The sequence below is a fragment of the Cereibacter changlensis JA139 genome (assembly GCF_003034985.1).
GTDB lineage: Bacteria > Pseudomonadota > Alphaproteobacteria > Rhodobacterales > Rhodobacteraceae > Cereibacter > Cereibacter changlensis.
On sequence record NZ_PZKG01000001.1, the window covers coordinates 1 to 54,940 of the forward strand.

At 68.3% G+C, this 54,940-nt stretch carries 56 protein-coding genes, 2 tRNA genes and 1 riboswitch (1 of these 59 cut by a window edge); of the genes, 22 read left to right on the forward strand and 36 right to left on the reverse strand.

Annotation, left to right across the window (positions count from 1 at the left end; translation table 11 throughout):
* Positions 1-169: 169 nt before the first annotated feature.
* The 3 genes from msrQ to clpB form a co-directional block, all read right to left on the reverse strand.
* Positions 170-787 carry a protein-methionine-sulfoxide reductase heme-binding subunit MsrQ gene (gene msrQ / locus C5F48_RS00005; RefSeq protein WP_107661858.1) on the reverse strand — a complete coding sequence of 206 codons (618 nt, stop codon included), beginning with the start codon at positions 785-787 and terminating at the stop codon, positions 170-172.
* On the reverse strand, positions 788-1,708 hold the full coding sequence (msrP, locus tag C5F48_RS00010; RefSeq protein ID WP_107661859.1) for a protein-methionine-sulfoxide reductase catalytic subunit MsrP: 921 nt from the start codon (positions 1,706-1,708) through the stop codon (positions 788-790).
* 141 nt (positions 1,709-1,849) lie between these two features.
* Positions 1,850-4,462, reverse strand: coding sequence for an ATP-dependent chaperone ClpB (gene clpB, locus C5F48_RS00015; protein WP_107661997.1), 2,613 nt, complete (start codon positions 4,460-4,462; stop codon positions 1,850-1,852).
* 331 nt (positions 4,463-4,793) lie between these two features.
* Here clpB and C5F48_RS00020 point away from each other — a divergent pair, with 331 nt between their 5' ends.
* Positions 4,794-5,039: a hypothetical protein gene (locus tag C5F48_RS00020; RefSeq protein WP_107661860.1), complete on the forward strand. Its 246-nt coding sequence runs from the start codon at positions 4,794-4,796 to the stop codon at positions 5,037-5,039.
* On the opposite strand, the gene C5F48_RS00025 is transcribed toward C5F48_RS00020, so the two are convergent.
* Complete coding sequence (locus C5F48_RS00025) at positions 5,023-5,724, reverse strand: copper homeostasis protein CutC (protein WP_107661861.1); 702 nt, start codon at positions 5,722-5,724, stop codon at positions 5,023-5,025. The two genes, C5F48_RS00020 and C5F48_RS00025, sit on opposite strands and share 17 nt — an antisense overlap.
* The gene (locus C5F48_RS00030) at positions 5,717-6,610 is read right to left on the reverse strand and encodes an ROK family protein (protein ID WP_107661862.1); all 894 of its coding nucleotides are present in this window, start codon (positions 6,608-6,610) and stop codon (positions 5,717-5,719) included. The genes C5F48_RS00025 and C5F48_RS00030 overlap by 8 nt, the downstream gene beginning before the upstream one ends.
* A 138-nt stretch (positions 6,611-6,748) precedes the next feature.
* Between C5F48_RS00030 and pyrF the strand changes: the two genes are divergently transcribed.
* Positions 6,749-7,441, forward strand: a complete 693-nt coding sequence (gene pyrF, locus C5F48_RS00035; RefSeq protein WP_107661863.1) for an orotidine-5'-phosphate decarboxylase — start codon at positions 6,749-6,751, stop codon at positions 7,439-7,441.
* A 51-nt stretch (positions 7,442-7,492) separates the two neighbouring features.
* On the opposite strand, the gene C5F48_RS00040 is transcribed toward pyrF, so the two are convergent.
* The 3 genes from C5F48_RS00040 to C5F48_RS00050 all read right to left on the reverse strand — a co-directional run bounded on the left by C5F48_RS00040 (position 7,493) and on the right by C5F48_RS00050 (position 9,143).
* Positions 7,493-7,882 carry a hypothetical protein gene (locus C5F48_RS00040; protein ID WP_181247660.1) on the reverse strand — a complete coding sequence of 130 codons (390 nt, stop codon included), beginning with the start codon at positions 7,880-7,882 and terminating at the stop codon, positions 7,493-7,495.
* 116 nt (positions 7,883-7,998) lie between these two features.
* Positions 7,999-8,262: an NfeD family protein gene (locus C5F48_RS00045; protein WP_107661865.1), complete on the reverse strand. Its 264-nt coding sequence runs from the start codon at positions 8,260-8,262 to the stop codon at positions 7,999-8,001.
* Entirely contained in the window at positions 8,262-9,143 is an 882-nt protein-coding gene (locus C5F48_RS00050) for an SPFH domain-containing protein (RefSeq protein WP_107661866.1), read from the reverse strand. Before C5F48_RS00050 ends, C5F48_RS00045 begins: the two co-directional genes overlap by 1 nt.
* 136 nt (positions 9,144-9,279) lie before the next feature.
* Between C5F48_RS00050 and C5F48_RS00055 the strand changes: the two genes are divergently transcribed.
* Positions 9,280-10,104: a ParB/RepB/Spo0J family partition protein gene (locus C5F48_RS00055; RefSeq protein WP_107661867.1), complete on the forward strand. Its 825-nt coding sequence runs from the start codon at positions 9,280-9,282 to the stop codon at positions 10,102-10,104.
* A 394-nt stretch (positions 10,105-10,498) separates the two neighbouring features.
* Positions 10,499-11,749 (forward strand): DNA polymerase IV, encoded by a 1,251-nt coding sequence (locus C5F48_RS00060; RefSeq protein ID WP_107661868.1) that lies wholly within the window; start codon positions 10,499-10,501, stop codon positions 11,747-11,749.
* Here C5F48_RS00060 and C5F48_RS00065 read toward each other — a convergent pair whose 3' ends face one another.
* Positions 11,750-12,610, reverse strand: coding sequence for an N-formylglutamate amidohydrolase (locus tag C5F48_RS00065; protein WP_107661869.1), 861 nt, complete (start codon positions 12,608-12,610; stop codon positions 11,750-11,752).
* A gap of 167 nt (positions 12,611-12,777) precedes the next feature.
* Here C5F48_RS00065 and C5F48_RS00070 point away from each other — a divergent pair.
* From C5F48_RS00070 to petC, 7 genes are all read left to right on the forward strand, one after another.
* A tRNA-Val gene (locus tag C5F48_RS00070) sits at positions 12,778-12,852 on the forward strand.
* 67 nt (positions 12,853-12,919) lie between these two features.
* Complete coding sequence (ykgO, locus tag C5F48_RS00075; RefSeq protein ID WP_002722020.1) at positions 12,920-13,045, forward strand: type B 50S ribosomal protein L36; 126 nt, start codon at positions 12,920-12,922, stop codon at positions 13,043-13,045.
* A 150-nt stretch (positions 13,046-13,195) separates the two neighbouring features.
* Positions 13,196-13,489 carry a hypothetical protein gene (locus tag C5F48_RS00080; RefSeq protein ID WP_107661870.1) on the forward strand — a complete coding sequence of 98 codons (294 nt, stop codon included), beginning with the start codon at positions 13,196-13,198 and terminating at the stop codon, positions 13,487-13,489.
* An 11-nt stretch (positions 13,490-13,500) separates the two neighbouring features.
* A complete protein-coding gene (locus tag C5F48_RS00085) occupies positions 13,501-14,109 on the forward strand; it encodes a glutathione S-transferase (protein WP_107661871.1) in 609 nt (202 codons plus the stop codon).
* A gap of 338 nt (positions 14,110-14,447) precedes the next feature.
* Complete coding sequence (gene petA, locus C5F48_RS00090) at positions 14,448-15,014, forward strand: ubiquinol-cytochrome c reductase iron-sulfur subunit (protein ID WP_107661872.1); 567 nt, start codon at positions 14,448-14,450, stop codon at positions 15,012-15,014.
* An 11-nt stretch (positions 15,015-15,025) separates the two neighbouring features.
* A complete protein-coding gene (gene petB, locus C5F48_RS00095; protein WP_107661873.1) occupies positions 15,026-16,363 on the forward strand; it encodes a cytochrome b in 1,338 nt (445 codons plus the stop codon).
* Positions 16,364-16,379: 16 nt separating this feature from the next.
* Positions 16,380-17,231, forward strand: coding sequence for a cytochrome c1 (gene petC / locus C5F48_RS00100; RefSeq protein WP_107661874.1), 852 nt, complete (start codon positions 16,380-16,382; stop codon positions 17,229-17,231).
* A 65-nt stretch (positions 17,232-17,296) separates the two neighbouring features.
* On the opposite strand, the gene C5F48_RS00105 is transcribed toward petC, so the two are convergent.
* From C5F48_RS00105 to thiB, 3 genes are read right to left on the reverse strand one after another with little or no spacing between them, the layout of a single operon-like run.
* Entirely contained in the window at positions 17,297-17,989 is a 693-nt protein-coding gene (locus C5F48_RS00105) for a thiamine ABC transporter ATP-binding protein (protein ID WP_107661875.1), read from the reverse strand.
* Positions 17,976-19,517 carry an ABC transporter permease family protein gene (locus tag C5F48_RS00110; protein ID WP_107661876.1) on the reverse strand — a complete coding sequence of 514 codons (1,542 nt, stop codon included), beginning with the start codon at positions 19,515-19,517 and terminating at the stop codon, positions 17,976-17,978. The genes C5F48_RS00105 and C5F48_RS00110 overlap by 14 nt, the downstream gene beginning before the upstream one ends.
* Positions 19,493-20,473 (reverse strand): thiamine ABC transporter substrate binding subunit, encoded by a 981-nt coding sequence (gene thiB / locus C5F48_RS00115; protein ID WP_107661877.1) that lies wholly within the window; start codon positions 20,471-20,473, stop codon positions 19,493-19,495. Before thiB ends, C5F48_RS00110 begins: the two co-directional genes overlap by 25 nt.
* 36 nt (positions 20,474-20,509) lie before the next feature.
* A riboswitch (TPP riboswitch) is annotated at positions 20,510-20,608 on the reverse strand.
* Positions 20,609-20,790: 182 nt separating this feature from the next.
* On the opposite strand from thiB, the gene aroC reads away from it, so the two are divergent.
* On the forward strand, positions 20,791-21,891 hold the full coding sequence (gene aroC / locus C5F48_RS00120; RefSeq protein WP_107661878.1) for a chorismate synthase: 1,101 nt from the start codon (positions 20,791-20,793) through the stop codon (positions 21,889-21,891).
* 20 nt (positions 21,892-21,911) lie between these two features.
* On the opposite strand, the gene C5F48_RS00125 is transcribed toward aroC, so the two are convergent.
* The 3 genes from C5F48_RS00125 to C5F48_RS00135 form a co-directional block, all read right to left on the reverse strand.
* Positions 21,912-22,784 (reverse strand): DMT family transporter, encoded by an 873-nt coding sequence (locus tag C5F48_RS00125; protein ID WP_107661879.1) that lies wholly within the window; start codon positions 22,782-22,784, stop codon positions 21,912-21,914.
* A gap of 104 nt (positions 22,785-22,888) precedes the next feature.
* Positions 22,889-23,176, reverse strand: coding sequence for an HU family DNA-binding protein (locus tag C5F48_RS00130; RefSeq protein ID WP_107661880.1), 288 nt, complete (start codon positions 23,174-23,176; stop codon positions 22,889-22,891).
* Positions 23,177-23,306: 130 nt separating this feature from the next.
* Complete coding sequence (locus C5F48_RS00135) at positions 23,307-24,782, reverse strand: AMP nucleosidase (protein WP_245941245.1); 1,476 nt, start codon at positions 24,780-24,782, stop codon at positions 23,307-23,309.
* A gap of 165 nt (positions 24,783-24,947) precedes the next feature.
* Between C5F48_RS00135 and C5F48_RS00140 the strand changes: the two genes are divergently transcribed.
* Positions 24,948-25,784: an SDR family oxidoreductase gene (locus C5F48_RS00140; protein WP_107661882.1), complete on the forward strand. Its 837-nt coding sequence runs from the start codon at positions 24,948-24,950 to the stop codon at positions 25,782-25,784.
* Positions 25,785-25,887: 103 nt separating this feature from the next.
* On the opposite strand, the gene dxs is transcribed toward C5F48_RS00140, so the two are convergent.
* From dxs to C5F48_RS00170, 6 genes are all read right to left on the reverse strand, one after another.
* Entirely contained in the window at positions 25,888-27,801 is a 1,914-nt protein-coding gene (dxs, locus tag C5F48_RS00145) for a 1-deoxy-D-xylulose-5-phosphate synthase (RefSeq protein WP_107661883.1), read from the reverse strand.
* 25 nt (positions 27,802-27,826) lie between these two features.
* Entirely contained in the window at positions 27,827-28,696 is an 870-nt protein-coding gene (locus C5F48_RS00150; protein ID WP_107661884.1) for a polyprenyl synthetase family protein, read from the reverse strand.
* A complete protein-coding gene (locus C5F48_RS00155) occupies positions 28,693-28,932 on the reverse strand; it encodes an exodeoxyribonuclease VII small subunit (RefSeq protein WP_107661885.1) in 240 nt (79 codons plus the stop codon). Before C5F48_RS00155 ends, C5F48_RS00150 begins: the two co-directional genes overlap by 4 nt.
* Positions 28,929-29,855 carry a histone deacetylase family protein gene (locus C5F48_RS00160; protein ID WP_107661886.1) on the reverse strand — a complete coding sequence of 309 codons (927 nt, stop codon included), beginning with the start codon at positions 29,853-29,855 and terminating at the stop codon, positions 28,929-28,931. Before C5F48_RS00160 ends, C5F48_RS00155 begins: the two co-directional genes overlap by 4 nt.
* An 84-nt stretch (positions 29,856-29,939) precedes the next feature.
* Positions 29,940-30,638 (reverse strand): response regulator, encoded by a 699-nt coding sequence (locus C5F48_RS00165; RefSeq protein ID WP_107661887.1) that lies wholly within the window; start codon positions 30,636-30,638, stop codon positions 29,940-29,942.
* Complete coding sequence (locus C5F48_RS00170; RefSeq protein ID WP_107661888.1) at positions 30,635-31,144, reverse strand: MarR family winged helix-turn-helix transcriptional regulator; 510 nt, start codon at positions 31,142-31,144, stop codon at positions 30,635-30,637. Before C5F48_RS00170 ends, C5F48_RS00165 begins: the two co-directional genes overlap by 4 nt.
* Before the next feature lie 159 nt (positions 31,145-31,303).
* Here C5F48_RS00170 and C5F48_RS00175 point away from each other — a divergent pair, with 159 nt between their 5' ends.
* Positions 31,304-32,170 (forward strand): branched-chain amino acid aminotransferase, encoded by an 867-nt coding sequence (locus C5F48_RS00175; RefSeq protein WP_107661889.1) that lies wholly within the window; start codon positions 31,304-31,306, stop codon positions 32,168-32,170.
* 51 nt (positions 32,171-32,221) lie between these two features.
* On the opposite strand, the gene C5F48_RS00180 is transcribed toward C5F48_RS00175, so the two are convergent.
* From C5F48_RS00180 to C5F48_RS00230, 11 genes are all read right to left on the reverse strand, one after another.
* Positions 32,222-32,392, reverse strand: coding sequence for a hypothetical protein (locus C5F48_RS00180; RefSeq protein ID WP_107661890.1), 171 nt, complete (start codon positions 32,390-32,392; stop codon positions 32,222-32,224).
* Between the two features lie 118 nt (positions 32,393-32,510).
* Positions 32,511-32,945, reverse strand: a complete 435-nt coding sequence (locus tag C5F48_RS00185; protein WP_245941243.1) for a DUF1294 domain-containing protein — start codon at positions 32,943-32,945, stop codon at positions 32,511-32,513.
* A gap of 34 nt (positions 32,946-32,979) precedes the next feature.
* On the reverse strand, positions 32,980-33,993 hold the full coding sequence (queG, locus tag C5F48_RS00190; protein ID WP_373454318.1) for a tRNA epoxyqueuosine(34) reductase QueG: 1,014 nt from the start codon (positions 33,991-33,993) through the stop codon (positions 32,980-32,982).
* A 133-nt stretch (positions 33,994-34,126) separates the two neighbouring features.
* Complete coding sequence (gene fzlA, locus C5F48_RS00195; RefSeq protein ID WP_107661893.1) at positions 34,127-34,792, reverse strand: FtsZ-binding protein FzlA; 666 nt, start codon at positions 34,790-34,792, stop codon at positions 34,127-34,129.
* Between the two features lie 98 nt (positions 34,793-34,890).
* The gene (gene mtgA / locus C5F48_RS00200) at positions 34,891-35,619 is read right to left on the reverse strand and encodes a monofunctional biosynthetic peptidoglycan transglycosylase (RefSeq protein WP_107661894.1); all 729 of its coding nucleotides are present in this window, start codon (positions 35,617-35,619) and stop codon (positions 34,891-34,893) included.
* A 118-nt stretch (positions 35,620-35,737) separates the two neighbouring features.
* Positions 35,738-40,276: a glutamate synthase large subunit gene (gltB, locus tag C5F48_RS00205; RefSeq protein WP_107661895.1), complete on the reverse strand. Its 4,539-nt coding sequence runs from the start codon at positions 40,274-40,276 to the stop codon at positions 35,738-35,740.
* A 3-nt stretch (positions 40,277-40,279) separates the two neighbouring features.
* Positions 40,280-40,717: a GFA family protein gene (locus C5F48_RS00210; protein WP_107661896.1), complete on the reverse strand. Its 438-nt coding sequence runs from the start codon at positions 40,715-40,717 to the stop codon at positions 40,280-40,282.
* Positions 40,707-41,429: a hypothetical protein gene (locus tag C5F48_RS00215; RefSeq protein ID WP_107661897.1), complete on the reverse strand. Its 723-nt coding sequence runs from the start codon at positions 41,427-41,429 to the stop codon at positions 40,707-40,709. The genes C5F48_RS00210 and C5F48_RS00215 overlap by 11 nt, the downstream gene beginning before the upstream one ends.
* 127 nt (positions 41,430-41,556) lie before the next feature.
* Positions 41,557-42,993 (reverse strand): NAD(P)-dependent oxidoreductase, encoded by a 1,437-nt coding sequence (locus C5F48_RS00220; RefSeq protein WP_107661898.1) that lies wholly within the window; start codon positions 42,991-42,993, stop codon positions 41,557-41,559.
* 160 nt (positions 42,994-43,153) lie between these two features.
* Positions 43,154-43,960, reverse strand: coding sequence for an undecaprenyl-diphosphate phosphatase (locus C5F48_RS00225; RefSeq protein ID WP_107661899.1), 807 nt, complete (start codon positions 43,958-43,960; stop codon positions 43,154-43,156).
* Between the two features lie 15 nt (positions 43,961-43,975).
* Entirely contained in the window at positions 43,976-44,962 is a 987-nt protein-coding gene (locus C5F48_RS00230) for a complex I NDUFA9 subunit family protein (protein WP_107661900.1), read from the reverse strand.
* 149 nt (positions 44,963-45,111) lie between these two features.
* On the opposite strand from C5F48_RS00230, the gene C5F48_RS00235 reads away from it, so the two are divergent.
* The 8 genes from C5F48_RS00235 to C5F48_RS00270 all read left to right on the forward strand — a co-directional run bounded on the left by C5F48_RS00235 (position 45,112) and on the right by C5F48_RS00270 (position 49,976).
* Positions 45,112-45,196: transfer RNA gene (locus C5F48_RS00235), tRNA-Leu, on the forward strand.
* Positions 45,197-45,229: 33 nt separating this feature from the next.
* A complete protein-coding gene (locus C5F48_RS00240) occupies positions 45,230-45,844 on the forward strand; it encodes a ribonuclease D (RefSeq protein ID WP_107661901.1) in 615 nt (204 codons plus the stop codon).
* Entirely contained in the window at positions 45,825-46,790 is a 966-nt protein-coding gene (locus C5F48_RS00245; RefSeq protein WP_107661902.1) for a KpsF/GutQ family sugar-phosphate isomerase, read from the forward strand. Before C5F48_RS00240 ends, C5F48_RS00245 begins: the two co-directional genes overlap by 20 nt.
* A gap of 4 nt (positions 46,791-46,794) precedes the next feature.
* A complete protein-coding gene (gene lptC / locus C5F48_RS00250; protein ID WP_107661903.1) occupies positions 46,795-47,403 on the forward strand; it encodes an LPS export ABC transporter periplasmic protein LptC in 609 nt (202 codons plus the stop codon).
* A 23-nt stretch (positions 47,404-47,426) separates the two neighbouring features.
* On the forward strand, positions 47,427-47,912 hold the full coding sequence (lptA, locus tag C5F48_RS00255; protein WP_107661998.1) for a lipopolysaccharide transport periplasmic protein LptA: 486 nt from the start codon (positions 47,427-47,429) through the stop codon (positions 47,910-47,912).
* Positions 47,909-48,673 (forward strand): LPS export ABC transporter ATP-binding protein, encoded by a 765-nt coding sequence (gene lptB / locus C5F48_RS00260; RefSeq protein WP_107661904.1) that lies wholly within the window; start codon positions 47,909-47,911, stop codon positions 48,671-48,673. The genes lptA and lptB overlap by 4 nt, the downstream gene beginning before the upstream one ends.
* Positions 48,674-48,903: 230 nt before the next feature.
* Complete coding sequence (gene hpf / locus C5F48_RS00265) at positions 48,904-49,479, forward strand: ribosome hibernation-promoting factor, HPF/YfiA family (protein WP_107661905.1); 576 nt, start codon at positions 48,904-48,906, stop codon at positions 49,477-49,479.
* Between the two features lie 32 nt (positions 49,480-49,511).
* Entirely contained in the window at positions 49,512-49,976 is a 465-nt protein-coding gene (locus C5F48_RS00270; RefSeq protein ID WP_107661906.1) for a PTS sugar transporter subunit IIA, read from the forward strand.
* Between the two features lie 2 nt (positions 49,977-49,978).
* Here the strand turns inward: C5F48_RS00270 and C5F48_RS00275 are convergent, their stop codons facing one another.
* The 4 genes in view from C5F48_RS00275 to C5F48_RS00290 are tightly spaced (at most 39 nt apart) and all read right to left on the reverse strand, a layout consistent with a single transcriptional unit that may run on beyond the window.
* The gene (locus C5F48_RS00275) at positions 49,979-51,388 is read right to left on the reverse strand and encodes a nodulation protein NodH (RefSeq protein ID WP_170139546.1); all 1,410 of its coding nucleotides are present in this window, start codon (positions 51,386-51,388) and stop codon (positions 49,979-49,981) included.
* The gene (locus C5F48_RS00280; protein ID WP_107661908.1) at positions 51,385-53,082 is read right to left on the reverse strand and encodes a DUF5927 domain-containing protein; all 1,698 of its coding nucleotides are present in this window, start codon (positions 53,080-53,082) and stop codon (positions 51,385-51,387) included. Before C5F48_RS00280 ends, C5F48_RS00275 begins: the two co-directional genes overlap by 4 nt.
* Before the next feature lies 1 nt (position 53,083).
* Positions 53,084-54,094, reverse strand: coding sequence for a glycosyltransferase family 2 protein (locus C5F48_RS00285; protein WP_107661909.1), 1,011 nt, complete (start codon positions 54,092-54,094; stop codon positions 53,084-53,086).
* 39 nt (positions 54,095-54,133) lie between these two features.
* On the reverse strand, positions 54,134-54,940 hold the 3' portion of the coding sequence (locus C5F48_RS00290; RefSeq protein ID WP_107661910.1) for a glycosyltransferase. It continues 405 nt past the right edge of the window; the window shows 807 of its 1,212 coding nt (coding positions 406-1,212); the start codon falls outside the window, past its right edge — the gene reads right to left on this strand; it ends in the stop codon at positions 54,134-54,136.

Genomic DNA, 54,940 nt, shown 5'->3' on the forward strand with positions numbered 1-54,940 from the left:
CCGTCGTCTCGGTGAAGCGGTATTTACGGAGGGAGGCCGGAACCCGCAAGAGGAAAAAAACAGTTCGATGACATTATTTTCCGGACGGTCGAAAATTTCGCAAAATCTTGCGGTTCCGGTCACTTCCACCACAATCCATCGATCCGGCGCAGCCTTGTTGCCGGAAGGCTCAGGCGGTTCTCGCGACGGCCCTGCGCCCGTTGCGGATCGCCCGCACCGCCAGCAGCGCCACCACCCCGCCGAGGTAGAGCATCGGTTCCAGCGGCCAGGCCTTCACCAGAAGCAGGAAATGCAGGGCTCCGGCGAGGGCGGCGACATAGGTGAGCTTGTGCAGCCGCGCCCAGCCGGCCGGCCCCAGTCGGCGAATCGAGGCGTTGTTCGAGGTCAGGGCCAGGGGAATCATCACCGCAAAGCCCAGCATGCCCAGCATGATATAGGGCCGCTTCAACAGATCGGCCCCGATCTCGGCCCAGCGCAGCTGGATATCCAGCAAGAGCCAGGTCGCCAGATGCAGCACCACATAGAGGAAGGCCATCAGCCCCACCGCCCGGCGATAGCGGATCAGGCTGACCCCGGTGGCCCAGCGCAGCGGCGTGATCGCCAGACCCGCCACCAGAAGCTGCAGCGCCACCTCGCCCAGCCGATGCTCGATCGCCTTCACCGGATCGACGCCCAGCGCCCCGGAAAAGGTCTGCCACACCAGCAGCAGAAGCGGGATCAGCGCCAACGGATAGATCACCCAGCCCGGCACCGCGCGCAGCGCCGTGTTGATCCGCTGCGCCAGCATTCAGAAATCCACCGCCAGATCCTGCCCGGCATACATCTGCGCCACCTGTTCGCCATAGCCGTTGAACATCTGCGTCTCGATCCGCGGCGCGAAGAAGCCGCCGCCGATCCGCCGCTCGCTGGCCTGCGACCAGCGCGGATGGTCCACCTCGGGGTTCACGTTGCTGTAAAAGCCGTATTCCCGGGCGTTCTGCATGTTCCAGGTGGTCTGCGGCATGGCCTCGACGAGGCTGATCTTCACGATGCTCTTGATCGACTTGAACCCGTATTTCCACGGCACCACCAGCCGGATCGGCGCGCCGTTCTGCTTGGGCATCTCCTCGCCATAGAGCCCGGTCGCCAGGATCGTCAGCGGGTTCATCGCCTCGTCCAGCCGCAGCCCCTCGCGGTAGGGCCAGTCGAGCGACCGGCCCCGCTGCCCCGGCATCTCTTCCGGCCGCACCAGCGTCTCGAAGGCAACGAATTTGGCCGAGGGCTGTACCCCCACCCGGTCCAAGAGCGTCGCCAGCTCGAAGCCGACCCAGGGGATCACCATCGACCAGGCCTCGACGCAGCGGAGACGGTAGATCCGCTCCTCCAGCGTGACACCGGAGAGGATATCGCCCAGATCGTAATTGCCGGGCTTGTCCACCAGCCCGTCGATCTGCACCGCCCAGGGGTCCACAGTCAGCGCCCCGGCATTGGCGGCGGGGTCGCCCTTGTCGAGGCCGAATTCGTAGAAGCTGTTGTAGCCCGAGATCTCCTCGATGCTGTTCGGCGTCTCGTCGGTGGAGAACGCGCTCGGCACGGTGGCGATCTTCGCCACGGCGGGGCTGGCAATCGCCAACGCCCCGGCCCCGGCGATCAGCTGCCGCCGGTTCAGCCACAGCGGCTTCGGCGTCACATCCGCCCAGCTCAGATCATTCCGGTATCCCTTGCGCATCGCCGTCTCCCTCTTGCCTGAGGCAAACCTGCGCCGCGTGGGCGGAAAATCCAACAAAACTCGTGTCACTTTGCCGGGAAAAACCTGCAACAATTGACGGGTCGCAGCGAAAAGGGGAGGGGTCGCCCCCTCCCCTTCTCCTCAATGCACCACGGCTTCCTGCGGTCGCTCGCGCCGCGAGGCCGAGATCCGGTCGCCGATGATCAGCCCCTCGGATCCGGCGCTGACATGCACGGTGGCCCCGTCCATCACATCGCCCGAGAGGATCATCTCGGCCAGCGGGTCCTGCAGATGCCGCTGGATCACCCGCTTCAGCGGACGCGCCCCGAACACCGGATCGTAGCCTTCGTCGGCCAGCCACTGCTTCGCCGCCGCGTCCAGATCCAGCGCGATCTTGCGCCCGGCCAGCCGTTTCTCCAGCCGCTTCAGTTGGATCTCGACGATCGCCCCCATGTCGGCCCGTCCGAGCCGCTCGAAGATCACCGTCTCGTCCAGCCGGTTCAGGAACTCGGGGCGGAAATGCCCCCGCACCGCTTCCATCACCGAGGCCCGCGCCGCCGTCGGGTCGGCCCCGTCGGCAAGCTGGCTCAGCGCATAGGCGCCGAGGTTCGAGGTCAGCACGATCAGCGTCTGCTTGAAGTCCACCGTGCGGCCCTGACCGTCGGTCAGCACCCCGTCGTCCAGAACCTGCAAGAGCACGTTGAACACGTCCGGATGCGCCTTCTCGACCTCGTCGAACAGGATCACCTGATACGGCCTGCGACGCACCGCCTCGGTCAGCACCCCGCCCTCGTCATAGCCGACATAGCCCGGAGGCGCGCCGATCAGCCGGGCGACCGCATGTTTCTCCATGAACTCGCTCATGTCGATCCGCACCATCGCCTGATCGTCGTCGAAGAGATATTCGGCCACGGCCTTGGTCAGCTCGGTCTTGCCGACCCCGGTCGGCCCGAGGAACAGGAAGCTGCCCAGGGGACGGTTCTCGTCGTTCAGCCCGGCCCGCGCCCGGCGCACGGCATTGGCCACCGCCGTCAGCGCGACGCGCTGGCCGACGACCCGCTTGCCCAGCTCCTCTTCCATGCGCAACAGCTTCTCGCGCTCGCCTTCCAGCATCCGGCTGGTCGGGATGCCCGTCCAGCGTTCCACCACCTCGGCGATCTGCTCCGGCCAGACGGCTTCGGACACCAGAAGATCGCCCTCGCGCGCTTCCGCCTCGGCCAGCCGCTTCTCCAGCCCCGGGATGATGCCATAGGACAGCTCGCCCGCGCGGCCGAGATTGCCTTCGCGCTTCACCTGATCCAGTTCGGCGCGCGCCCGGTCGAGCTGCTCCTTCAGCTCGCGCGAGGCTTCCAGCTTGTCGCGTTCGTCCTGCCACTTCGCCGTCATCTCGGACGAGCGTTCGGTCAGCTCCGACAGCTCCTTCTGCAACCGTTCCAGCCGGTCCTTGGAGGCAGCATCCTCCTCCTTCTTCAGGGCCTCGGCCTCGATCTGCAGCTGCAGGATCTGCCGGTCCAGCGCGTCCAGCTCTTCGGGCTTGCTGTCCACCTCCATGCGCAGACGGCTCGCGGCCTCGTCCATCAGGTCGATCGCCTTGTCCGGCAGGAAGCGGTCGGTGATGTAGCGATGGCTCAGCGTCGCCGCCGCCACCAGGGCCGAGTCGCTGATCCGCACCCCGTGGTGCAGCTCGTATTTCTCCTTGATGCCGCGCAGGATCGAGATCGTGTCCTCCACCGTCGGCTCTTCCACCATCACCGGCTGGAAGCGCCGCGCCAGAGCCGCGTCCTTCTCGACATATTTGCGGTATTCATCCAGAGTCGTGGCGCCCACGCAATGCAGCTCGCCCCGCGCCAGCGCCGGCTTGATCAGGTTGGCCGCATCCATCGCGCCTTCCGATTTGCCCGCGCCAACCAGCGTGTGCATCTCGTCGATGAACAGGATGATCTCGCCCGCGGCTTGCGTCACCTCGTTCAGCACGGCCTTCAGCCGCTCCTCGAACTCGCCGCGATACTTCGCCCCGGCGATCAGCGCGCCCATGTCCAAGGCCATCAGGCTCTTGTTCTTCAGGCTCTCCGGCACGTCGCCATTGACGATGCGCAGCGCGAGGCCCTCCGCAATCGCGGTCTTGCCCACGCCCGGCTCGCCGATCAGCACCGGGTTGTTCTTGGTGCGGCGGCTCAGCACCTGCATCGCGCGACGGATCTCCTCGTCGCGGCCGATGATCGGGTCGATCTTGCCGTCCCGCGCCGCTTCCGTCAGGTCGCGCGCATATTTCTTCAGCGCGTCATAGCCTTCCTCGGCACTGGCACTGTCCGCCGTCCGCCCCTTGCGGATGTCGTTGATCGCCGCGTTCAGCTTCTGCGCCGACACCGCGCCCGCATCCAAAGCCTCCTTGGCCTTCGACGACACCATGCACAGCGCCATCAGGATGCGCTCCACCGGCACGAAACTGTCGCCCGCCTTCTTCGCGACCTTCTCGGCCTCGTCCAGCACCCGGACGAGCCCCGGGTCCATGAAGGGCTGGGCGTCGCCCGTCACCTTCGGCAGTTTCGCCAGCGTCAACTCCAGCGTCTCCGTCACGCGCTGGGGTTCACCCCCCGAGCGGCGGATCAGGTTGGCGGCAAGCCCCTGATCGTCATCCATCAACGCTTTCAGCAGGTGTTCGGGAGCGAGCCGCTGGTGGCTCTCCCGCGCGGCAATCGTCTGCGCAGCCTGCAGGAACCCGCGCGACCGCTCCGTGAATTTTTCCAAATTCATCGCAATCCCTTTCATCAAGCCCCCGGCGCACTCCCGCCCGATCATCGGCACGGCATATCCGGGTCTCAGGATGAAATTGGTCGCGGCGCCCGCCGAATTCAAGGATCACGCCCCGTTCAGCGAAGCGTGATTTTCCAAAGCGCGCGGCAGGGAACAAAATCGACCCGATCCGGCTTTTATCCACAACGTAAGTGACCGCAAGCATGACGAAAGAACTTCCCGACCGTCAGCCTGCGCCGTCCCGTCACAGTCCCCGAACCGCGTTCTAGGTTCATCCTGAAATCCTCCGCAGCAGCAATGACGCGCTGCGGATTGTCCGAGGAGTTTCGTCATGCGTATCCTCTCTGCCACCATCGAGCACGCTCATTATGCCCGGGACTTCGGGCAGGTCGAAGCGCAGGTCGCCCTGCTGGTGAAAGACAGCAGCCGCCCCGTCCCCTACATCCGCCGCATCTTCACGGTGGAGCCGGCCCGGGGCGACGAGCCGCTGCGCCAGCGGCTGACCGAAAGCGCCACCGCGCTCTATCTCGCGCGCTTCGCCACGCCGCCCGAGGTGCAGTTCAAGCACGCCGCCTGAGCGCGTCCTTCAGCGCCCGCACCCGGCCCGCGTCGGTGCGGCGCCGCCCGCCAAAGCCGAAGCCGCTCTCCTGCGCCACGACCGAGCAGGAGCCATGCACTTCGGCCAGCGGCAGCGCCGCCAGCGCGCCGGGGCTCTCCGCCGACACGCCGCTGCCCGGCATCACCACGATCCGCCCGGCAGCCTGCCGCATCAGCCGTTCCAGCACGGCGGCGCCCTCCGGCGCCGTCGCCGCCCCGCCCGAGCTGAGCACCCGGCGAAAGCCCAGCGCCACGGCCTGTTCCAGCGCCGCAGCCTGATCGGCGCAAAGATCGAAGCAGCGGTGCAGCGTCAGGTCCATCCCCGTCGCCGCCTCCACCAGCCGCCGCAGCATCCCGCCATCCAGCGCCGCGCCGCGCATGGCCCCCAGCACCACGCCGGCCAGCCCGGCGGCCCGCGCCGCCGCGATATCCTCCAGCATCACCGCCAGATCCGCCGCGCCAAAGTCGAAATCCCCCGCCCGCGGCCGGATCATCGCCAGCACCGGCACCCCGCAGCCCGCGGCCAGCCGCATCAGCCCGGCGGAGGGCGTCAGCCCGCCCAGCTCCAGCGCCGAACACAGCTCGATCCGGTCGGCCCCGCCCTCGATGGCCGCCGCCAACCCCTCGGCGGAATCGACGCAGACTTCCAGCAGCAGCTCAGCCAAAGGCCTGCGCCCCGGCGATGGCCGCGCCCACCAGCCCCGGCTCGGTCCTATGCGCCGCCGGCGTCAGCAGCGGCCCCGCCGTGCGCCGCAACAGCCGCGCCCGCACCGCGCCGTCCAGCGCCCCGATCAGCTCCGGCGCCGAGGACAGCCCGCCGCCCACCGGCACGGCGGAAGCGCCGACCACGTTCAGCACCATGGCCAGCGGCCCGCTGACCAGCTCCAGCCAGACTGCCACGGTCTGCGCCGCCGCCGCATCGCCCGCCTGCCAGCCGGCGATGATCGCCGTGCTCGCCGCCACCTGCCCGCTCAGCTTCAGATGCAGCCGCTCCAACCCGCGGGCCCCGCCGACCGTGTCGACACAGCCCGACAGCCCGCAGCCGCAGGGAAAATGCGGCACATCGAACCCCAGCGGCCGGGTGTTCAGCACCGGCCCGTGCCCCCACTCCCCGGCATAGCCGCCGGCGCCGGTGACGATCCGCCCGTCGATCACCAGCCCGCCGCCGACCCCGGTGCCGAGGATGATGCCGAACACCGTGCGATGCCCGACGCCCGCGCCCTGCTGCGCCTCGGCCAGCGCGAAGCAGTCGGCGTCATTGCCAACCCAGACCGGCAGCCCCAGCACCCGTTCCAGATCATCGACGATGGCGCGCCCGTCGACGCAGGGAATATTGGCGCATTTCAGCCGCCCGGTATCCGGATCGACGCAGCCGGCGATCGACACCGCGACGCCGCTGACCTCCCGTCCATGCAGGAACGTGTTCATCGCGTCGGTGAAGGCGCGGAAATTGGTCGGCGTCGGCGCCTCGCCCAGCCGCTCCACCCGCCCATCCGCGCCACCCAGCCCCGCCTTGATGCGCGAGCCGCCGATATCGAAGCATATGATCATGGTCACCCCCGGCGTCACGATTAACAGCCTCTTCCGGCGCTGTGTATCCCCCGCTTCGCATCTCCATCGGGGCAACCCCGCTTGACACACCGGCCCCCTCGCCGCATCACCCCGCCACCGCAGCAACAGGAGAATGACATGGCCGATGATCGTCTGATCGTGGCGCTGGATGTGCCCAACGTCGTGCAGGGGCTGGAGCTCGCCAACCGGCTGGGCGACGCCGTCTCCTTCTACAAGATCGGTCTCGGCATGCTGACCGGCGGCGGGCTGGCGCTGGCCAACGAGCTCAAGCAGGAACAGGGCAAGCGCATCTTCCTCGACATGAAGCTCTTCGACATCGGCGCGACGGTCGAGGCGGCGGTGCGCGGCTTCTCCAACTTCCAGCTCGATTTCCTCACCGTCCACGGCGACCCGCAGGTGGTCGCGGCGGCGGCGCAGGGCAAATCCGGCGGGCTGAAGATCCTGGCGGTGACCGTGCTGACCTCGCTCGACCGCGCCGACCTCGACGCCAACATGATCCGCCCCGGCGATCTGTCCGAAATCGCGCTGGAACGCGCCGCCCGCGCTCTGGAGGCCGGGGCCGACGGCGTCATCGCCAGCCCGCACGAGGCCGCGGCGATCCGCGCCCTGCCGCAGGCCAAGGGCCGGCTGATCGTCACCCCCGGCGTCCGCCCGGCAGGCGCGGCGCTCGGCGACCAGAAGCGGGTCGCCACCCCGGCGCAGGCGATTACCGACGGCGTCGACCACATCGTCGTCGGCCGGCCGATCTGGCAGGCCGACGACCCGCGCGCCGCAGCCGAAGCCGTCGTCGCCGAAATGGGCCGCGCGTAACGCAAAAAGGGCAGCCCGAGGGCTGCCCTTTCCGTATCCGTCAGGCCCGGATCAGTTGGCCGGAGCCGGGGTCGCCGGAGCGGGCGCCGCAGCGTCCGGAGCAGGCGTGGTCGCCTCGGGCGCCGGGGCGGTGGCGTCCGGAGTCACGGTCGCATCCGGGGTCACGGTCGCATCCGGCGTGGTGGTGGTGGCGGCCGGAGCGGTCTCGGTTGTGGTGGCCGGAGCAGTCGCATCATCGACCGGGGTCGGGTTCGCGAACAGGAACCACAGCACGGCGAGCAGGGCGACGATACCGCCCAGCACGAAGAAGATCGTGCGCGAGCCGGAACGCTCGACGGTGCGCTCCGTGGTGCGGTCGGTGCTGGTGTGGACGTTCGAGGTGCCCGGAGTGCCCGGATCACGGCGGTAGTCGGACATTTCTGCCTCCTGAAACTGTGTCATGTAGCCTATCAACACGGGCCGGACCCCGCGGTTCCGCAGAGCGCCGGCTTTCTGCGCAAAGCGGCAGGAAGCTGCCGCCTTCCCGGGCGAACCCCGTCCCGCGGCGACGAAAACCCTCAGTTGTCGTTGATATCCCGCTCCCACAGTTTCACCTGCCCCGCACCGCTGCCGAACACCCGCCGCAGCACCAGCCAGACCGCCAGCGAGATCAGCCCGAAGATCAACAGCACCAAGGGCAGCCCCGCCTCCAGCCCGAGCCAGAGCAGCGCCCCGGTGACGATCGCCCCCGCCGAGAAGCCGAGGAACACATAGCCCGGCAGCACGACCTCGATGATGCCGAGCACCACCCCCGCCACCATCCAGACCCACCAGACCAGCATCAGCCGCGCCCCTTCAGCATCTTGAACGCATCGGCAAAGGCATCCATCGCCGCCGCCGGCACGATGATCGTCTGCTTGCCGGCGCCCTGCCCCACCGCGGTCAGCGCCTCGACCTGCTTCAGCGCCACCTGATACTGCGCCGCCTCCAGCCCGTTCTTGGCGATGGCATCGGCGATCACCCCCGTCGCATAGGCCTCGGCATCCGCCAGAACCCGCCGCGCCTTGCTCTCCTGTTCGGCGGCATAGAGTTCCGCATCCGCGTTCAGCTCCACCGCCCGCTTGCGCCCCTCGGCCTCGGTCACCTGCGCCCGCCGCGCCCGCTCGGCATTCAGCTGCTGCAGCATCGCCGCCCGCGTCGCCTCGTCGAGATTGACGTCGAGGATCTCCGCCCGCGTCACCTCGATCCCCCAGTCATCCACCATCGCCCGCACCTGCTCGCGGATGTTCTGCGTCAGCTCGTTGCGGTTCGACTGCACCTGATCCAGCTCCATCTTGCCGATCTCGCTGCGCACGATCCCCGCCACCGTGGTGGCGATGGCCGCATCCACGTCGCGGATCCGGTAGACGGTCTTCTCCGGCTCGGTGATCCGGTAGAAGACGCTGGTCTCCACCTTCACCAGCACGTTGTCCGTCGTGATCGCATCCTGATGCGCCGTCGGCAGCTGCCGCTCGAGGATCGAGATCCGGTGCGCCACCCGGTCGAGGAAGGGCACCACGAAGTTGATCCCCGGCCCCAGCACCGCCCGCAGCCGCCCGAACCGCTCCACCACATGCTTTTCCGACTGCGGCACGATCCGCACGCCGAGAAAGATGCACAGGATGACGAAGGCCGCGAAGGCCAGCATCACCGCATTGCCACCAATGAAATCCGCCGGGTCCATCATCTGCTCCTCACATGAGGCCCCAGTCTCGCCGCGATCCGCCCCCGAAGGCAAGCGCAGCGCGCGCATCGGGGCCTTCCGCCGCAACACCCCCCGGCCCTAGGTTATCCTGCTGGCCGCCCAACAAGGAGCCGCCATGATCCAGATCCCCCTCGCCGCCATCGACGAATCCGCCCTGCCCCGCGACCGCGGCGCCCTCGACCCCGAGGCGCTGTCGGAGCTGCAGCATTCCATCGCCTTGCACGGGCTGCGCCAGCCGATCGAAGTGTTCGAGACGGCGCCGGGCCGCTACGCCCTGATCTCCGGCTACCGCCGCCTCGCCGCCATCCGCGCGCTCGAGGCTCTGGGCGGCCGCTTCCCCACCATCCCCGCCTTCCTCCGCAGCCCCGCCACCCTGCCCGAGGCGGTCGCCGCCATGGTGGCCGAGAACGACCTGCGCTGCGAGATCGCGCCCTGGGACAAGGGCCGCATCGCCGTCACCGCCCGCAATGCCGGGCTCTTCCCGACGCTCGACGCCGCCATCGACGCGCTCTACCCCACGGCTCGCGGCGCCCGCCGCACCCGCCTGCGTGCGCTGGCGACGCTGGCCGAAGAGCTCGACGGCCTGCTCGCCGCCCCCGAGACCCTGTCGCAGCGCCAATGCCTCCGCCTCGCCACCGCCTGCCGCGCCGGCTTCGCCGACCTGATCCGCACCGCGCTCGAGGAGTCCCGCGCCACGACCCCCGAGGCGCAATGGACCCTCCTGCAACCGATCCTGCTCGAGGCCGACCAGTCCCTGCACGACGAAACCCCCTACCGCCCCGGCCACCCCCGCCGCCTGCTGCGCCCGAGACCGGGCCTCACCATCCGCCGCGAACTGGCCCCCGAGGGCTGGGTGCTGAGATTCACCGGCCCGGAGGCGACCGGGATGATGATGGAGTCGGTGATGGACGAGGTGGAGCGGATGTATGGGAAGCCATGACCCCCGTAGGGTGGGGTTCCACCCCACCAACCCCAAGCCCCGTAGGGTGCGCATTCATTGCGCACCGAACAACGGCCCGCCCAAAACCGCCCATGGGTGGGGTAGAACCCCACCCACCCGACCTCCGGCGTCCTCCCCATCTCCGCCTCCGGTCCGCTTCTCATGGTGAGGTAAAACCCCACCCTACCCCAACCTCCGTAGGGTGGGGTTCCACCCCACCCTCCTCATCAACGCACCGCCCCGCCGCCACAAACCCCCACCCCACTCCTCGCGAAAACCCCTTACCAAACCCCTAACAAAATCCCGCCTCCCCAGTGATTCCAACCCCTTACCCCGATTTTCACGCGTGAAAATCCCCGATGCCCCGCCCCGCGCCGCCTGCTATACTGCCGCCATGCCCGCCCTCTGCCGAGATTGCCTGACCCAGTTCGACAGCGGACCCCGCTGCCCGTCCTGCCGTTCCCCGCGCATCCTCTCCCACCCCGAGCTCGCCTCGCTCTCCATCGCCCACATGGATTGCGACGCCTTCTATGCGTCGGTCGAGAAACGCGACCATCCCGAGCTGCGCGACAAGCCGGTGATCGTCGGCGGCGGCACGCGGGGCGTCGTCTCGACCTGCTGCTACATCGCCCGGATCAACGGCGTCCGCTCGGCCATGCCGATGTTCCAGGCGCTGAAACTCTGCCCCGGGGCGGTGGTGGTGAAGCCGCGGATGGAGGCCTATGTCGCCGTCTCGCGCCAGATCCGCGCGATGATGGAGGCGCTGACCCCGGCGGTGGAGCCGCTCTCGCTCGACGAGGCCTTCCTCGACCTCACCGGCACCGCCCGGCTGCACGGCGCGCCCCCCGCCGTCCTGCTCGCCCGCCTGACCCGGGCGATGGAGACCGAGCTCGGCATCACCGGCTCGGTCGGGCTGTCGCACAACAAGTTCCTCGCCAAGATCGCCTCCGACCTCGACAAGCCGCGCGGCTTCTCGATCATCGGGCAGGCCGAGACCGAGGCCTTCCTGAAGCCGAAGCCGGTCCGCATCATCTGGGGCGTCGGCACAGCCACCCAGACCGCGCTGGAAAACGCCGGCATCCGCACCATCGCCGATCTTTTGCGCTGGGACAGGCAGGATCTGACCGCCCGCTTCGGCCATATGGGCGACAGGCTTTGGCATCTGGCGCGGGGCGAGGATCACCGCCGCGTCTCGCGCGATGCCGAGAAGTCGATCTCGAAGGAGACCACCTTCAACGAGGATACCGCCAGCGCCGAGGTGCTCGACGGCCATCTCTGGCGGCTGTCGGAACAGGTCTCGGACCGGGCGAAGGCCAAGGAGCTGGCGGGGCGGACGGTGACGCTGAAACTGAAGCGCAGCGATTTCAGCACGATCACCCGGCGCCATTCGCTCGCCGATCCGACCCAGACCGCCGACCGGATCTACCGCGAGGCCCGCGCCCTGATGGACGGCGCGCGCGAGCCCGGGCCGTTCCGGCTCATCGGCGTCGGGATCTCCGATCTGACCACCGCCGATCAGGCCGATGCGACGGGCGACCTGCTCGACCCCGGCGCGGGCAAGCGGACGGCGGCGGAGCGGGCGACAGACAGGATAAGGCAGCGCTTCGGCAAGGATGCGATCATCAAGGGCCGCGCGCTGCGCTGACTATTCGGCGGCCAGCGGCAGCTGCGCCCGGCCGATGTCGGCGATCTCAGCCACGACCGAGGCGATCAGCGCCTTGAAGGCGTCGAAGCCGCCATGCCGCTCGATCCGCGCCTCGGTCATGTAGAGCGCGCGGTCGATCTCCACCTGCACCACATGCTGCCCGCGCGAGGGCCGACCGTAGGCCTGGGCGATATAGGCCCCGGCGAAGGGCGCGTTGCGCACCACCCGCAGCCCGGCATTGGAAAAGGCCGCCTCGATCCGCTCCATCACCCCGCGCCCCGCCGCCGCGCCGAAACGGTCGCCCAGCACCACCTCGGGCCGCGGCTGGCCGGGGCGGGCATGGGCCTCGATCGCCTCATGCGGCATCGAATGGCAGTCGATGAGAATCGCCTCCCCGAATTGCGCGAGGCTCTCTTCCAGCAGACCGCGCAGCGCGAGGTGATAGGGGGTCCAGTAGCGGGCGATCCGCGTCTCCGCCTCTTCCAGCGCCAGCTTGCCGCGATAGATCGGCCGCCCGTTCGCCACCACGCGGGGAATCACCCCGAGGCCGGAGGAGACCCGCGGGTTGTGCGGCGCCCGGGCCAGCCCCTCGATCAGCGCGGGGTCGAGCTCGTCGGCCGAGCGATTCATGTCGATATAGGCGCGCGGCACCTTCGCCGCGATCAGCGGCGCCCCGAGCCCCGGCGCGCAGGAAAACAGCTCGTCGACGAAGGCGTCCTCGGAGGAGCGGATCGTCATCTCGTCCAGCGCCGTGCGCCGCATCAGCGAGGCCGGATAGTCCCGACCGCTATGCGGCGAAGAGAAAAACGCCGCGGTATCGCGTCTTTCCGGGCGGAACAGGCTGTAGGCTTCGAACGTCATGCGGCATCCTTCACCCGGCGGAGCATGCGTCATTTTCTAGCGTTGCAAAACCCCTTGAACAGGCCGGCGACTCTATTTATAGACACGCCAACCGACGCGGTCCCGCCCGCGTCGTTTTCTTTCGGGAGCGACCCGGGATAACGAGGGTGGGATGGCAGCGGCAGCGTGGGCGGTTAGCTCAGCGGTAGAGCACTACGTTGACATCGTAGTGGTCACTGGTTCGATCCCAGTACCGCCCACCATTCACCGCCCCCTCACGGGGGCACAGTTTTTTCAAGGCGCACGCGCGCCGCGAATGGGAGAAAAGAGATGAAGGTTGCGAACTCGCTCCGCTCGCTCAAGCTGCGCCACCGCGATTGCCAGGTCGTGCGCCGCAAGGGCCGCGTTTATGTGATCAACAAGACGCAGAAGCGCTACAAGGCCCGTCAGGGCTGAGCCCAGACTGACCGACGGACGGATCAGCCGCCGAGGGAAACCTCCGGCGGCTTTTTCATGTCCGCCGGCAAGGCTGCTGGACCGCGCTCGGTCGTTTACAGCCGCCCTCCCAGACCCTACCATCGGCCCCGCACATACCGGAGGTCGCCCATGCCCCTGCCGCTCGTCCCCATCGCCGCCTTCGCCCTGCGCACCGGCGCGGTCGCCGGAGCCGTCTGGCTGGTCCGGCGCAGCCTTGTCGCCGGCCGCACCGACCAGCGCGCCGAGGATGCGCTGGACGACATGTCCGAGGGTCTGGCCCTGCACCGCCCCGCCGACCGCGCGGTGGACGGGGCGCGCCAGACCAATGTCGCCAGCCGCTTCCGCCGCACGCTGCGCTGGGGCGACAAGGGCGTCGAGATCGACGCGGCCCTTCTGGGCCGGTTGAAAATCCGCAAAGTCTGAACGGGAATCCCATGCGTCTGTATTACTCGCCGACCTCGCCCTATGTCCGCAAAGTCATGGTCCTGCTGCACGAGACCGGGATGCTCGACCAGGTGGAGCTGATCTCGGTCGGCGGCACGCCGGTCGACACCGGCACGCTGCCGCTGGCGCTGAACCCCTTGGGCAAGATCCCGGCGCTGGAGCGCGCCGACGGTCCCGCGCTTTATGACAGCCGGGTGATCTGCCGCTACCTCGACTCGCTGGCCGGCAACCGGCTCTACCCCGCGGGCAACCGGCTCTGGGACACGCTGACGCTGGAGGCGACGGCGGACGGGATGCTCGATGCGGCCGTCCTCATGGTCTACGAGACCCGGGTGCGCCCCGAGGAGAAGCGGTTCGAGCCTTGGGTCGAAGGCCAGTGGGGCAAGATCGACCGGGCGCTCGACGCGCTGGAAAGCCGCTGGATCGCGCATCTGACCGGCCCGCTCGACTTGGGCCAGATCGCCGTGGCCTGCGCGCTGGACTATCTCGACTTCCGTCACGCCGGCCGCGCCTGGCGCAGCGCGCGGCCCGACCTGGCCGCCTGGCACGCCCGCTTCGCCGACCGTCCCTCGATGGCGGCCACCGTTCCGGTCGCCTGACCACGATTCGCGCGGCCGGGCGGGCGCCAGCCCTTCCGCCCGGCCACGCTGCATCCGGGCCGCGCCGCGGCCCGGGGCGCCAGATATGCTCCCGGCCCGCCGCCGGGGGCAGCCGCGCCCCGCCGGACGCCCCCGCCGCCGCCTGCGGCCGCGCCGGACCCGAGCGCAACAGCCCCAATTTTTTCATGCAGAATTGGTCCTATAACGCCGCCTGCGCCTGTTTGTCCGCTGGACGCTGCAAGATCGTCGCACTAGAACGCGACAGGCAAGGCTGCGACTTTACCGCGGCCCCATCAACTGTTGGGCCCCGGTGCGGCCCTAGGAAGGGAGAAGTTCTCGTGTCCCACGCAGACGATCACGCAGGCACCCGCAGGGATTTCCTGTACTACGCAACGGCCGGCGCCGGGGCGGTGGCCACGGGCGCCGCCGTCTGGCCGCTGGTGAACCAGATGAACCCCTCGGCGGACGTGCAGGCGCTGTCGTCGATCTTCGTGGACGTGAGCGCGGTCGAAACCGGCACGCAGCTGACGGTGAAGTACCTCGGCAAGCCGGTGTTCATCCGCCGCCGCACCGAGGCCGACATCGCCTCGGCCCGCGAGACGCGGCTGACGGACCTGCCGGACAACAACGCCCGCAACGCCAACCTGGCCGACGCCACCGCCGACGCCTCGGACGAGCACCGCACGATGGACGAGGCCGGCGAATGGCTGGTGATGATGGGCGTCTGCACCCACCTCGGCTGCGTGCCGATCGGTGACGGCGCGGGCGACTTCGGCGGCTGGTTCTGCCCCTGCCACGGCTCGCACTACGACGCCGCCGGCCGCATCCGCCGGGGCCCGGCGCCGGAGAACCTGCCGATCCCCGTCGCCCAGTTCATCGACGAAACCACCATCCAGCTCGGGTAAGGAACAGCACCATGGCCGGAATTCCTCACGACCACTACGAGCCCAAGACGGGCGCCGAGCAATGGCTGCATCGGCGTCTGCCGATCGTCGGGCTTCTCTACGACACCATCATGATCCCGACGCCGAAGAACCTGAACTGGATGTGGATCTGGGGCATCGTCCTCACCTTCTGTCTCGTCCTGCAGATCGTCACCGGCATCGTGCTGGCGATGCACTACACGCCGCATGTCGACTACGCCTTCGCCTCGGTCGAGCACATCATGCGCAACGTGAACGGCGGCTTCATGCTGCGTTACCTGCATGCCAACGGCGCCTCGCTGTTCTTCGTCGCGGTCTACCTGCACATCTTCCGTGGTCTCTACTACGGCAGCTACAAGGCCCCGCGCGAGATCACCTGGATCATCGGCATGCTGATCTATCTCGCCATGATGGCCACCGCCTTCATGGGCTACGTGCTGCCCTGGGGCCAGATGTCCTTCTGGGGCGCCACGGTGATCACCGGCCTGTTCGGCGCGATCCCCGGCATCGGCGAATCGATCCAGACCTGGCTGCTCGGCGGCCCGGCGGTCGACAACGCCACGCTGAACCGCTTCTTCTCGCTGCACTACCTGCTGCCCTTCGTGATCGCGGCCCTGGTCGCCATCCACATCTGGGCCTTCCACTCCACCGGCAACAACAACCCCACGGGTGTTGAGGTCCGCCGCACCTCCAAGCAGGAAGCCCAGAAAGACACCCTGCCCTTCTGGCCCTACTTCGTGATGAAGGACCTCTTCGCGCTGGCCATCGTGCTCCTGGTGTTCTTCGCCATCGTCGGCTTCATGCCGAACTACCTCGGCCACCCCGACAACTACATCGAGGCGAACCCGCTCTCTACCCCCGCGCATATCGTGCCGGAATGGTACTTCCTGCCGTTCTACGCCATCCTGCGCGCCTTCACCGCCGACGTCTGGATCGTGCAGATCGTCCAGTTCATCACCTTCGGCATCATCGACGCCAAGTTCTTCGGCGTGCTGGCGATGTTCGGGGCCATCGCGGTCATGGCGCTGGCGCCCTGGCTCGACACCTCCTCCGTGCGCTCGGGCCGCTACCGCCCGGTGTTCAAGTGGTGGTTCGCGGTGTTCTGCGTGAACTTCGTGGTGCTGACCTGGGTGGGCGCGATGCCGACCGACGGGATCTACCCCTACATCTCGCTGATCGCCTCGACCTACTGGTTCGCCTACTTCCTGGTGATCCTGCCGCTGCTCGGCGTGATCGAGAAGCCGCTGGCTGCGCCGGCGACCATCGAAGAAGACTTCAACGCCCACTACTCGCCCGCTACCGGCGGCACCAAGACCATTGTGGCCGAGTAAGGGAAAGGAACTGGACATGATCCGCAAACTCACCCTCACCGCCGCCACAGCCCTCGCCCTCACGGGCGGGGCGGCGATGGCCGCCGGCGAAGCCCACACGCATGACGTGGACTTCAGCTTCGAAGGGCCGTTCGGCGCCTTCGACCAGCACCAGCTGCAGCGTGGCCTGCAGGTCTACACCGAGGTCTGCTCAGCCTGCCACGGCATGAAATTCGTGCCGATCCGCACCCTGTCGGACGAGGGCGGCCCCGCCCTCCCCGCCGATCAGGTCCGGGCCTATGCCACGCAGTTCACCGTGACCGACGCCGAGACCGGCGAGGACCGCGAGGGCAAGCCGACCGACCACTTCCCGAATTCGGCGCTGGAGAACGCGCCGGACCTCAGCCTGATGACCAAGGCCCGCGCCGGCTTCCACGGCCCGCTCGGCACCGGTCTGAGCCAGCTGTTCAACGGCATGGGCGGCCCCGAGCACATGTATTCGGTGCTCACCGGCTATACCGAAGTGCCGGCCTGCGCCGTCGACAACGAGCCGGACGGCTTCTACTACAACGAAGCCTTCGCCAACGGTTCGGTGCCGGACAGCTGCAAGGACGAGCATGGCGCCTCGACCGTCGCCGGCAGCTGGATCGCCATGCCGCCTCCGCTATTCGATGACATGGTGACCTATGCCGACGGCCACGAGGCCTCCGAACATGCCATGGCCGAGGACGTGACGGCTTTCCTGACCTGGGCCGCCGAGCCCAAGATGATGGCGCGCAAGCAGGCGGGCTTCACCGCGGTCGTGTTCCTCACGATCCTGTCGGTGCTGCTCTACCTGACCAACAAGCGCATCTGGGCCAATGCCAAGGGCAAGAAGAAGACCGTCTGATCCCGGTCGGACAGACAGACAGAAGGCCCCGCCATCGCGCGGGGCCTTTTTCATTGGTGCGCCCGTCAGCCCAGATAATCGCGCAGCGCCTGCGGCGGATCGGCGAACAGCGCTTCGGTCCCGCGCGGCGGCAGCGCCTCGCCGCCCGCCACCAGCACCGTCTCGCCGCCGAGCCGCCGCGCATCCTGCGGGTCATGCGTGACCATCAGCACCATGGCCCCGGTCTCGCCCGCGATCTCCGCCACCAGCGCCAGCATCTCCACCTTCAGCGCCGGCCCCAGGGCGGCGAAGGGCTCGTCCAGCAGCAGGACCGGCCGCGCCCTGAGCAGCGCCCGCGCCAGCGCCGCCCGCCCCTGCTGCCCGCCCGACAGCCGACCGGGCCGCGCCGCCCCAAGCCCCGCCAGCCCGACCCGCTCCAGCGCGCCCGCAATCCGCGCCTCCTGCGCCGCATCCAGCCGCAGCCGCGGCGACAGCCCCAGCCCCAGATTTTCGCGCAGACTGAGATGCGGGAACAGGTTCTGGTCCTGGAACAACATGCTGACTGGCCGATCCCCCGGCGCCACCGCCGCCAGATCCTTCCCCTGCCACAGCACCCGCCCCGCGCTCGGCGCGAGGAACCCGGCAATCGCCATCAGCAGCGTCGATTTGCCGCCGCCCGACGGCCCGATCACCGCCACCCGACTGCCCTCCGCCACCTGCCAGTCGGCCCTCAGGGTGAAATCGCCCTGCGTGATCCGCAGCTTCTCAAGCCTCAGCACCGCGGCGCCCTCCCCAGTCGAACAGCCAGAACAGCCCGAAACTCAAGGCCACCAGCAGCAGCGAGGCCGAAGCCGCCGCCTGCATCTGATAGGCCCCGACCAGCCGCTGCACCAAGAGGGGCAGCGTCGCCTCGCGCTCGCCGGCAAAGAGCGCGATCACCCCCAGATCGCCCATCGACAGCGCGGCGCAGATTCCCAGCGCGAATCCCAAGGGCCGCCGCAGCCGGGGCAGCACCAGCCAGCGCAGCCGCGCCATGCCGCGCAGCCCCAGGGCCTCGGCCAGCCGCCCGTGATCCGCCTGCATCCGCCGCGCCTCGGGCAGGATGACGCGGAAGGCGAAGGGCAGCGACAGCGCGGCATTGACCAGCACCGTCACCGGCAGGGCCACGCTTGCCGGGCTGACGAAGGGATAGACCGCCAGAAACAGCCCCGTCCCCAGCACCAGCGACGAGGCGGCCAGCGGCAGCGTCGCCGCCAGCTCGAAGCCCCGCGCCCCCCGCGCCGCCGCCAGCGCCAGCACCAGCGCCCCCGCGACCGAGACCAGCGTCGAGGCCAGCGCGACCGAGACCGACCGTCCCGCCGCCGCCCAGACCGTGTCCGGCAGGCTGCCAAGCCCCGGCAGCCCCGCCGCCACCACCGCGCCGAGCGGCGCCAGCAGGAACCCCGCCGCCAGCGCGATGGCCAGCGCATCGAGCCCCCGCCGCCAGCCCCCCGGCGCCAGCGTCAGCGCCGTCCGGTCCAGCCCCGCGCCGAATCCCGCTGGCAGCGCCAGCCGCGCCGCCGCCAGCACCGCCGCCGCACAGAGCGCGAATTGCGCCAAGGCCAGCACCGCCGCCCGCGTCAGGTCGAACTCGAATCGCAGCGCCTGATAGATCGCGAGCTCCAGCGTCGTCGCCCGCGGTCCGCCGCCCAGCGTCAGCGCCACGGCGAAACTGGTCAGGCAGATGACAAAGATCACCACCACCGCCCCCGGCAGCACCTCGCGCAGCATCGGCCGCTCCAGATGCCGGAACACATCGCCGGGGCCGAATCCCAGGGAGGCCGCCAGCCGGAACCGCTCCGCCGGAATCGTCGCCCAGCCCTGCAGGATCAGCCGCACCGCCAGCGGCATGTTGAGAAACACATGCGCCAGCACCACCCCATGCAGCCCGTAGACCGACAGCACCGGCAGCCCCAGCGCCTCCAGCCCGCGGTTGAGCAGCCCGGCCCGGCCGAAGACCGCAAGCAACCCCAGCACCGCCACGATCACCGGCAACAGGAACGGCGCTCCCAGGAGCGCGATCAGCGCCCCCCGCCCGGCAAAGCGCCGCCGCGCCAGCGCCCGCGCCACCGGCACCGCCAGCAACACAGAGGCCAGCGCCGACAGCACCGCCTGCCAGACGGTGAAGCGCAGGGCCGCCCAGTCGGCAGGCCCCAGCCGCAAGCCGCCGCCGGTCTGCAGCGCCACCACCGCCAGCGTGCCCAGCGTCAAGAGCCCCAGCGTTGCGGCGACCGCGCCTGCGGCTAGCGTGCCAGCGCGTTCCGCCATTCCTCCAGCGCCTCCTCCCGGATCGCCAGCGCCTCCTCCGAGGAGAACAGCAGCGTGGCCTCGGGGCGCATCGATTCGAAGCCCTCCGGCAGCCCCGCCTCCGGCGTCTTCGCCGGATACATCCAGTTCGTCGTCGCCAGCACCGACTGGAAGGTTTCGCCGGTCATGAAGTCGAGAAACCGGTCGGCCAGCTCCGGCTGGTCGCTGCCGGCCAGCTTGCCCGCGACCTCGACCTGCAGGTAATGCCCCTCGGCAAAGCGCGCCGCCGCCTTGCTGTCATCCTCCTCCGCGATCAAGTGGTAGGCGGGCGAGGTGGAATAGCTCAGCACCATGTCGGCCTCGCCGTTCAGAAACAGCCCATAGGCCTCCGACCAGCCCGGCGTCACCGTCACGATATTGTCGGCCAGCCCCTGCCAGATCTCCGCCGCCCGCTCGCCATAGGCCGCCTTCACCCACATCACGAGGCCGAGCCCCGGGGTGGAGGAGCGCGGGTCCTGGATCACGATCTTCAGATCCGACGCCGCCAGCTCCTCGAACGACCCCGGCGGCGAGGCCAGCGCCTTGTCATGCACGAAGGCGAACCAGCCCCAGTCGAAGGGGATGAACTGCGGATCGGTCCAGGTCACCGGCAGGTCGAGCGCGGGCATCTTGCCATGCGGCGCAAAGAGCCCCGTCGCGGCAGCGGCAGCGGTCAGGTTGGTGTCGAGCCCCAGCACCACGTCGGCGTCGGAACGCGCGCCTTCCAGCTGCACCCGCGCCAGCAGCGCCGCGCCGTCGCCCGCCGCGACGAAGCGCAGATCGCAGCCGCACTCGGCCTCGAAAGCCTTTTCCACCGCCGGCCCCGGCCCCCATTCGGAGATGAAGCTGTCATAGGTCATCACAGTCAGCACGGGGGTCTCGGCCGCAGCCATGCCGGCCGCCGCAAGACATCCCGTGGCAAGTATCGGAGTGCGCATCTTCATCCTCTCTCACGACGGGCGGAGACGGGATGGAGATCGTCCATGCACCTTCCCTCCGCCGGTCTTAACCGGGTCAGGTTCAACGGGTCCGCTTTCGCATCTCAGCCACTCAAGGCACCCCGAGGTATCCCCGACCATACCGGGGCCCCAACCGTCCGCAAGGCGAAAAGATCGCGCGGGGGCCGCCCCGCCCGCGGCGTATCGGCAAAATCCGGTTCCCCCGAGCCCCGGCTTGCCCTATGCCTTGGCCGCAAATCGCGGCCCAACTCGGGGCCTTGGCCCCAATCGGGGCCCGAAATCGGGGACTGCCTGCCATGAGCTTCAACACCTTCGGCCATCTCTTCCGCGTCACCACCTGGGGCGAAAGCCACGGCCCGGCGCTCGGCGCCACCGTCGACGGCTGCCCGCCCGGCGTGGCGATCGACGCCGCCGCGATCCAGCACTGGCTCGACAAGCGCAAGCCGGGGCAGAACAAGTTCACCACCCAGCGCAAAGAGCCCGACGAGGTCAAGATCCTCTCCGGCACCTTCGACGGCCTCTCCACCGGCACGCCGATCCAGCTGATGATCGAGAACACCGACCAGCGCTCCAAGGATTACGGCGAGATCGCCCAGGCCTTCCGTCCCGGCCATGCCGACATCACCTATCACCAGAAATACGGGCTACGCGACTATCGCGGCGGCGGCCGCTCTTCGGCGCGCGAGACCGCGGCGCGCGTGGCGGCGGGCGGTGTCGCCCGCGCGGCGCTGGCGATGCTGGCTCCGCAGGTGAAGATCACCGGCTACATGGTGCAGATGGGCCCGCGGCAGATCGACCGCAGCCGCCTCGATCTGGCCGAGGTGGAGCGCAACCCCTTCTGGTGCCCCGACGCCACCGCCGCCGCCGACTGGGCCGCCTATCTCGATGAGCTGCGCCTGTCGCACAACTCGGTCGGCGCGGTGATCGAGGTGGTGGCCCAGGGCGTCCCCCCCGGCCTCGGCGCCCCGGTCTACGGCAAGCTCGACAGCGATCTCGCCTCGGCCATGATGAGCATCAACGCGGTGAAGGCGGTGGAGATCGGCGAGGGCATGGCGGCGGCCAGCCTCACCGGGGTCGAGAATGCCGACGAGATCCGCATGGGCAATGACGGCCCCATGTATCTGTCGAACCACGCCGGCGGCATCCTCGGCGGCATCTCGACCGGGCAGGATGTGGTGGTGCGCTTCGCGGTGAAGCCGACCTCCTCGATCCTCACCCCGCGCCGCACCATCACCATGTCGGGCGAGGAGACCGAGCTGATCACCAAGGGCCGCCACGACCCCTGCGTCGGCATCCGCGCCGTGCCGGTGGCCGAAGCGATGATGGCCTGCGTGATCCTCGACCACCTGCTGCTCGACCGCGGCCAGACCGGCGGCCTGCGCGGCCGGATCGGCTGATCCGGGGAAGGGCCTGCCGCTCAGGCCCGCCCCGGCACCTTCGCCCATTGCACGGCGAGGATGCCCAGCGCCACGATCACCACGCCGACCACGTCCCAGATCCCCAGCCGCTCGCCCAACAGCGCCCAGGCCACCAGCACCCCGAAGAACGGGTTGAGGAAATGGAAGGTCGCGGCCCGCACCGCGCCGATCCGCGCCACCAGCATGAACCAGATCCAGGTCGCCATCAGCCCCGGCACCAGCGTCGTATAGGCAAAGGCCCAGAAAAGCCGTGCCGACCAGGTCACCTGCCAGGGCTCGGTCAGCGCCGCGACCACCGCCAGCACGGCCGAGCCGACCAGCATCTGCAGCCCCACCACCATCAGCACATTGCCCCCTGCCGAAGCGCCGCGCACCGCCAGCGTGGCGAAGGTCAGCGCCAGCACGCCGATGCCGCAGAACACCAGCCCCAGCACCTCCACCCCGCCCGACAGCCGGGTGCCCATGATCAGCGCCACCCCGGACATCCCCAGCAGCAGCCCGAAGACCCCCAGCGGCCGCACCCGCTCGCCGAAGATCAGCCAGCCGGCCAGCGCCACCAGAAGCGGCATGGTCGAGGCGACGATGGCGGCGAGGCTCGCCTCCACCCATTGCATCGCCACGAAGTTGAAGCCGAGGTACAGCGCGTTCTGGCAGATGCCGAAGATCACCACCCCGCGCCACGACGCCCTCGACAGCCGGGCGCTCTGGCCCAGCGCGGCGGCCAGCGCGATGCCGATCAGCCCGGAAACGAGGAAGCGCAGCGCCAGCGCGGTCAGCGGCGGCGCATCGGCGACGATCATCCGCGCCGAGGTGAAGGCCGAGGACCACATGAAGGCGAAAGCCAGCCCCATCCCGATACTGCGCAGATCCATCTTGCCTCCAATGGCCTGAGCCGGGATGCGGCCAAAGAAAAAGGGCCGCCGGAGGGCGACCCTACATCAGCCGATGCCAACCGCAAGCGGTCAGCTGCAGCCCGTCACTCGTTCACGCTGTCCTTCAGCGCCTTGGCGATGGTGAACTTCACCTGCTTGTCGGCCGCCTTGGTGACCTGCTCGCCGGTCGCCGGGTTGCGGACCTGACGCTCGGGACGCTCGCGGCACACGACCTTGCCGAGGCCCGGCAGGGTCACGGCGCCACCGGCAGCCACTTCGCGCGCAACGATCGAGGCGATCGCATCCAGTGCCGCACCGGCGGTTTTCTTGTCGGCGCCCATCTCTTCGGCGAGGGTGGCCACAAGTTGCGTCTTGGTCATCGGTTTCGACATCTGCTGTCTCCTGATCTTGCCCCGCTGGCTTGCGGGGTCTGTTCCTGCCCCTAGGGGCGAATGTCAGGGCTACACAGGTTTTCGGGGCATAAATCAAGCCCTTTCCCCAGGAAAACCAGCGTCAATTCGCTCACAGGAAGGCGGTCTCCTCGAAGCTGCGCAGCTTGCGGCTGTGAATCCGCTCGATGGGAGTCTCGCGCAGCGTCTCCATCGCCCGGATGCCGATCAGGAGGTGCCGCGACACCTGGGTCTTGTAGAAATCTGTCGCCATTCCGGGCAGTTTCAGCTCGCCATGCAGGGGCTTGTCCGACACGCAGAGCAGCGTGCCATAGGGCACCCGGAAGCGGAATCCGTTGGCGGCGATGGTGGCGCTTTCCATGTCCAGCGCGATGGCCCGCGACTGGCTCAGCCGCTGCACCGGGCCCGACTGGTCGCGCAGCTCCCAGTTGCGGTTGTCGATGGTGGCCACCGTGCCCGTGCGCATGATCCGCTTCAACTCGTAGCCTTCCAGCTGCGTCACCGCCTCCACCGCGTCTTCCAGCGCGATCTGGATCTCGGCCAGCGCCGGGATCGGCACCCAGACCGGCAGGTCGGCGTCCAGCACGTGATCCTCGCGCAAATAGGCATGGGCCAAGACGAAATCCCCCAGGCTCTGCGTGTTCCGCAGCCCGGCGCAATGCCCGACCATCAGCCAGGCATGCGGGCGCAGCACGGCGATATGGTCGGTCGCGGTCTTGGCGTTCGACGGGCCGACGCCGATGTTGACCAGCGTGATCCCCTGCCCGTCGCGCCGCTTCAGGTGATAGGTCGGCATCTGCGGCATCTTCCCGACCAGCAGCGGCGGCGCATCCGGCCCGGTGATCTCGTGATTGCCTGGCGCCACGAAGGCGGTGTAGCCCGAGGCCGGGTCCGCCAGCGCCTTGCGGGCGAAGGCCTCGAATTCATCGACATAGAACTGGTAGTTGGTGAACAGCACGTGGTTCTGGAAATGCCGCGGATCGGTCGCGGTGTAATGCGTCAGCCGCGCCAGAGAATAATCCACCCGCTGCGCCGTGAAGGGCGCCAGCGGCCCCGACCCGTCGGGGTTCACCAGCCGTACGCCGTTGACGATATCGTCATTGGTCGTCGCCAGATCCGGCACGTCGAACACGTCGCGCAGCGAGAAATCCAGCACTCCCTCCTGCGGCACCAGCACCGCCGGATTGCCCGCCACCGCGAAATGCACCGGAATCGGCGTATCCGACACGCCGATCATCACCGGCACCGAGTGGTTCTCGATCAGAAGCCCGATCTGCTGCACCAGATAGTTGCGGAACAGGTCCGGCCGCGTCACCGTCGTCGCATAGGTGCCGGGCTGCGCCACATGGCCGAAGCTCAACCGGCTGTCGGCGCGGGTGAAGCTGGTCGTGGTCAGCCGGATCTCGGGGTAGTAGGCCCGCACCCGGGTCTTCGGCCGCCCCCGCGTCACCGCCTCGCTGAACTGCAGCGACAGGAACTCCGTTGCGGCGAAATACAGCTCCTCCAGCCGGGCGACCGCCGCGGCGGGGTCGGTGAAGGCTTCGGCCTCGGTCGGGGTGGGGGTCAGCAGCGGCGCAAGTTCGGTCACGATCATGGTCTTTCACAAAGGATCGCCAAACATGCACCATCGCGGCCCGGCGGATCAACCCCCACCAATTGCACCCGGCTTCGGTAACGGCAGCTTAAAGTCGTCGCGGCATGTTGTCGGCGCGCGCCCCCTTGCGGCGCCGGCGGCGCGGGGAAATACTGCGCCATGACCCAGACACTCCTCTCCCTCGGCCACGGCTACTCCGCCCGCGCCCTCGCCCGCCGCCTGATCCCGCAGGGCTGGCGCATCATCGGCACCACCCGCAGCGCCGCCAAGGCCCGCGCGCTTCAGGCCGAAGGGGTGGAGCCGCTGCTCTGGCCCGGCGACCTCTCCGCCGCCCTGGCCGGGGCCAGCCACATCCTCGTCTCCGCCGCCCCGGATCCGACCGATCCCTTCCTCGCCGCCGCCCCCGGGATCGCCACCGGCGCCCCGCTTTGGGTCGGCTATCTCTCCACCACCGGCGTCTATGGCGACCATCAGGGCAGCTGGGTCGACGAATCGACCCCGCTCACCCCCTCCACCGCCCGCGGACAGGCCCGCGTCGCCGCCGAGGCCGAGTGGCTGGCAACCGGCCTGCCGGTGCACATCTTCCGCCTCGCCGGCATCTACGGCCCCGGCCGCGGCCCGTTCGAGAAGGTGCGCGACGGCACCGCCCGCCGCATCCTGAAGCCCGGTCAGGTCTTCAGCCGCACCCATGTCGACGACATCGCACAGGTGCTCGAGGCCTCGATGCTGCGCCCCGATCCCGGCGCGATCTACAATGTCTGCGATGACGACCCGGCCCCGCCCGAGGATGTGCTGTCGCATGCCGCGCATCTGCTCGGCCTGCCGGAGCCCCCCGCGGTGCCCTATGACGAAGCCGAGATGTCGCCGATGGCGCGCAGCTTCTACGCGGAATCGAAGCGCGTGCGGAACGACCGGATCAAGCGCGATCTGGGCATCCGGCTGATCCATCCCGACTACCGTTCGGGCCTGCAAAGCCTTCTCGCCGAAGAAACCTGACACCGCCCCTTGTCAGCCCCGAGGTTAACAAGGGCTGAACAAATCCTGCGCTATACAATGAAATCAAAGCGTTGCGTCGATTTTCACGCGTGAAAACGGGCCCTCAGGCCCGCTTTCCCACCAGCGCCACGCCCAGCGTCTGCAAGACCTTCGCCTCGATCTCGGCGGCGCTCATCCCGGCGACCTGATACATCTTCTCCGGGCTCGCCTGATCGATGAACGTGTCGGGCAGCACCATCGAGCGGAACTTGATCCCGCCATCGAAGACACCCTCCTCGGCCAGAAGCTGCGCCACATGGCTGCCGAACCCGCCGATCGCGCCTTCCTCGATGGTGATCAGTGCCTCATGATCCCGCGCCAGCCGCAGGATCAGCTCCCGGTCCAGCGGCTTGGCAAAGCGGGCATCCGCCACCGTCGGCGCGATCCCCCGCGCCGTCAGGGCCTCCGCCGCCATCATCACCTCCGACAGCCGCGTCCCGAACGACAGGATAGCCACCCGGCTGCCCTCCCGCACGATCCGCCCCTTGCCGATCTCCAGCGGGACGCCCTTCGCCGGCATCTCCACCCCCACGCCATCGCCGCGCGGGAACCGGAAGGCGATCGGCCCCTCGTCATGCGCGACGGCCGTGGCCACCATATGCACCAGCTCCGCCTCATCGGCGGCGGCCATCACCACGAACCCCGGCAGGTTGGCGAGGAAAGCCACGTCGAAGGCCCCCGCATGGGTCGCCCCATCCGCCCCCACCAGCCCGGCCCGGTCGATGGCGAAGCGCACCGGCAGCCGCTGGATCGCCACGTCATGCACGATCTGGTCGTAGCCGCGCTGCAGGAAGGTGGAATAAAGCGCGCAGAACGGCCGCAAGCCCCCCGCCGCCATCCCGGCGCTGAAGGTCACCGCATGCTGTTCCGCGATGCCCACGTCGAAGCAGCGGTTCGGGAACCGCTCCGCGAACAGGTTCAGCCCGGTCCCGTCCGGCATCGCCGCCGTCACCGCCACGATCCGCTCGTCGCGCTCGGCCTCCTTCACGAGGCTCTGGGCGAAGACCTTGGTATAGCTCGGCGCATTCGACGGCGCCTTGGTCTGCTCGCCGGTCAGCACGTTGAACTTCGACGTGGCATGCCCCCGGTCGCGCGCCTCTTCCGCCGGGGCGTAGCCCTTGCCCTTCTTGGTGATCGCATGGATCAGCACCGGCCCCGTCGCCCGCGCCTTCACCGTGCGCAGGATCGCCAGCAGCTGCTCCAGATCATGCCCGTCGATCGGCCCGACATAGGAGAAGCCCAGCTCCTCGAACAGCGTGCCGCCGACGGTGATGCTCTTGAGCATCTCCTTCGCCCGCCGCGCGCCCTCCTGGAACGGCTCGGGCAGGAAGCCGAGCGCCCCCTTGGCCGCCGCCTTGAAATCTTGGAACGGCGCGCCGGCATAGAGGCGGCTCAGATAGGACGACAACGCCCCCACCGGCGGCGCGATGCTCATCTCGTTGTCGTTCAGGATGACGATAAGCCGCTTCTTCAGATGGCCCGCGTTGTTCATCGCCTCGAAGGCCATGCCCGCGCTCATCGACCCGTCGCCGATCACCGCGATGGCGTCGCCGCCCTCGCCGGTCAGGTCGCGCGCCGCGGCAAAGCCCAGCGCCGCCGAGATCGAGGTGGAGCTGTGGCCCGCGCCGAACGGGTCATAGGGGCTCTCCGACCGCTTGGTGAAGCCCGCCAGCCCGCCCTCGGTCCGCAGCGTGCGGATGCGGTCGCGCCGCCCGGTCAGGATCTTGTGCGGGTAGCACTGGTGCCCGACGTCCCAGATGATCTTGTCACGCGGCGTGTCGAAGACGGCATGCAGCGCCACCGTCAGCTCCACCACGCCCAGACCCGCGCCCAGATGCCCGCCCGTCACCGATACGGCCGAGATGGTCTCGGCCCGCAGCTCGTCGGCGACATGCCGCAGCTCGCGGTCGCTCAAGGCCTTCAGGTCCACGGGCAGGTTCACCCGGTCCAGCGTCGGCGTCTTGGGTCTGTCGGTCATTGGCTCCCCTCCTCGGGGTGGCTGCTCAGCTTTCGCGCGCAATAACGAAGCGCGCAGCCTCGATCAAGGTTCCCGCTGCCGCACCATAGGGGGCCAGAGCGGCTTCCGCCTCGGTCACCAGGGCTTTTGCGCGGTCTTTCGCCCCCTCGAGACCCAGGAGCGAGACGAAGGTCGCCTTGCCCGCCTCGGCATCCTTCTGCAAACGCTTGCCCGCCTTGGCCGCATCGCCCTCGACATCGAGGATGTCGTCGGCGATCTGGAAGGCGAGACCGAGGGCCGTGGCATAACGCCCCAGCGGCCCGGCATCGGCCTGGCCGAGCACGGCGCCCGCCTCCGCCGACCAGCGGATCAGCGCGCCGGTCTTGCCCGCCTGCAGCCGGGTGATCTCGGGCAGGGTCAGCGGCACGGCGGCGCTTTCGGCGGCGATGTCCAGCGCCTGCCCCAGCACCATGCCCTCGGCGCCCGAGGCCTTCGCCAGCGAGGCCACCAGCGCGATCCGCACCTCGGCCGGGCCCAGCGCCGGATCGGCCAGAAGCTCGAAGGCCAGCGTCTGCAGCGCATCGCCCGCCAGCACCGCCGTCGCCTCGTCCCATTTCACATGCACCGTCGGCAGGCCGCGGCGCAGGTCGTCGTCATCCATGCAGGGCAGGTCGTCATGCACGAGGCTGTAGGCATGCAGCGCCTCGATCGCCGCCGCCGCACTCACCGCCGCCGCGGGGGCGACGCCATGCAGCCGCGCCGATTCCAGCACCAGAAAGCCGCGCAGCCGCTTGCCGCCCTGCAGCGCATAGCGCATCGCCGCGACCACCGGCAGATCGTCATGGCCCGCCAGCGCCGCATCGAGCCGGGCCTGCACGGCAAGGGCCGCATCGTTCAAAGCAACGGGAAAGCTCACAATCCCTCCGCAGCCACCGTTCCGACCGCACGGCCCTCGGCGGCGCGGATCATCTCCACCTTCTCCTCGGCATCCTTCAGCTTGCCGGCGCAATGCGCCTTCAGCGCCGCGCCGCGTTCGTAGAGCGCGATCGACTGGTCCAGCGGCACATCGCCCTTTTCCAGAGCGCCGACAACCTGCTCCAGCGCGGCCATCGCCTCTTCGAATGTCATGCTTGCCACCGGCTTTTCCGTCATGCGCTCCGCTCCTTCAAGACGCCCACATGGGCCGCGACACTCGCAGCAAGGGCAGGCAGATCATATCCCCCCTCGAGTGTCGAGACCACCCGCCCGCCACAATGCGCCGCAGCCAGATCGCAGATCCGCCCGGTGAGCCAGGCGAAATCCTGCGCCGTCCAGTTCAGCCCGGCCAGCGGATCGTCGGCATGGGCGTCGAACCCGGCGGAGATCAGGATCAACTCGGGCCGGAAGGCATCGATCCGCGGCAGGATCACGTCCTCGTAGGCCGCCCGCATCACCGCCCCCGCGCTGCCTGCACGGAGCGGCACATTGACGATCTGGCCATGCGCGCCGCGCTCCTCCGCCGCCCCGGTGCCGGGATAGAGCGGCATCTGGTGGCTCGAGGCGAACAGCACGCGCGGCTCGTCCCACATCAGCGCCTGCGTGCCATTGCCGTGATGCACGTCGAAATCGACGATGGCGACGCGGGAAAGCCCGTGCTCCTCCAGTGCCCGCTTCGCCGCGATCGAGACAGAGCCGAAGAGGCAGAAGCCCATCGCCACATCCTGCTCGGCATGATGCCCCGGCGGGCGGCAGCCGACGAAGGCATTGCCCGCCCCGCCCGACAGCACCAGATCCACCGCCGCACAGGTGCCGCCGACCGCGCGCAGCGCCGCCTCCAGCGAGCCGGGCGACAGGAAGGTGTCGCCGTCGAGCTGCGACCAGCCCTCCTCCGGCAGACCCGCCTTGATCCGCGCGAGATAGGAGGCCGGATGACAGCGCAGCACCTCGGCCTCCTCGGCCAGCGGCGCCTCGCGCCGGTCGAGGTCGAGCCCGGCAAGCCCCTCCGCCACCGCCCGCATCCGCTCCACCCGCTCCGGATGACCCGGCGGCGTCACGTGACCCGAGGATGCCTCATGGAAAAAACAGGCCGTCGTCATGCGTCACCCTCCCGCTCAGTAGACATTTTCTGTCCTTAAATATCCCGCGGGGGTCCAGGGGCGCGAAGCCCCCGGCGCGTTCCGCTAGTCCGGCGCCAGCATGTAGCCCGACCCCCGCACCGTCTGCAGATAGCGCGGCTGCTTGGGGTCCACCTCGATCTTGCGCCGCAGCCGGGTGATCTGCACGTCCACCGCGCGTTCCTGGCTCTGCCCGTCGTCGCGGCCGAGATCGCCCACCAGCTTCTCGCGGCTCACCGCCTCGCCCGGCTGGGCGGCGAAGATCCGCATCAGCGCCGCCTCGGTCGCGGTCAGCCGCACCGGATCGGCGCCGCGCCACAGCTCGCCCCGCTCCAGATCGTAGCGCACCGAGCCCAGATGCAGCACCTTCGGCCCGGCATCGGCCTTCAGCACCGGCACGCGGCGCAGGATGGCGTTGATCCTGAGCAGCAGCTCCTTGGGTTCGAAGGGCTTGGCCAGATAGTCGTCGGCCCCCGCCTCCAGCCCCTCGATCCGGTTCGCCGTCTCGCCGCGCGCGGTCAGCAGGAGGATCGGCGTGGCGATCTCCTCGCGCAGCGCGCGGGTCAGGGTGATGCCATCCTCGCCGGGCATCATCACGTCGAGCACGATCATGTCGAACTCGAGCCCGGCCAGGAGCCGCCGCGCCTGCGCCGCGTCGCGGGCGGTCGAGACGAGGAAGCCGTTGCGCACGAGGAATTTCTGCAACAATCCCCGGATGCGCTCGTCGTCGTCGACGACCAGAAGATGGGCCTGCGGTTCGGTCATGCGCTGCTCTCCTTCAGCGTCTGATACTGTCTCCGCAGGTCCGGGTCCATCATCGCTTCGAGAACCTGACGGAAGCCCTGCACCGCCGCGGGCCCCGCCACCCGGTAGGCGGCGCGCAGCCGCGCCCGCTGGGCATCCGACAGCACCCGCTCCAGTTCCGAGCCTTTCGCCGTCAGGAACAGGTGCCGCTCGCGCTTGTCGACCCGGCCCACCCGGCTCTCCACCAGCCCGTCCTCTATCAGCGTCCGGAGCACCCGGTTCAGCGACTGTTTGGTCACGCCGAGGATCGACAGCAGGTTGTTCACCGTGGTCCCGGGCGAGCGGTGGATGAAGTGGATCGCCCGGTGATGCGCCCGGCCATAGTCCATCTCGTCGAGAATCCGGTCGGGATCGGCGGTGAAGCCGCGATAGGCGAAGAACATCGCCTCGATTCCCTTGCGCAACTGCTCGTCGGTCAGGAACAGCAGCGACTCGCCGCCCCCCGGCCCTGCTCCACCCTCGGCCATCGATCCGCTCTCCCTCGTTACAATGGGATTTTATGTCAGCCTTGTTGACTTTCCAAGACTCAACTGTTAGCGAATCCCCGCGTTTTGCGCAACTTTATGTCCGCACCGGACCTTTTCAGCGCAACAAACGGAAAATGCCCGCGGGCGAAGGAGGTTACGATGGCAGGTTATGACGATCGCGACGGTTTCATCTGGATGGATGGCGAGCTGGTGGATTGGCGCTCCGCCAAGGTGCACGTCCTGACCCATGCGCTGCATTATGCCTCCTCGGTCTTCGAGGGCGAGCGCTGCTACAACGGCAAGATCTTCAAGTCGGTCGAGCATTCCGAGCGCCTGCGCAAGTCGGGCGAGTTGCTCGACATGCCGCTGCCCTATTCGGTGGCCGAGATCGAGGCGGCCAAGGAAGCCACCATCAAGGCCAACAACCTGACCGACTGCTACGTCCGCGCGCTGGCCTGGCGCGGCGCGGGCGAAGACATGGGCGTGGCCTCGCAGCGCAACCCGATCCGCATGGCGGTGGCCTGCTGGGCTTGGGGCAACTACTACGGCGACGCCAAGTTCAAGGGCGCCAAGCTCGACATCTCGAAATGGAAGCGACCCTCGCCGGAAACCATCCCGCATGCCGCCAAGGCCGCCGGTCTCTACATGATCTGCACCATGTCGAAACATGCCGCCGAGGCGAAGGGCTGCTCGGACGCGATGATGTTCGACTACCGCGGCTATGTCGCCGAGGCGACCGGCGCAAACATCTTCTTCGTCAAGGGCAACGAGGTCCACACCCCGATCCCCGACGCGATCCTCAACGGCATCACCCGGCAGACCGTCATCCAGATGCTGAAGGACAAGGGCATCACCGTGGTCGAGAAGCGGATCGAAGCCGGCGATCTGGAAGGCTACGAGCAGTGCTTCCTCACCGGCACCGCCGCCGAGGTGACGCCGGTCGGCCAGATCGGCGACTACAGCTTCGAGGTGGGCGAGCTGACGAAATCCATCGCCACCGATTACGAAAAGCTGGTCCGCGCCTGACGGACAGAGAGCGCGCCCTCGGGCGCGCTCTTCCTCATCGGCGCTTGCGGTTCAGGCGGTGCGGCCGCGCTCGATCCGCAGGAACTCCATCAGGCGGCGGTTGCCCGCGGGGCGCGCTGCGTCCCGGTGCCAGATCGCCCGCGGGCTGCGCGCGATCTTCAGGAACATCTTCACCCGCCCGCCTTCCGACGGGCTGCGCTTGTCTGCAAGGTGACGGCTCATGTCGGTCCTCCTCTGGCTGCACGACAATTCCCCGAAGGCCCGGCGTCCGGCCCTTGCGGGAGGGGCACCCTAGCACGATTCGGGCCCACGACCAAACCGGGCGGCAGGGCCCCGCCGGTCACGACCCCGGGCCAAATCGCCGCGGCATCACCCGCTCCGGCTCGGGCTCCGGCCCCGGCTCGAACAGCGTGAGGCCGATCCCCGCCCAGCCCTCGCCGCCGAGCCAGCGCATCGCCGCCCCGGTCCAGCCGGCCGCCGTGGCGGCAAGCGCCAGAGCCAGCACCAGCTGCAGCGCGCCGATCAGGTTCAGGATCCGCGCGAAAGGTTGCTTGCGCGTCTTGTGCCTGAGCCGCCACTGCGCCAGCTTCGCCCCCGGCCAGCCGCCGAACAGCGCCAGCCTGAGCAGCGACACCTCGCGCAGCCGCCACGCCCCCGCGACCGAGCGGCGCTTGTCCAGCGCGAAGGCCGCATAGGTCGCGATGTTCATCACCCCAAGATAGGCCGCCGTCAGCCCGATCCCTTCCCAGCCCATCCTCACCCTCACCCGCCGCATGCGCCGCCCCGATGCCGCGCCAATGTGGCGGATTTCAGGACAGCCGCGCCACCGCCCATTCCGCCGCCTCGGCCACCACCGGATCGGCGTCGCCCAGACGCGCCCGCGCCGCGGGCAGCAGCGCCGGATCGCCGGAATTGCCGATGGCATAGAGCACGTTGCGCAGGAAACGGTCGCGCCCGATCCGCTTGATCGGCGACCCCGCGAAACGGGCGCGGAAACCCGCATCGTCCAGCTCCGCCAGCTCGGCCAGAGGCGGCGCCCCGACCCGTGCGGCATAGCCGATCTCGCGCGCCGCCACGGCGAACTTGTTCCACGGGCAGGCGGCAAGACAGTCGTCGCAGCCATAGATCCGGTTGCCCATCAGCGCCCGCAACTCCGGCTCCACCGGCCCGTGATGCTCGATGGTCAGGTAGGAGATGCAGCGCCGCGCGTCGAGCTGGAACGGCGCCGGGAAGGCCCGCGTCGGGCAGGCCTCGAGACAGGCGGTGCAGGAGCCGCAATGCTCGGGCTCGGCCGCGTCCTTCGGCAGATCCAGCGTGGTGAAGATCGCGCCGAGAAAGAACCAGTTGCCCAGATCGCGGCTCAGGAGATTGGTGTGCTTGCCCTGCCAGCCGAGCCCCGCCGCCTGCGCCAGCGGCTTCTCCATCACCGGCGCGGTATCGACGAAGACCTTTATCTCGGCCCCGGTCTCGGCCACCAGCCAGCGCCCGAGCCGCTTCAGCCGCTTCTTCACCAGATCGTGGTAATCCTTGCCCTGGGCATAGACGCTCACCGCCGCCCGGTCGCGCTCGGCCAGCACGGCGCGCGGATCGGCCTCGGGGGTATAGACCTCGGCCAGCATGATGACCGACCGCGCCTCGGGCCAGAGCGCCGCCGCATCGCCGCGCCAATGTTCGCGCTCGGCCATCCAGCCCATCTGCCCATGCCGCCCGGCCTCGAGAAAGGCCCTGAGCCGCCCCGCCGTCTCCGGCGCGGCGTCAGGCGCGCAGATCCCGACCTTGGAGAACCCCTCCTCCAACGCCCGCGCGATGAGACGCTCCTTCACGGGCAGTCCTTTCATCTTGGCCTAAATATCCCCGGGGGGTTATGAGTGTTTAGAAACCCTCCCGTGGAGGGTTTCAACGAATAACGCCCGGCCCGTGGCCGGGCTGGGAGGCAGGCCGCCCGGCGCTTTCCGCTCAAAAATCCAGATCGGCGTAATGCGCCGGCGGCGGGAAGCCCGGCACCTGATCGACCAGCAGCGGCCGGAACGAGGGGCGCGACTTGATCTTGGCATACCAGTCCTTCACCACCGCATGCCGGTTCCAGTCCACGTCCGAGATGTAGTCGAGGCAGGACAGGTGAGCGGCGGCGGTGAAATCGGCCAGCGTCATCACGTCGCCCGCCAGCCACCGCCGCTGATCGAGCAGCCAGGCCATGTAATCGAGGTGGTACTTGATCCGCTGCGAGCCGAACTTCACGTTCTTCGAGTCCGGATAGCCTTGCGCCATCAGCTTCTTGTTCACCCGTTCGTAGAGCAGTTTCGAGGTCACCTCCTCGTGGAACTTGTCGTCGAACCAGGCGCAGAGCCTGCGCACCTCGAAACGGCCGTCGGGATCGCGCGGCATCAGCTGCGGCTGCGGCACGGTGTCCTCGATATATTCGCAGATCGCCTGGCTCTCCGACAGAACCTTGCTCTCCATCCTGAGCACCGGCACCTTGCCCGCCGGGTTGCGCCTCAGGAAGTCGGGCGAGGGCTCCCAGTACCGTTCCTCGACCAGCTCCACCTCGATGCGTTTTTCCGCCAGTGTCAGCCGGACCTTGCGGCAGAAGGGCGAGAGGGGGACGTGATAAAGTCGGTTCATCGCAATGCGGTGCTTTCAAGGTAGGGATGCCCCTCATTGCCGCGGGAGGCGGCGGAATTCAATCCCGCAGTGGTTAACAGGGCGGCATTCGGCCTGCGCTACTCGAAACAGCCGGCCCGGCCATCGGCGCGGATGGTGTTGGCGCCATCCATGATCGAGGCCGCGCGCCGCCGGGTGAAGCTGCCCGGATTGGCCGCGTCGCGCTCCTTCGGATCGGGCAGCACCGCCGCCAGCCGGGCGGCCTGCACCGCCGTCAGCCGGTCGGGCGTGGTATCGAAGGCATTCTGCGCCGCCGCCTTCACCCCGAACACGCCCTCGTCGAATTCCGCCACGTTCATGTAGACCTCGAGGATGCGGCGCTTCGTCCAGACCGTCTCCACCACCGGGGTGATGATCGCCTCCAGCGCCTTGCGCGGCCAGCTGCGGCCCTGCCAGAGGAAGACGTTCTTCACGACCTGCTGGCTCAGCGTCGAAGCGCCGCGATTGCCGCCCGCCTCCATCGCCGCGCGGATCGCCCGCATGTCGAAGCCCCAGTGCAGGCAGTAGTTGGCATCCTCCGCCGCGACGATGGAGCGCGCCATCACCGGGGCGATCTCCTCCCAGTCGGCCCATTCCTGCTCCACCCCGCCCAGACGACGGCCTTCGGCCAGCATGGTGAAGGTGGTGGGCGGGTTCACCACGGCGAAGAGCAGCACGAAGAACAGGATCAGCGCGCCAAAGCCGATCACCCCGCGCAGCGCCCAGCGCCGGATCAGCCGCCCGGGCCGCAGACGCGGGGCGGGCGCGGGCTTGCTGGCGGATTTGCGCGAGGAAGGCTTGCGTGTCATCGGCGAAGCAAGACCACGAAGCCCGCGCCGGGGTCAAGCGCTGCGAGGCCGCGTCGGGCCCGAAAGCCGAAGACCCCCAAAGCCGAAGACCCCGGGGTTTCCCCCGGGGCCTTCGCGATCACTCCGCCGGAACCGCCTGCGGCTCGTCGCTCAGGGGATGCGGCAGGTGCACCAGCATCTCCTTCGGGCAGGCCTGCAGGAAGTTCTGCCGCTCCACCGCCCAGTCCGCGAGGATGCGCTGCGCATGGCGGCTGCCGGTCTCGCGCGCGTGGCGCTCGATCAGCCCCTTCAGCTGCGCCTCCCAATGCGGGTGGCTGACGGCGCAGGTCACCAGCGTCTCGAGGTTCATGAAATCCTCGGCGACGCCTTCCGGGTCGTAGAGATAGGCCATGCCCCCGGTCATCCCGGCGCCGAAGTTGGCGCCGATGCTGCCGAGGATCACCGCGACCCCGCCGGTCATGTATTCGCAGCCGTTGGTGCCGCAGCCCTCCACCACCACCGTGGCGCCGGAGTTGCGCACCGCAAACCGCTCGCCCGCCCGCCCGGCGGCAAAGAGGAAGCCGTCGGTCGCACCGTAAAGCACGGTGTTGCCGATGATGGTGTTCTCCGCCGCGACCAGCGGGCTTTCCATCTGCGGCCGGACCACGATCAGCCCGCCCGACAGCCCCTTGCCGACATAGTCGTTGGCATCGCCCGAGACCTCGATCTTCAGCCCCTTGGTGGCGAAGGCGCCCAGCGACTGTCCGCAGGAGCCCGACAGCTTCACCGTCAGGTGGTCATGCTGCAGGTTGTTGCGCATGCCGTATTTGCGCACGATATGCGACGAGGCCCGCGTGCCGATGGTGCGGTGCGTGTTGCGCACGGCATAGCTCAGCTGCATCTTCTCGCCATCCTCGAAGAAGCGCGCGCCGTCCTTGACGATCTCGGCATCCAGCGTGTCGGGCACGTGGTTGCGCGGCTTCGAGCGGTCGTAGGTGATCCGGTTTGCCCCATCCACGGTGATGAGCAGCGGGTTGAGGTCCAGATCGTCGAGATGCGCCGCCCCGCGGCTGACCTGCGTCAGCAGATCGGCCCGGCCGATGATCTCGTCCAGCGACCGCGCCCCGATCGAGGCGAGGATCTCGCGCACCTCCTGGGCGTAGAAGGTGATGAGGTTCACCACCTTGTCCGCCGAGCCGGTGAACTTGGCGCGCAGCGCCGGGTCCTGGGTGCAGACGCCCACCGGGCAGGTGTTCGACTGGCACTGGCGCACCATGATGCAGCCCATGGCGATCAGCGCCGCGGTGCCGATGCCGTATTCCTCGGCCCCCATCATCGCCGCCATGACGATGTCGCGCCCGGTGCGCAGCCCGCCGTCGGTGCGCAGCGTCACCCGCTCGCGCAGGTTGTTCATCGCCAGCACCTGATGCGCCTCGGTCAGACCCATCTCCCACGGCAGGCCCGCATATTTGATCGAGGTGCCCGGAGAGGCCCCGGTGCCGCCGTTGTGGCCCGAGATCAGGATGATGTCGGCCTTGGCCTTGGCCACGCCCGCCGCGATGGTGCCGACGCCGCTGGCCGAGACCAGCTTCACCGTCACCTTGGCGCGCGGGTTGATCTGCTTGAGGTCGTAGATCAGCTGCGCGAGGTCTTCGATCGAGTAGATGTCATGGTGCGGCGGCGGCGAGATCAGCGTCACGCCCTTGGTCGAATGCCGCAGCCGCGCGATCAGCTCGGTCACCTTCATGCCGGGCAGCTGTCCGCCCTCGCCGGGCTTGGCGCCCTGCGCGACCTTGATCTCCAGCTCCTCGCAGGCGTTCAGATATTCCGCCGTCACGCCGAAGCGCCCGGAAGCCACCTGCTTGATCTTGGCGCTCGGGTTGTCGCCGTTCGGCTCCGGCAGGAAATGCGCCGGATCTTCGCCGCCCTCGCCCGAGTCGGACTTCGCGCCGATCCGGTTCATCGCGATGTTCAGCGTCTTGTGCGCCTCCGGCCCCAGCGCGCCGAGGCTCATGCCCGGCGTGACGAAGCGCTTGCGGATCGAGGTGATCGATTCCACCTCCTCGATCGGCACCGGCTTGCCCAGCACCTTGATGTCCAGCAGGTCGCGGATATGGATCGGCGGGTTGGCCCGCATCGCCGCGGAATACTGCTTCCACAGGTCGTAGGAGGCGCGGTCGCATGCCGATTGCAGCATGTGCATCGTCTGCGCTTCCCAAGCGTGCTTCTCGCCCGAGCGCCGCGCCTTGTAGAAGCCGCCGATCGGCATCACATCGGCCCCGCCGAGCCAGCCTTTCGCATGGACCTCCTCCAGCTTGTGCTGGATGCCCGAGACGCCGATCCCCGAGATGCGGCTGTGCATCCCCGGGAAATACTCGGCCACCATGGCGCGGCTCAGACCGACCGCCTCGAAGTTCAGACCGCCGCGATAGGAGGAGATCACCGAGATCCCCATCTTCGCCATGATTTTCAGCAGTCCCGCGTTGATCGCGTCGCGGAAGCGCCGCATCGCATCGGTCAGCGACCCCTCGACCAGACCGCGTGCGATCCGGTCGGCGATGGTGTCCTGCGCCAGATAGGCGTTCACCGTGGTGGCGCCGCAGCCGATCAGCACCGCGAAGTAATGCGGGTCGATGCACTCAGCCGAGCGCACGTTGACCGAGCAGAAGGTCCGCAGACCCTTGCGCGTCAGCCAGCTATGCACCGCCGAGGTGGCGAGGATCATCGGCATCGGCACCGCATCCGGCCCCTGCCCCTGATCGGTCAGCACGATATGCGACGCGCCCGAGCGCACCGCATCCTCGGCCTCGGCGCGGATGCGCTCCAGCCCCAGCCGCAGCGCGTCATGCGCCCGGCTGGCCGGGAAGGTGCAGTCGATGGTTGCGACATTGGCCCCGAACTGCGACAGCATCACGTCGAATTCGGCATTGGCCACGAAGGGGCTCTCGAGGATCAGGATCTCGGTCTGGCTGGAATTGTCCTCCAGCACGTTCTTGAGGTTGCCGAACCGCGTCTTCAGGCTCATCACCCGGCTTTCGCGCAGGCTGTCGATCGGCGGGTTGGTGACCTGGCTGAAGTTCTGCCGGAAGAAATGGCTCAGCGGACGATAGACCGACGACAGCACCGCGGGCGGCGTGTCATCGCCCATCGAGGCGATCATCTCCTTGCCGTCCTCCGCCATCGGGGCCAGCACCTGCTCGATCTCCTCGACGGTGTAGCCCGCCGCGATCTGCCGCTTGCGCAGCTCCGCCGGCTCGAACATCGCCGCTTCCGGGACGTCGCGCAGCAGCGCGTTCAGGTCCACCACCTTCTCGATCCAGGCGCCGAAGGGCTGCGAGCCCGCCAGCCGGTCCTTGATCTCGGTGTCGTGGTAGAGCTTGCCCTGCGCCATGTCGACGGCGATGATCTGCCCCGGCCCGAGCGCGCCCTTCTCGCGCACGCTCATCTCGTCCACCGGCACCATCCCGGCTTCGGACCCGGCGATCAGCATGCCATCGCCGGTCACCACATAGCGCATCGGCCGCAGACCGTTGCGGTCGAGCCCGCCGCAGACCCAGCGGCCATCGGTCATCGCCAGCGCCGCCGGCCCGTCCCACGGCTCCATCACCGCGTTGCAATAGGCATACATGTCCGCCCAGGCCTTCGGCATGTCGGTCGTGGTCTTCGACCAGGCCTCGGGGATCATCATGGTCTTGGTCATCGGCGCCGACCGGCCCGAGCGCACCATCACCTCGAACACCGCGTCCAGCGCGCCCGAATCCGACGTCCCCTGCGGGATGATCGGCTTGATGTCCTCCGCCGCGTCCCCGAAGGCCGAAGAGGCCATCCGGATCTCGTGCGATTTCATCCAGTTGACGTTGCCCTTCAGCGTGTTGATCTCGCCGTTGTGCGCCAGCATGCGGAAGGGCTGCGCCAGCCACCACTGCGGGAAGGTGTTGGTCGAATAGCGCTGGTGATAGATCGCGAAGGCGCTCTCGAAGCGTTCGTCCATCAGGTCGGGGTAGAACACCGCGACCTGCTCGGCCAGCATCATGCCCTTGTAGATGATCGACCGGCAGGAGAGCGAGCAGAGATAGAGCCCGGCGATCTGCGCCGCCAGCGCCGCCTTCTCGATCCGGCGCCGGATGATGTAGAGCTCGCGCTCGAACTGCTCCTCGTCGATGTCCTTCTCGTTGCGGATCAGGATCTGCTCGATCTCGGGCCGGGTCGCATTGGCCTTCTCGCCCAGCACCAGCGTGTCCACCGGCACGTGGCGCCAGCCGTAGATGTAGTGGCCCATCCGCAGCACTTCGGTCTCGACGATGGTCCGGCAGCGTTCCTGCGCGCCGAAATCGGTGCGCGGCAGGAAGACCTGACCGACGGCGATCAGCTTCGACATGTCGGGCTCGTGCCCCGTCCGGCGCACCTGGTCGTAGAAGAACCGCACCGGGATCTGCACATGGATGCCCGCGCCGTCGCCGGTCTTGCCGTCGGCATCGACGGCGCCGCGGTGCCAGACCGCCTTCAGCGCCGAGATCCCGCTTTCCACCACCTTGCGAGACGGCTTGCCGGAGATCGCGACCACAAGGCCGACCCCGCAGGAGGCATGTTCGTCGTCGGATTTGTAGAGCCCGTTCTCGTCCAGCCACGCCCGCTTGGCTTCTTCCGCCTTCACCCAGGCTTCATCATAGATCGTCATGGCTCACTCCTCGGGGCTGGCAGACAGGGAGGCAAGGAAATCGGCCTCGGTTGTTCTCTTGCGATCGCCGGCGAAGGCGAAGGCGTCGGGTTTCTTGTCGATGAAAAGCTCGTGCTCCAGCGTCATGCCCGACAGATCGTCGAGCAGGCCCGCGGCCACGTAATGCGTCAGCTCCTGACCGGGGATCGTCAGGTGATACCAGAGCGTCGATCCGCAGACCTTGCAGAAGCAGCGCTCCGCCCAGTCGGAGGACCGGAAGGCGGTCACGTTCTCGCTGCCCTCGATCTTCAGCTTCCGCTCGGCGACGCCGAAGCCGACGAAGGCGACGCCGGTCCATCGGCGGCACATGTCGCAGTGGCAGGCGCCCAGTTCATGCGACGGATCGGTGACGGTGATCCGCACGCCGTTGCACAGGCAATGTCCTTGGCGTTCATTGGTCATGGCGTACCCTCTGCAAAAGGTCGAAGACGGGCGACTGCGACAGGATCGCGTCGCAGTCGAAGATCGGCTGGGTTGCCGCAAATCCCGGCTCGCCGGGGAAGATGAACTGGACCGGGCTGCCGTCGACCGGCACGAAGCTGCCGTCGCCCGCGTCCCACTCGGTCGGGCCGGAGAAGAACAGCCGCCAGTCGCGGTGGATGTATTCCCGGCCGCGCGCCCGGCGCAGCACGCTGCCGCCGATGCTGGTCTCGGTGAATTCGAAGGCGGTCTCCTCCAGCGGGATGCCGTCGATCACCACCGTCCTGCCGGTCAGCCGGTCAAAGCCGCTGACCTCGCTGCGCTCGCCATTGTCCTTGCTCAGGCCGAAGGCATAGGTGTCGGTTCCACCCAACAGCTCGGTGAACGAGGCCGGGTCCTGCGGGTTCGGGTCCATCACCTGCGCGACGGTGGGGAACATCTCGTAGCTTTCCACCCATTGCGCCTCGGAATCGATCCGGCTCAGGAAGAACACCCCCTGCTGGTCGAAATCGGCGCGCCACTGGTCGCCCGGCGCGTCCTTCTCGCAGCGGTAATGGTTGGAGACACGGCAGCCGCGCGACTGCACCGTCATGAAGCCGGTGCAGCCCTCGGGCGGGGTGAAGCCCTGCGCCGCTGCGGGCTGGGCGAGGGCCAGCATCAGCCCTCCCGCCGCCATGATCCGTGTCAGCCCCATCGCCTTGCTCCCGGCCTGTTCAGGTCAGCGCCCCTGTCCCGGTTTCCGGACCGGCGCTGCTCCGTTGCGTGATCCCGTGCATCATCTGTGCACGGGATGCAGACGCAAATCATATCCGCCTTCTGCGCTACTCTGCCGCCACCGCAGCCGGTTGCGCCAGATAGTCGAGGATCGCCTCGGCGGCCTCCCGCCCGTCGCGGATCGCCCAGACGACGAGGCTCGCGCCGCGCACGATGTCGCCCGCCGCATAGACGCCCGGCAGGTTGGTCGCGTGGCTGCGGAAATCGGCCTTCACCGTGCCCCAGCGGGTGACGCCCAGATCCGGCACGCCCCAGAGCGTCGGCAGCGCCTCGGGCTCGAAGCCCAGCGCCATGATGGCGATATCGGCGGGCTCGACGTAATCGGCGCCCTCGATGATCTCCGGCATCTGCCGACCCGTCGCATCCGGCTCGCCCAGACGCATCTTCTGCACGATCACGCCTTCCACCGACTCGCCGCCGGTGAAGCCGCGCGGCGCCGAGAGCCAGACGAATTCGACGCCCTCTTCCTCGGCATTGGCGACCTCGCGCTGCGAGCCCGGCATGTTCGCCCGGTCGCGGCGGTAGAGGCATTTCACGCTGACGGCGCCCTGACGGATCGCCGTGCGCACGCAGTCCATCGCGGTATCGCCGCCGCCGATCACCACGACGCGCTTGCCCGCCGCGTTCAGATCGCCGTTCTCATAGGCTTCGACCTCGTCGCCGAAGCTCTTGCGGTTCGAGGCGGTGAGGTAGTCGAGCGCGGTCACCACGCCCTTCGCCCCCACGCCCGGCGCCGCCAGATCGCGCTGCTTGTAGACGCCGGTGGCGATCAGCACCGCATCGTGCTGGCCGCGGATCGCGTCAAAGCTCAGATCCACGCCGACATTGCAGTTCATCACGAATTGCACGCCCGCCTGCTCCAGCTGCTCGACGCGCTGCATCACCACGTCCTTCTCCAGCTTGAAGCTGGGGATGCCGTAGGTCATCAGCCCGCCCGCGCGGTCGTAGCGGTCATAGACCGTCACCTGGATGCCCTTGCGCCGCAGCATGTCCGCCGCCGAAAGCCCGCCGGGGCCTGCGCCGATGATGCCCACCGACTCGCCGCGTTCCGCATGCGGACGGATCGGCTGCACCCAGCCGTTTTCCCAGGCCGTGTCGGTGATGTATTTCTCGATCGCGCCGATGGTCACAGTCCCGTGGCCCGACTGCTCGATCACGCAATTGCCTTCGCAGAGCCGGTCCTGCGGGCAGATGCGGCCGCAGATCTCGGGGAAGGTGTTGGTGGCCTGGCTGATCTCGTAGGCCTCCTGCAACCGCCCCTCGGCGGTCAGGCGCAGCCAGTCGGGGATGTTGTTGTGCAGCGGGCAATGGCTCTGGCAGAAGGGCACGCCGCACTGGCTGCAGCGGCCGGCCTGCTCGGCGGCCTTGGCATCGGCGAACTCGCGGTAGATCTCGTGGAAATCCTGAGCCCGCAAAGGTGCGGGACGTTTCTCGGGCATCTCCTTGTCGGTCGTGACGAACTGGAGCATCCGTTGCTTTGCCATGCTGCATCCCTCCGGGGTACTGTGCGGGTGCGCCTTAGTACTTCACGGAAATCGGCAATAAAAGTCAGCCTTGCTGATCTATATGGCGGTTTATTCGATGATGCGTCAACTTTGCTGACCGAAAACCGGGTTATTGGGTCAGCCTTGCTTACCTATCACCTCACCGCCCCAGCAAAAGCGCGGTCAGAGCCGCCGTCCCGATGATGATTCGCCACCAGCCGAACAGCGCGTAGCCATGCCGGCTGACATAGCCGAGCAGCCATTTCACCACGAAGATCCCGCTGATGAAGGCCATGACGAAGCCCACCGCGATCTCCGACATCGCCCCGGCGTCCAGAACGTCGCGGTTCTTGTAGAGGTCATAGGCGAAGGCGCCGGCCATGGTCGGCATCGACAGAAAGAAGGAAAACTCCGCCGCCGCCCGCTTGCTGGCGCCCAGAAGCAGCGCGCCGACGATGGTCGAGCCGGAACGCGACACGCCGGGGATCATCGCGAGGCACTGGATGAAGCCGATCTTCAGCGCCATGCCCAGCGGCAGCGCCATCGCGTCCTCATAGCGGGGATCGGGCGCCATGCGGTCGACGAAGAGCAGCACGATCCCGCCGAGGATCAGCATGACGGCGATGAGGATCGGCGTCTCGAACAGCACGGTCTTGATGAAGCCATGCGCCAGCACGCCGATGACCACGGCGGGCACGAAGGCCACCAGCACCGAAACGATGAAGCGCCGCGCCTTGGGATCATGCGGCGCGGCGGCGAAGACCGCGAGCAGCCTCGCGGCATAGACGGTCAGCACCGCCAGCACCGCGCCGAGCTGGATCACCACCTCGAAGGTCCGGCCGGCGCTCTCGAAGCCGAGGAAATGCCCTGCCAGCAGCAGATGCCCGGTGGAGGACACCGGGATGAATTCGGTCAATCCTTCGACCAGCCCCAGAAGGGCTGCGACCAGGGTCGTGGACTCCGCCATAGTCGCTCCTGTTGGTCAGATCTTGCGCAGATTCTTCGCCGAATTCTTGATCGACGCGTATTGGCCCGAAGCCCGGTAGCGCCACAGGTATTCCGGAAGCACCGCTTCCATCGCCGTGGGCACGATGCCCAGATCGGCGAAGCCCTTCGCCCCCGGCGCCACGACATTGTCGCGCGAGAGGTTGCGGACCTGGTCGCGGGTCAGGATCTTGTTGGTGAAGAGGCCCAGCGTCAGCGTCTGCAGCAGGCCGAAAGCGCCCGCCATGATGTGCGCGAGGAAGAACGGGATGTTGATCACCATCTTGCGACGCTCGATCACCGCCAGCATCTCTTGCATCAGCTGGCGGAAGGTCGCCACATCCGGCCCGCCCAGTTCGTAGATCCCCAGCGCGGCCTTGCCGGTGACGCCGAGCACTGCAGCCTTGGCCACATCATCGACATGCACCGGCTGGAATTTCGTGTTGCCGCCGACCACCGCCAGCGCGGGGGCGAAGCGGGTCATGCCGGCGAAACGGTTGAAGAACTGGTCCTCCGGCCCGAAGATCACCGAGGGCCGCAGGATGACGGCCGCCGGGAAGGCGGCCCGCACCGCGGCCTCGCCCTTGGCCTTGCTGCGGGCATAGGCGCTGGGGCTGGCGGCATCGGCGCCGATGGCCGACAGCTGCACCAGATGCGCCACGCCCTGCTCGGCGGCGATCCGGGCGATCCGGGCGGCGCCTTCCGCCTGCACCGCGTCGAAGCTGTTCTTGCCGCTCTCGCTCAGCACGCCGACGCAGTTGATCACCGCATCCGCGCCATGCATCACCGCGCGCACCGAAGCGTCGTCGCGGATGTTGCAGAAGACCGGCTCGACCTGGCCGACGCTGCCATAGGGTTTGACGAAGAGAGCCTCATTGGGGCGACGAACCGCCACACGCACGCGCCAGCCATCTTTCGCGAGACGGCGGACGATATACCGCCCGACAAAGCCCGAACCGCCATAGATCGTGACAAGCTTGCTCATCTTCCATCCTCTTCCGGGCATGGTCCAATTCTGCCCTCTCCCATAACTTTCCGGGGCGTCTCGAACAAGCGACAATAAGCATGCGGATTTTTCGTAACACCCCGTTGACAGTCCCCGCGACGCCCTTTAGATCAGCCCTCACGACACCTGCCCAGGTGGCGGAATTGGTAGACGCGCACGGTTCAGGTCCGTGTGCCGCAAGGCGTGGAGGTTCGAGTCCTCTCCTGGGCACCATCGATCCTTCGTGCCAATTCGAAGGATCAGCACGTGACAATCCACTTGTATCGCAATGACTTGCCCTCTGGGCTGGACCTAGGTCCCGTCGTTGCCATCGACACCGAGACGATGGGTCTGGACCCGCGTCGCGACCGGCTCTGCGTCGTGCAGCTGTCGTCCGGTGACGGTCACGCGCATCTGGTCCAGATCGACAGGGGCCAGCGCTCCGCGCCGAACCTCGAACGCCTGCTGACCGATCCCGCCGTCCTGAAACTGTTCCACTTCGGCCGCTTCGACATCGCCGCGCTGTTCGCCGCTTTCGGCGTCGTCACCGCGCCGGTCTGGTGCACCAAGATCGCCTCGAGGATGATCCGCACCTTCACCGACCGGCACGGGCTGAAATACCTGTTGCAGGAGCTGGTGGGCGTCGACGTGTCGAAGCAGCAGCAGACCTCCGACTGGGGCGCCGAGAAGCTGACCGACGCGCAGAAGGACTATGCGGCCTCGGACGTGCTCTACCTGCACCGGCTGAAGGCAGAGCTCGAGACCCGGTTGCAGCGCGAGGGCCGGACGGAGCTGGCGCAGAAGTGTTTCGACTTCCTTCCGACGCGGGCGCAGCTGGACCTGATGGGCTGGGACGAACCGAATGACATCTTCCATCACTGATTTCCTCGCCACCGGCCGCCGGGTCATCGCCCGTGAGGCCGAGGCGCTTACCGCGCTCGGCGCCAGCCTCGACGGCGGATTCGCCGAGGCGGTCGAGACGATCATGCAGGCCAAAGGCCGGGTGATCGTGTCGGGCATGGGCAAGTCGGGCCATGTCGGCCGCAAGATCGCCGCCACCTTCGCCAGCACCGGCACGCCGGCGCAATTCGTCCATCCCGCCGAGGCCAGCCATGGCGATCTCGGCATGGTGATGCGCGGCGACGTGGCGCTGGTGCTGTCAAACTCGGGCGAGACGCCGGAGCTGGCCGACATCATCGCCCATACCCGGCGCTTCGACATCCCGCTGATCGGCGTCGCCTCGCGCGCGGGATCCACCCTGCTGCGCCAGTCCGATGTGGCGCTGCTGCTGCCGCCGGTGGCCGAGGCCTGCGATACCGGCATCGTGCCGACCTCCTCCACCACGATGACGCTGGCGCTCGGCGATGCGCTGGCCGTCGCGCTGATGGAACATCGGCAGTTCACCCCCGAACATTTCCGCGTCTTCCACCCCGGCGGCAAGCTGGGGGCGCGGCTGTCCAAGGTCAGCGACCTGATGCACCGCGAGCCGCCGCTGATCCGTCCCGACACGCCGATGAGCGAAGCCTTGCTGGCGATGAGCGGGCGCGGCTTCGGCGTGGTTGGCGTGACCCGCGACGATGGCTACCTAGAGGGTGTGATCACCGACGGCGACCTTCGGCGCCACATGGACGGGCTGCTGTCGCTGACCGCCGGGCAGGTCATGACCCGCGGCCCGCGCACCATCGGGCCGGAGGCTCTGGCGGAGAAGGCGGTGGCGGTGATGAACGAGAAGAAGATCACCTCGCTCTTCGTGGTGGACCCGGAGGGCAGCGGCAATGCCGTGGGCCTGATCCACATCCACGATTGTTTGCGCGCCGGCGTGGCCTGAGCCGATGGCCCGGCCGGACAATCTCCATTCCCGGCTGGTGTCCTGGCTGAAGATCCTGCTGCCGCTGGTGGCGCTGGTCATGCTGTCCACCCTGTTCCTCGTGTCGCGCACCATCGATCCCTCCGACGCGATCCCCTATTCCGAAGTCGATATCGAGGACCGGGTGCGCGAACCGCGCATCACCGCGCCGACCTATGCCGGGATCACCAGCGACGGCGCGGCCCTGACCGTCGACGCGGCCGAGGTCCGGCCGGGCGCCGAGGGCAGCCCGGACGGCAGCGCGCTGGCGCTGCAGGCCGAGCTCGACACCCCCGACGGGGCCAGCACCCGGCTGGTGGCGGAGCGCGGCGCGCTGGATCAGGCCGCACGGCTGCTGCGGCTGGAGGGCGGGGTGCAGATCTCCACCTCGACCGGCTACCGGCTCACCACCGATGCGCTGAGCGCGGCGCTGGACGTGACCGACGTGCAGAGCCCGGGCGCCCTTGCCGGGACCACCCCGATGGGTCAGATTACAGCAGGTTCCATGCGCATAACCCAGGACGCGACCGCCGCGGGCGGTTATGTGATCGTTTTCGGGAACCGGGTCAGACTGATATACGAGCCACAGAATTGATGTTCCCCGATCCGAGGCAAAGCATGGGTAAGCTGTTTTTCGCTGCGATTTTTGCGGTGATCCTTCCGGTCGCGACCCTGGCGCAGGGGGCGAATGTCGCCTTCGACGGGCTGCGACAGGACACCTCGCTGCCGGTCCAAGTCGACGCCGACGGGCTGACCGTGAACCAGGCCGATGGTACCGCGGTGTTTTCCGGCAACGTGACGGTCGCCCAAGGCACGATGCGGCTCTCGGCCGCCGAGGTGCTGGTGGAATATGCCGAAGGCGGCGGGATCGAGCGGCTGCATGCCTCGGGCGGGGTGACGCTGGCCAGCAACGAGGACGCGGCCGAGGCGCGGGAGGCGGTCTACACCATCGACTCGGGCGAGGTGGTGATGACCGGCGACGTGCTGCTGAGCCAGGGGACCAGCGTGCTCAGCGGTCAAAAGCTGGTGATCAACCTGACCTCCGGCACCGGCTCCATGCAGGGCCGGGTGCAGACCGTGTTCCAGCCGGGCTCGGCCCCATGAATGCCAGACAGGTCATCGCGCCGCCGCCGGCGCCGGGCGGGCTGCAGATCGTCGGGCTGCGCAAGAGCTACAAGCGGCGGCTGGTGATCCGCGACGTCAGCATGCACCTGAACCGTGGCGAGGTCGTGGCGCTGCTGGGGCCGAACGGTTCGGGCAAGACGACCTGCTTCTACTCGATCGCCGGGCTGGTGACGCCGGAGGGCGGGCAGGTGCTGATCGACGGGCGCGACGTGACCGCCCTGCCGATGTACCGCCGCGCCCGGATGGGCATCGGCTACCTGCCGCAGGAGGTGTCGATCTTCCGCGGGCTGTCGGTGGAGGACAATATCCTTGCGGTGCTGGAGATCGCCATCCCCGGCGACCGGCACAAGCGGCGCGAGCGGCTGGAGGAGCTCTTGGGCGAGTTCTCCATCACCCACCTGCGCCGCGCCCCGGCGCTGGCCCTGTCGGGCGGCGAGCGGCGGCGGGTCGAGATCGCGCGCTGTCTTGCCGCAGATCCGAGCTATCTCTTACTGGACGAGCCCTTCGCCGGGGTCGATCCGATCGCGGTGGGGGAAATCCGCCACTTGGTGCACGACCTGAAAAGCCGCGGCATCGGCGTGCTGATCACCGATCACAACGTGCGCGAGACGCTGGAAATCGTTGATCGCGCCTATATCCTGCATGACGGAACCGTGCTGATGAGCGGCACCACCGACGAGGTGGTGCGCGACGAAACCGTGCGCCGGGTCTATCTCGGCGCTAACTTCCGCATCTCCTGAAGTTAGCGCCAGCGTAACGGCTTCATGACGTGGCTGTTGACAATGGCGGCCCAAAGGCAGCCAAATGCCCTTGATGTGTGCAGAACCCGCCCTCGTCAGAACCGTCTCCGGCACAGGCCATCCGCCTGTTTCCCGGCTGGTTCTGGCGGATGCACAGGTCGCGAAACCGGAATCGGCGGGCACCCCGGTAGGGGGCGGACTGGCCTGAGCCGAGTCACCAAGGAGGAATCATGCGATACCAGATCAGCGGAAAACAGATCGACATCGGTGAGGCGCTTCAGACCCACGTCAAGGCAGAGCTTGGCGAAGTGGTCGAGAAATACGCGCAACGTCCCACCGAGGCGGTCATCGTGTTTTCCCGTGTTGCGCATGAACATGTCTGCGAAGCCACAATCCACCTGTCCACCGGCCTGAACGCCCAGGCCAAGGGACACGCCCCGGAAATCTACGCGGCTTTCGAGAGCTGCCGCGAGAAGATGGACAAGCAGCTGCGCCGCTACAAGCGCCGCCTGCGCGACCATCACCGCGACCGTACGGCAGCGGTTGAATTCGGCGGCGGTACCTCCTATATCCTCGCCGCATCCGAGGGAGCCGAGGATGTGGAGCCGGAAACGCTGCAGCCGATGGTGATCGCCGAGATGGAGACGAAAGTGCCCTCCATCACCGTGGGCGAGGCCGTCATGCAGCTGGAACTTGCAGGGCAGCCCATGCTTGTTTTCCGGAATGAAGGACACGGCGGTGTGAATGTCGTATACCGTCGCGAAGACGGGAACATCGGCTGGATCGACCCGCGCAACAGCAAGTAAAGCGCAGCCTCTGCGCAGGACAAAAACTGCCCATGGAACTTTCGAAACTGTTGATGCCGGGGGCCGTTCGGGTCCTGGGCCAGGTCACAAGCAAGAAGCGCCTGTTTCAGGAACTCGGTGAGGTGGCGTCCTCGGCCTACGGTCTGAATGCCTCCGTGGCGATCGACGGGCTGCAGGAGCGTGAAAGCCTCGGGCCGACCGGCGTGGGTCACGGCATCGCGCTGCCGCATGCGAGGCTCGAGGATCTCGACAGGATCGTGGGTGTCTTCCTGAGGCTGGAAAAGCCGCTGGACTATGACAGCGTCGACCGGCAGCCGGTGGATCTGGTCTTTGCCCTGTTCGCGCCGAAGGATTCCGGCGTGGACCATCTGAAGGCGCTGGCGCTGGTGTCGCGCACCATGCGGGATTCCGCCGTGGTGACGAAACTGCGCGCCAACACCGATCCGGCCAAGCTGCACGCGATCCTCACGGAAACCCGCGCGCCGCAGGCCGCCTGACCTCAGGCTTCGGCTTCCGCCCGCCAAGGGCCGAAGCCGAAGCCGACATAGTCGCGCAGGTAAGCCTCGCGCGCCGCCTCCTCCAGATCATCGCCATGGATCGCCGCCAGAGCATGCGGCGCCGCTTCGGCCATGGGCCGGAAGACGGGCGACGGTGCGCCGACCTCCGCCGCCAGCGCCGCCAGTCCCTCGGCCAGCCGCGCCTCGCGCAGCACTGCGTCCGGGGTCTGGAACCGGGCGAAGCCCTGCAGGACCGCGGTCTGGCTGGCGAAATGCGCGTCCACCCTGAGGCCGGTCTGGCCCGACAGGTTCAGCCTGAGGAAGCGCAGGAAGCCGAGGAAGGCCTCGCGATGCGCGGCCTCCTCCTGCGGCTCGCCCGGCGGCGGCAGGCGCAGGCCGCAGGTCTTCTGCAGGGCGCTGCGCAGTTCGGGCAGCGCCCCGGTCAGGATCTGGCTGCAGAAGGCGGCATGCGCCCGGGCCAGCGGATGCCGCAGCACGGTGAAGCTGCGATGCGGCAGCGACTTCCGCTTCCAGTCGCGCAGGGTCTTCTGGGTGAAATCGCCGAGCAGCCCCTGCCCCAGCCGCCCCAGCCAGTCGCGCACCGCAGCCTCCGGCCCGCCACGCAGCGGCAGGTACAAAAGCCCCGCCCCCTGCGCCGCGACGAAGCCGGGGATCCCCGGAGCGCGGCGCGGCTCGAAATTCGGGGTGCGCGCCAGGTTGAAACGGTCCAGCCGGGCCAGCGCCGCGGTCATCTCCTCAGGGTTCTCGACCTTGGCGGCGATCTCGCCGGGGTTCTGCTTCTTCAGCGTCGCATCCGCCGCCGCCAGCCCCGCAGGCAGGCCGAGGAAGCGGGCGAGGCCGTTCAGAACCTCCAGATCCTGCAGATCCTCGTAATCGACATAGAAGGCGCCTTGGCCCGAGACCTGCAACCCGTGCAGCAGCCGGAGCTGGAAGTCCTGGGTCGCCTCCAGATGCCGCTCGAATTCCGGTGGGTCGAAGCGGACGGTGGCGGTCTTCAGCCGCCGGGCGTTGGTCAGCGTCCACTGCCCGGTGGCGCGGGCGATCTTCCACGAGACGTAGCTTTCCAGCGGGTTGCGGGTGAGGATGATCTTGGCGCAGCGCGGGTCGAAGAGCACCGGCTCCAGCACCCGCGGATCGTGGTCGTGGAAATAGCGGAAGCCCGCCAGCCCCGGCGTCGCGGCGCGCACCGCCTGCAGCATGGCCAGCGGATCGGCCTCGCGCGCGGCCATGTCGAAGCCCAGCAGCTCGGTCTGGCCCTGCCCGCCGATGAAGGAGGGGTTGAACAGCTCGCCATGGCAGCGGACGCCGGGCAGCGCGTTCAGGTTGGCTTCCAGATAGTTGGAGCCGGTCCGCATCGCGGCGAACATCACGAAACTGTCGAAGCGCGTCATGATCCGCCCGCCAGCAGCGGTTGGCGGCGGCGGGCGATCGCGGCCTCGCCGCGCGCCGGGTAATCGCCGATCAGCACAGGTTTCATCCCCTCGTTGCGCAGACTGTGCAGGAACTGGTCGAAGCCGGTCAGGTCCACCAGCCGCGGCGCCTCGGTCAGCCGGCGCAGGGCGCGCGGGCTGATCTCGTCCATCAGGGTCTGCAACGGCTCCATCGGGCTCTCGATGAATTCCGCGAGGCGCCAGACCCGCACCCGCGCCTTCACCCAGGAGGCGCCCAGCATGGTCAGGTGGCCGCTCTCAACCTTCTGCAGCCAGGCGGCCTGCTTGCGGATCTCGGCCACGGGGCGGCGGGAGCGGAACAGCGGAACCGCCCAGGCCCCCGAGATCACCGAGACCTGAGCATTCGGATCGGCGGCGAAGAAGCGGGCGATCTCCTGCCGGTCGCCGGGGCCGAACTGGAAGCACTGCCGCTCGCCCCTCGTGTTCCAGATCAGGCTGGTGAGGAAGGCCTGGGGGTTGTAGTCGCGCAGCGCCGCCGAAGAGCTGAGCCCGCCGTCATAGACCGGCTCTCCCCCGGCGAACTGCACCCGGTCCGGCGCGAACAGATGGCCATGCACCCGCGTGCCGGCTACCTTGCCGAGCCAGGGCGCAAAATTCTCGAACAGCTCGGCGAAGCCCTCGAAGACCGAATAGGCCGCGGCGGTGCGGCCATTCTCCCAGCCGGGGTTGGGGTGGCGGCTCTGCATGTAGAGCCCGGCGCGGCCCTTGGTCCGCCGCTCCACCGCCTTGGAGAACAGCCGGTCGATCTTGCCGGGGTTCGGCTCGGCCCGCGCCGCGTCGGCGGCGTCGTCGCGGAGGAAGCTGCGGTAGAGCTTGCCGGCCTGCGGCCAGATCTTGCGCGCCACGAAACAGTCGGAGCGGCGCAAGAGCTGCAGGTGATCGTCGTAGAAGATATGCGGCTTGCCCTGGAAATCGAATTTCGCCAGCGTCAGCGACCGGCTGTCGACCTGCCGGGAATGGCGCCGCACCAACGTCTGGAAATAGCACTCGTCCGGGATCCAGACCTTGCGGAAGTAGCGGTCGAGCACCGGCCGCTGCGGGTCCTGCAGGATCGCCTCCAGTGTCCGCCGGGTCAGGCACCACCACTGGCTGCCCAGATGCGGCTCCAGCCCCTCGGGGATCCGTCGGCGCAGGCCGAGACGGCGTTGGAGCGTGACGTATCGGTCGAACAGCCGCCGGTTGCGCCGCCAGGAGAAGGGGAAATGCAGGGTGAACCGCTCCAGATCCAGCCCGCCGACCGCCCAGCCGACATCCTCCGTGGTCACCGACTCGATGAAATCGGTCTGCGGCCGGGCCTCGAGATAGGCTTGCAGCTCGGCCACCGGGCGCAGCGGCAGGCAGGCGCCGGAGGCGAGATACACATGCCGCACATTGGGAAAGTCGCGCAGCAGCACGGTCGCGGCCGAGAGCGTGGCCCCGACGACGCCCCAGGTGCCCCATTCGCAGGCATGGCGTTCGCAGAAGCGGATGTTGCCCAGATCGGCCAGCACGGTCGCCAGCCGGGCATGGCGGCGGGCCGCAACCCGGCGGTCGAGGTGGATCACCACCGGGCATCCGCGCTCGGCCCAGTGCCGCGCCACCTGCGCCGCCCGGTCCAGGGCCGTGTGACAGAGCATGAGGAAACCGACGCTCATCTCAGGCCCAGTTCCCCCTGGACATCAGCCCCAGGATCTCCAGCTGGCGCCAGTTGATGTATTTCTCGCTCCAGCGGCCCCAGAAATCCGGCCGGTCGCCCAGCGCAGCCTGGTAGGCCCGGTATTCGTGGCTGTTGGCGTAATGCTCGCCGCGGCGGATCTCCTCCTCGGCCTTGGAGGCGAAGCTGTCGAGGAACTTGGCGTGCAGCAGGCAACCCGAGGCCTTCTCGCCGCCCCATTCGTCGTAGACGAGGTTCAGCCCGCGCGGCAGCAGCATGTGGGTGGAGCTGACATAGGCGTAATCCCTGCGCCATTTCACCAGCGGCACCTTGTTCAGCGCCGGAGCCCGCCCCGGCTGGTCGGCGAAGAACATCCGGGCGCGCGGCCCGCCCTGGATCCACAGGTTGCCGAAATGGGGGTTGCGGGTCATCGCGTAATTGCCGCTGTCGAACCAGCAGGCGATCTCGAACGGGTCCTGCCCCTCGCGGTAGGGCTCGGCGCCCACCGGCCCCTTGGGATACATGTCCAGCAGCATGGCGCTGAACGACTTGATCGAGGAAGCGTCGAGCCAGTCGGTCAGCGCCCGCAGCGGACGGGTGTCGCAGAACGGGTAGACGAAGAACTCGTCCGGATCGACCACCAGGCACCAATGCCCGTGGCCATGGCGCATCTGCAACCCGTTCAGCCAGTCGACGCCAAACCGCGCCCGCCGGTAGCTTGCCGCCGAATGCCAGAGAGAGACATCGGCCTGCCCGGCGAGGTAGTCCCGCGACCCATCCTCCGACCCGTTGTCGACGATCAGGAAATGATCGACGCCGAGCGCGCGGTAATAATCGAGGAAATAGGGCAGCCGCACCCGCTCGTTGCGCAGGGTGGAGAACAGCAGGATGTCGTCGCGGCGGATCCTGCCGGTGCGGCAGGCGACCGGCGCAAGCTCGCGGCGCTTGCGGAGCGCCCGCAACTGCCAGCGATTGCGCGCCAGACGCAGCCGGATGGTCGAGACGATGCCCAATCCCTCGTTACTCTCCCCGGGGCGACGCGCCCCGCACTCTTACAAAGCATCACATGCGGCGGTGACCGCCCGGAAATGGCTCGCCCAGTCGGGCAGGCCACGCGCCGGAGGGCGTCCGCCTGCCGGACTCCGGCCTGCGATCACCCTGATCCAGAGATAGCGATCGTTCGGATCGAGGTAAACGGGGTAGTCGCCCAGGGTCTCGGCAAAGACCGGCAGATTGCTGCACAGCACGGGCACGCCCAGCGCCATCGCCTCCAGCGGCGGCAGGCCGTAGCCCTCGGCGAAGCTGGGAAACAGCAGCGCCTCGGCCCCCGCCAAGAGCGCCGCCACCGCGCCGTCCGGCAGATCCGGATGCTCCCGCACGGCCGATCCGCTCCGGGCCCTGGCGTCAAGCCTCTGGAAAACCTCGTCATTGTTCCAGCCGCGCCGGCCGAGCAGCAGAAGCTGCGGAACCTCGCCGGCCGGCAGGCTCTCCTCCAGCCGATCCCAGACATCCAAGAGCAGCGCGTGGTTCTTGCGCGGCTCGATGGTGCCGACGGCGACGAAATAGCGCAGCGCCGGCAGCGGCGTCGCCGGGTCGGGGCGCGGCATCGGAACGCCCAGCGGCGCGGTGATCCCGGGCGGGGTCCGGCCCAGCCGGGCGAGCTGCGCCTCGGTGCGGCGCCGGGCGTCTTCGGTGCTGTGGATCACCAGATCGGCCCCGGCCGAGACCGCGGCCATCTTGCGGCGGAAGACGGCGGGGATGCCGGGCCGGGTGAACTCCGGATGCTCCAGCGGGATCACGTCATGCACCAGCACCACGACCCGCAGCCCGGCGGCGCGGATCCGTCGCAGGGCGAATTC

Coding starts and splice junctions, on each gene's coding strand:
- mtgA (WP_107661894.1), bottom strand. CDS start 35,619: ATGACACGCAAGCCTTCCTCGCGCAAATCCGCCAGCAAGCCCGCGCCC.
- thiB (WP_107661877.1), bottom strand. CDS start 20,473: ATGCGCACTCCGATACTTGCCACGGGATGTCTTGCGGCGGCCGGCATG.
- gltB (WP_107661895.1), bottom strand. CDS start 40,276: ATGACGATCTATGATGAAGCCTGGGTGAAGGCGGAAGAAGCCAAGCGG.
- C5F48_RS00245 (WP_107661902.1), top strand. CDS start 45,825: ATGACATCTTCCATCACTGATTTCCTCGCCACCGGCCGCCGGGTCATC.
- petB (WP_107661873.1), top strand. CDS start 15,026: ATGGCCGGAATTCCTCACGACCACTACGAGCCCAAGACGGGCGCCGAG.
- aroC (WP_107661878.1), top strand. CDS start 20,791: ATGAGCTTCAACACCTTCGGCCATCTCTTCCGCGTCACCACCTGGGGC.
- C5F48_RS00020 (WP_107661860.1), top strand. CDS start 4,794: ATGCGTATCCTCTCTGCCACCATCGAGCACGCTCATTATGCCCGGGAC.
- C5F48_RS00130 (WP_107661880.1), bottom strand. CDS start 23,176: ATGTCGAAACCGATGACCAAGACGCAACTTGTGGCCACCCTCGCCGAA.
- msrP (WP_107661859.1), bottom strand. CDS start 1,708: ATGCGCAAGGGATACCGGAATGATCTGAGCTGGGCGGATGTGACGCCG.
- C5F48_RS00170 (WP_107661888.1), bottom strand. CDS start 31,144: ATGGCCGAGGGTGGAGCAGGGCCGGGGGGCGGCGAGTCGCTGCTGTTC.
- pyrF (WP_107661863.1), top strand. CDS start 6,749: ATGGCCGATGATCGTCTGATCGTGGCGCTGGATGTGCCCAACGTCGTG.
- clpB (WP_107661997.1), bottom strand. CDS start 4,462: ATGAATTTGGAAAAATTCACGGAGCGGTCGCGCGGGTTCCTGCAGGCT.
- C5F48_RS00155 (WP_107661885.1), bottom strand. CDS start 28,932: ATGACGGAAAAGCCGGTGGCAAGCATGACATTCGAAGAGGCGATGGCC.
- C5F48_RS00045 (WP_107661865.1), bottom strand. CDS start 8,262: ATGCTGGTCTGGTGGGTCTGGATGGTGGCGGGGGTGGTGCTCGGCATC.
- C5F48_RS00160 (WP_107661886.1), bottom strand. CDS start 29,855: ATGACGACGGCCTGTTTTTTCCATGAGGCATCCTCGGGTCACGTGACG.
- lptB (WP_107661904.1), top strand. CDS start 47,909: ATGAATGCCAGACAGGTCATCGCGCCGCCGCCGGCGCCGGGCGGGCTG.
- C5F48_RS00110 (WP_107661876.1), bottom strand. CDS start 19,517: ATGGCGGAACGCGCTGGCACGCTAGCCGCAGGCGCGGTCGCCGCAACG.
- C5F48_RS00175 (WP_107661889.1), top strand. CDS start 31,304: ATGGCAGGTTATGACGATCGCGACGGTTTCATCTGGATGGATGGCGAG.
- C5F48_RS00280 (WP_107661908.1), bottom strand. CDS start 53,082: ATGAGCGTCGGTTTCCTCATGCTCTGTCACACGGCCCTGGACCGGGCG.
- ykgO (WP_002722020.1), top strand. CDS start 12,920: ATGAAGGTTGCGAACTCGCTCCGCTCGCTCAAGCTGCGCCACCGCGAT.
- C5F48_RS00125 (WP_107661879.1), bottom strand. CDS start 22,784: ATGGATCTGCGCAGTATCGGGATGGGGCTGGCTTTCGCCTTCATGTGG.
- lptA (WP_107661998.1), top strand. CDS start 47,427: ATGGGTAAGCTGTTTTTCGCTGCGATTTTTGCGGTGATCCTTCCGGTC.
- C5F48_RS00230 (WP_107661900.1), bottom strand. CDS start 44,962: ATGAGCAAGCTTGTCACGATCTATGGCGGTTCGGGCTTTGTCGGGCGG.
- C5F48_RS00275 (WP_170139546.1), bottom strand. CDS start 51,388: ATGACGCGCTTCGACAGTTTCGTGATGTTCGCCGCGATGCGGACCGGC.
- C5F48_RS00060 (WP_107661868.1), top strand. CDS start 10,499: ATGCCCGCCCTCTGCCGAGATTGCCTGACCCAGTTCGACAGCGGACCC.
- C5F48_RS00030 (WP_107661862.1), bottom strand. CDS start 6,610: ATGATCATATGCTTCGATATCGGCGGCTCGCGCATCAAGGCGGGGCTG.
- C5F48_RS00040 (WP_181247660.1), bottom strand. CDS start 7,882: ATGACACAGTTTCAGGAGGCAGAAATGTCCGACTACCGCCGTGATCCG.
- C5F48_RS00220 (WP_107661898.1), bottom strand. CDS start 42,993: ATGGCAAAGCAACGGATGCTCCAGTTCGTCACGACCGACAAGGAGATG.
- C5F48_RS00080 (WP_107661870.1), top strand. CDS start 13,196: ATGCCCCTGCCGCTCGTCCCCATCGCCGCCTTCGCCCTGCGCACCGGC.
- dxs (WP_107661883.1), bottom strand. CDS start 27,801: ATGACCGACAGACCCAAGACGCCGACGCTGGACCGGGTGAACCTGCCC.
- C5F48_RS00215 (WP_107661897.1), bottom strand. CDS start 41,429: ATGGGGCTGACACGGATCATGGCGGCGGGAGGGCTGATGCTGGCCCTC.
- C5F48_RS00165 (WP_107661887.1), bottom strand. CDS start 30,638: ATGACCGAACCGCAGGCCCATCTTCTGGTCGTCGACGACGACGAGCGC.
- C5F48_RS00050 (WP_107661866.1), bottom strand. CDS start 9,143: ATGGACCCGGCGGATTTCATTGGTGGCAATGCGGTGATGCTGGCCTTC.
- C5F48_RS00065 (WP_107661869.1), bottom strand. CDS start 12,610: ATGACGTTCGAAGCCTACAGCCTGTTCCGCCCGGAAAGACGCGATACC.
- C5F48_RS00140 (WP_107661882.1), top strand. CDS start 24,948: ATGACCCAGACACTCCTCTCCCTCGGCCACGGCTACTCCGCCCGCGCC.
- C5F48_RS00085 (WP_107661871.1), top strand. CDS start 13,501: ATGCGTCTGTATTACTCGCCGACCTCGCCCTATGTCCGCAAAGTCATG.
- C5F48_RS00055 (WP_107661867.1), top strand. CDS start 9,280: ATGATCCAGATCCCCCTCGCCGCCATCGACGAATCCGCCCTGCCCCGC.
- C5F48_RS00180 (WP_107661890.1), bottom strand. CDS start 32,392: ATGAGCCGTCACCTTGCAGACAAGCGCAGCCCGTCGGAAGGCGGGCGG.
- fzlA (WP_107661893.1), bottom strand. CDS start 34,792: ATGAACCGACTTTATCACGTCCCCCTCTCGCCCTTCTGCCGCAAGGTC.
- petC (WP_107661874.1), top strand. CDS start 16,380: ATGATCCGCAAACTCACCCTCACCGCCGCCACAGCCCTCGCCCTCACG.
- msrQ (WP_107661858.1), bottom strand. CDS start 787: ATGCTGGCGCAGCGGATCAACACGGCGCTGCGCGCGGTGCCGGGCTGG.
- C5F48_RS00225 (WP_107661899.1), bottom strand. CDS start 43,960: ATGGCGGAGTCCACGACCCTGGTCGCAGCCCTTCTGGGGCTGGTCGAA.
- C5F48_RS00185 (WP_245941243.1), bottom strand. CDS start 32,945: ATGCGGCGGGTGAGGGTGAGGATGGGCTGGGAAGGGATCGGGCTGACG.
- C5F48_RS00270 (WP_107661906.1), top strand. CDS start 49,512: ATGGAACTTTCGAAACTGTTGATGCCGGGGGCCGTTCGGGTCCTGGGC.
- C5F48_RS00210 (WP_107661896.1), bottom strand. CDS start 40,717: ATGACCAATGAACGCCAAGGACATTGCCTGTGCAACGGCGTGCGGATC.
- lptC (WP_107661903.1), top strand. CDS start 46,795: ATGGCCCGGCCGGACAATCTCCATTCCCGGCTGGTGTCCTGGCTGAAG.
- hpf (WP_107661905.1), top strand. CDS start 48,904: ATGCGATACCAGATCAGCGGAAAACAGATCGACATCGGTGAGGCGCTT.